Source organism: Nonomuraea sp. IBHARD001, from assembly GCF_056106265.1.
On the sequence record NZ_JBWBBW010000002.1, the window covers coordinates 4,865,326 to 4,922,996 of the forward strand.

The window sequence follows — 57,671 nt, forward strand, 5'->3', positions numbered from 1 at the left end:
GCCGCCGGGGTCGCCGCCGCGGCGCTGGTCGGGCGCGATCCGGCGATCGAGCTGCAGCTGACCGTGCCGACCTGCTACCGCACGACGCTGATGCGCAGGCTCGCGGTGCTGACCGGCTGGGCGGGGGCGTGCGCGGTCGGCGTGTGCCTGGTCGTCGAGGCGAGCGGCCGATGGCCTGCCGTGCACACCGGGCCGCAGAGCCAGCTCGTCTGGCTGGCTCCCACCCTGTGGCTGACCGCGCTGGGCCTGCTCGCCGGAGCCGCGCTGCGCAGCGTCGCCGCCGCCACCACCGTCGTGGCGCTCGTGTGGACGCTGGAGCAGGTCTTCGCCGCACTGCTGCAGCAGGAGACGTGGTCGCGGCTGCTGTTCCTGTTCGCGACCACGCGGGGGGCGGTGCCCGGCGATTGGCTGGCCAACAGGTTGACGCTCGTCGGGGTGGCGCTCGTGCTGGGGGCGATCGGCTGGGTGTTGCTCGGGCGCACCGAGCGGCTGTTCGGAGGGGAGAGGGAATGATCGCGACACTGCGTTACGAGTTCCGCATGCAGGTGCGCCGTCGTGCGTTGTGGGTGGTCAACGCCGTGGCGCTGGCGCTGACCCTGGCGGCGGGCCCGGCCTACCGCGCACCCTCCCTGCTCACGGCCTATGCCGAGACGCAGGGTGCGATGGTGATGCTCTTCCGGGCGTGCCTGGCGCTGTTCCCCATCGCCTACGCGGTCATGATCGCCGATCGGCTGGTGCGCGATCGACGGCTCAAGGTCGCCGACCTGCTCGACGTCACCCCTGCCGGGCGCACCGGCAGGCTGGTGGGCAAGTATGCCGGGGTCTGCCTGGCCTCGGCCGTGCCACTCACCCTGGCGTACTTCGGCAGAGCCCTCGTCTACGCCGTCGTCGAGGGCGAGCCGTCGGCGATGGGCTGGGCGGCGGTCATCTTCGTGGCCAGCATCGTGCCCGCCCTCGTCTTCGTCGGTGCGCTGGCCCTCGTCGGGCCGTTGCTGCTCCCCTTGGCGATCTTCCGTGTGCTCTTCGTCGTGTACTGGTTCTGGGGCAACCTCATTCCGGCCCAGCTCATGCCCACGGTGTCCAACTCCTTGCTGTCGGCGATCGACGTCTACATGGAGCAGGTGTTCTTCCACCCGTACGCGCCCGGTGTCGAATACGCGGACTGGCCGAACCCTGAGGCCGCGCTCAACTTCCTCCGTCCCGATCCGACCGTCTTCACCGCCTTCGCCTGGGTGGCCATCATGATCACCCTCGCCGCGGGCCTGCTCGGCGCGGCCCGCCTGCACGCCTCCCGAACGGAGTCCTGACATGCGCATCGAGATCTCGCAGCTCACCAAGGTCTACAAGGGCAGGGTCCGCGCGCTCGACGGCGTCGACCTCGACATCCCCACCGGCATGTACGGCCTGCTCGGGGCCAACGGGGCGGGCAAGACCACACTCATGCGCGTCCTGGCCGGGTTGCTCACCCCCACCTCGGGCGCCGTACGCGTCGGCGGCCACGACCTGTCGACCGGCCAAGGGCGTCAGGCGGTCAAGCACGTCCTCGGCTACCTGCCGCAGGACCTCGGCCTCTATCCCGACCTGACCGCCAGGCAGTTCCTCGACTACATCGCCCTGCTGAAGGGTTTCGACTCCCGGACCCAGCGGCGGCGCAGGGTCTCCGAACTCCTTGAGGTCGTCGCCCTCACCTCCGACGCCGACCGCAAACTCAAAGGCTTCTCGGGTGGCATGCTCCGCCGTGCCGGCATCGCCCAAGCCCTTCTGGCCGACCCCCGTCTCCTCATCGTCGACGAGCCGACAGCCGGCCTCGACCCCGAGGAACGCATCCGCTTCCGTACCCTCCTGTCCCAGCTGGCAGGCCACCGCACTGTCCTGCTCAGCACCCATATCGTCGAGGACGTCGCCCAGACCTGCCGTTCCCTCACCGTTCTGTCCAAGGGGAAGGTCGTCTTCACCGGCGAGGTGGACGAGCTGACCTCCCGGGCTCGGGATCGGGTGTGGCTGGTCTCCCGGGGTGACGGGACGCCGCCCGAGGTGGGGACGGTGGTATCGGCACTGCCGCACTCGGGTGGGATGCGGTATCGGGTGGTTTCGGGGACGGCTCCGGCAGTGGATGCGGTGGGGTTGGAGCCTTCGCTGGAGGATGGGTATTTGGCGTTGATGGAGGCGCGGGGAGTGGGGGTGCGGTGAGGCATTGGGCATGACGGCTGGGGAGGATTCGTCGTATGGGTGAAGGCGGGTACTCGTTGCGGGCGGCGGTGGCCGACGATGCGGGCTTTCTTACGGACATGCTCTTGGCTGCGGTGAACTGGGATCCCACTCGGGAGGCGGTCAGCCGCGACCGCGTCCTCGCCGATCGCCGAACGGCGCACTACGTCGAGGGCTGGCCGCGCACGGGCGACCTCGGCGTGATCGCCGTCGAGGCGGACGTTGGGCTTGGGGCGGGCTCGGGGCTTGGGGCGGGCGCCGTACGAGGGGGGGATGTCGGGCGGGCGGTCGGGGCGGCCTGGCTGCGGGAGTTCGGCTCTGGTGATCCGGGTTATGGCTTCGTGGCCGAGGGCGTTCCGGAGTTGTCGGTGGGCGTTCTTCCGTCGTGGCGAGGGAAGGGGGTGGGACATGCCTTGCTGACCGATCTGGCCCGGCGAGCCGCAGCACGAGGCGTCACTCGCATCAGCCTGAGCGTCGAACGGGCCAACCGCGCGCACCGCCTCTACACCGTCATGGGCTTCATCACCGTCGAAAGGGGGCCGGACTCGGACACGATGGTCATGCTCGTGTCCGGAGGGTGAGACCGGTCCTTCCCTGACGACGGCCGCAGGTGGTTCTCGTCTCGGGCCCTCATCTCGGGCCGTGGGGTTGTCGGCTGCCCAGTTGTCTGGTTGACCCGCTGTCTGGTTGCCCCGATCGGGCGAGGTCGTGGTGGGGTCGTGGGCTCGTGGTGGGGTCGTCGTAGGCTCGTCCTGGGTTCGTCGTGGGCGCGGTCGGCAATCCCCCTGCATATTGACTCTGCCGAAGCCGACGCCTCCGCCGCGCAACGCCGCCCGCCGCCTCCGCCACCGGGCCGTGCGATCGCCGCCCGTCGCAGATGGCACTCAGCCCGCTACAGGGGGTGGGGCAGTCGGCTGTGGTTTGAGGCCGTCCAGGAGGACGGTCAGGAAGGCGTCGGTCAGGGGTGGGGTGGGGTGGGAGCGGGCGATGGCGAGGGTGGTTTCGGCGATGAGGTGGGCGGTGAGGTCGGGAGGGAGGTCGGTACGGAGGGTGGCGTCGTGTCTGGCGGCTTCGAGCATGCGTTCCACGCCTGCGGTGAGGGCGGTGCGCAGGGCGGTGGTGGTGGGCAGGTTCAGGTCGGCGAGTTGGTCGGCGATGGCGTGATGGGCGGCCTGGAAGGCGATCAGCTCACGCAGGAATGTGCGTAGGGCCTGGTACGGCGTGGTCTCGGCGAGCAGGTCGGCCGAGCGTTGGACGACGGGCTCCAGGAGTTGGGCGACGGCGGCGTCGAGCAGGGCGTCCTTGCCGCCGAACGTACGCACGACGGTCGCGGCGCCGAGGCCTGCCCGCTTGGCGATCGCCTCGACGGTGAGGGACGTACCGGGCTCGGCCAGCAGTTGCATGGCGGCGTCGAGGGCGAGGGCACGGTTGCGTACGGCATCGGCACGCCGTTTGGGCATGACGGGCACGTTGGGGTCGGCGGACCGGTTCCGATTGGGGTCGCCGGGCGGTTGGGGCTCGGCGGGTCGTGCGGAGGCGGTCGGGCGTTGGGCGGGTGTTGACAAGTGGAATGCTCCTTCCACATACTCAAATGGAATGGACATTTCACTTAGTTTAGCGTGAGGAGAGGTCTCATGAACGAGCGGGTGCTGATCTCTGGAGCGAGTATCGCCGGGCTGACCCTGGCCCACTGGCTGGCCGTGTACGGCCTTCGGCCCACGATTGTCGAGCGGGCCGGCGCGTTGCGTACCGGCGGTAATGGTGTGGATGTGCGTGCCGATGCGGTCGTGGTGGCCGAGCGGATGGGGATCATGCCGCGTGTCCGGGAGTTGGCCGCCGATGTGCACGGCATCACGTTCGTAGACGCGGACGACAACGCCGTCGCCAGGGTCGGCACCCGCGACCCGGACTCGGTGGAGATCATGCGCGGCGACCTGGTCGCCCTGCTGAGCGAGGTGACCGACGTGGAGATCCTGTACGGCGACGCGATCGCCGGTCTGGCGCAGGACGACGGCGGTGTCGACGTCACGTTCGAGCAGGGCGCCAACCGCCGGTTCGACCTGGTCGTCGGCGCCGACGGGATGCACTCCGCCGTACGACGGCTGGTTTTCGGGCCCGAGGAGCGGTTCGTCCGGCACAGGGACCACTACTTCGCCTTCGCCGACGCCGATGTCCGCCTCGGGGAGGATCGGTGGGTGACGATGTACAACACGCCGGGCACGATGGCCGGGATCTACCGGTCGGGCCGGCACGCCCAGGCCAAGGCGTACTTCATCTTCCGATCAGGCCCACTGGATCACGATCACCGAGACGTTCGGGCACACAAGCGCCTGGTCGCCGAGGCGTTCGCCGGGCAGACGTGGAGCCGGACGCAGGCTCTCCTCGACTCGGCGCTCGCCGATCCGGAGTTCTACTTCGACTCGCTGGGCCAGGTACACATGGAATCCTGGTCACACGGCCGCGTCGCCCTGGTCGGCGACGCCGCCTGGTGCGCCTCCCCCGCCTCGGGCGCGGGCGCCGAACTGGCCATGGTCGGCGCGTACCTGCTGGCCGGGGAGCTCGCGGCGGCGGGCGGGGACCACCGCACGGGCTTGCGTCGCTACGAGGCCGCCCACCGGCCGCTGGTCCGGCGCAAGCAGCAGATCGGCCCGAACGTCCGCCTCATGGTGCCCCGCACCGAAGCCGGCAGACGCCTGCGCGACGCCCTGGCACGTACGCCCCTCCTGCGGGCCGCCGATGCGATCGAACGCCGCGTGCGGGCCAGGAAGACCGCCCCTCTGCCCGAGTACGGCCACGCCCGGGGCGACCACCTTTCCCCGGCCGACACGTGACAGCTATCTACTACCGACACACGACAGGCCCCCACCCACGACCACCCCCGAGGCGAACACCTCTCCGTTACCAACACACGACCGGCCCCCACCCACGACCGCGCCCGGCGCGAACACCTCTCCGTTGCCGACGCGCGACAAGACCTCACCCACGCCCACGCCCGGAGCAACTACCTATCCGTAGCCGACAGGCGACAGACCTCCACCCCCGGCAGCCCCGCCCACCTCAGCCCCCCACAGCCAGCGGAACCTCGCCCGCAGTCTTGCTGAACCCCAGCGCCTCGACGATCAGCCCATCCCGGACCCGCATGAGGTTGACCCCGCTCACCCAATCGCCCTCCCCCTGCCCGAAGCGGTAATGCCAGTGGATCGTCGCCCGGTCCCCGGCGATCACCACCTCCTGAGGAGTGAACTGGGTGGCCCGATCGGCGGCGAGCCCCTGCCACCAGGCCAGGCAGGCCGCATGCCCCTCGACGCGCTCACCCGACGGAGCCGGCTGGACCGACTCCATCACACACTCTTCGCCGATCAGCCCGGCCAGCAACCCGGGGTCGTGCTCGACGAAGGCGCGGTTGAACAGGTCGATGACAGCGGCAGTGGAAGGGACAGGCATGCCGTACTCCTTAGGACAGAAATAGATAGAACAGTCGGTCTACCACCACCATATAGACCGGTTGATCTACCCGTCAACGCGTGCGACGCTTCTCCCATGACCGTCCGCACCACGCCCGGCCCGCGCGAACGCCTTCTGGAGGCCGCCCAGCACCTCACCTACAGCCAAGGCATGCATGTCGGCGTCGACTCCATCCTCAAATCCGCACATGTCGCCAGGCGCTCGCTGTATGAGCACTTCGGGGGCAAGGACGGGCTGATCGCCGAGGTACTGCGGCGCAGTACCGCCGAGGACGAGGACGCCTACCGGCGGACGATGGACACGGCGGGCGACGACCCGCGGGCCAGGCTGCTGGCCGTGTTCGACCGGCTGGCGGAGATCGTCGCCGAGCCGGGGTTCCGCGGCTGCCGCTATCTGGCCGCCGATCTCGCCCTGCCCGACCCGGACCACCCGGGGCACGCCGTCACCCGCGAGTACCGCCGCCGCGTGCACCTGCTCTTCGAGCACGAGCTGCTGCGCCTGGGCCACCCGCGCCCGGCCAGGGCCGCCGACCAGCTTCTGCTGCTGGTCGACGGCCTGCTGGCCGCCGGGGCCACCCGGCCGGGCGCCGACCCGGCCGGACCGGCCCGCGACCTGGCCGAACGCGTACTCGCCGACCGCTGAGCGACCCTGGACGGCCCGTCCCTTCAGAGAAGACGCCCCAGGGCCAGACCGCACAACCCACCCCCAAGAGAGCCCATCACCTCACAACAGACGCCCCAGGGCCAGACCGCACAACCAACCCCGACACAGCCCATCACCTCACAACAGACGCCCCAGCGCCGGGTCGTACAACCGCCCCCCGACCAGGAGCGTCCCGTCGATGCCCACCGTCTCCCGCAGGTGCCCGCCTCGCCAGCCGTAGCGGCGCGGTTCGCCCGTGGTCACGCCGTACTCGTCGTAGGTCAGGACGGTGGCCTCGCCGGTGGTGAGGTCCAGGTCGGTGCCGACGTCGGCGTCGAGGGTCAGGAGTTGCAGGCGTACCGCACCCGCGGTCCCGGTGAGCGCGGCGAGCGTGCCGCCGGTCCCCTGTACGTTCCTGACGACCTGGCCGCCGTCGGCACTCCACAGGGGAGCGTCGCCGTCGTCGCCGTACCGGTAGGACGACGTCGTCCCGGCCTCGGTGACCGCGCCCGTCGGCCGCCCGGCGGGATCGGTCGTCCAGGTGAGCGCCCTGTCCCCGGCGCTCTGCCGGTACGGCGTGCCGTCGGCGTGCCAGGCCACCGTACGGCCGCCCGGCAGTGCGGTGAGGCGGCCCACGGCGTCATAGGCGTACCCGGGCCCGGTCAGGCGTCCGGCCGCGTCCATCGGGTAGGCGGTGAGCGTGGCGGCGGCGTCGTCCGGCTGCGGGCAGTCCTCCTCCGACACCTGTACGGCGAGCCTGGTGCGATCGCCGTCGGCGTCGAGGTCGTAGCGGCGCAACGCGCACACCGGCCAGGCGTACTCCAGCACGGAGGTCAGCCTTCCGGCCCGGTCGTAGCCGAGTGTGCGGTCGGTCATGGCGTCGGTGCGCAGGCTCAGCAGCGCCTGGCCGTGCACCGAAGGGGCGATCTGGTCGATCATGACGGGCCCTTCCAGCCCGTCCCTGGTGTACATCCTGGCGAACCTCGTGCCGATCTCGTCGTGCAGATCGGCCACGTGCAGGCCGCCCGGCAGGTCGCCCGAGACCTGACGGCCCTCGGCGTCGTACCGGGCGGTGAACGTGCCCGCCACCGGGTCCGTGAGCGAGGTGAGCAGGCCGCGCGGCTCGACGGCGTGGTCGTAGGCGTAGAGGGTGGCGGCCGACGCCGGGTCGACGACCTTCGTCCTGCGGTCCAGGTCGTCGTACTCGGTGCGGGTCACACCGCCCGAGGCGTCGGTGTAGGAGGTCGTCCTGCCGAGCCGGTCACGGCCGGTGACCAGGCGTTCGAGCACCACGCCTGCGCCGTCGACCCGCTGCCGCTCGGCGATGCGGCCGGTGCTCTGGTCGTAGGCCAGGCGGGTGGCGGGTACGGCGCGGCCCGGGTCTCCGGTGACGCGGGTGACGGCCGGGCGTCCGGCCTGGTCGTACTCGGTCTGGACGGTACGCCCGGCCTCGGTCACCGTGGCCCGGTCGCCGTACCTGGTGTAGGTGTAGGTGCGCGGGCCCTCCTGGCAGGTCAGACCGGCCCATTCGGGGCGGGCGGCGCAGGGGCCGGCGCCGTTCGCGGTGTAGGGGGTGGTTCGGGTCTCGGCGCCGCCGGGTGCGGTGACCTTGACCGGTCTGGCGTCGGCGTCGTGGACCGTGGTCGTGCTGATCGCCAGGCCGCCGGGGTCGACGACGCTCTGCGACGGCCTGCCGAAGCGCCAGTCGTAGGCCGTGCTCACGACTCTGACGTCGGCGTCCGGCGCGCTCTCCCTGCCGACGATCCTGGCGCCGGTCCTGGTCGTGGTGACCAGGTCACGGGTGGCGGCGTCGGCGGGGCGGCCCTGGTCGTAGGTGTGGACGGTGTGCCGCCTCGCGCCGATCGCATAGCCGGCGGGCAGCTCCTCCTCCGCGCCCGGCGCGTCCGCCTCCAGGGTGATCATGTGGACCGGGCCGAGCTCCTCCAGCACGCCTCGCCCGTCGACGCCGTGCACGGTCCTGGTGGACAGCAGCTCGGCGCGTTCGGCCTGGCTGTACTGGGTGATGGCCAGCTCAGCGAGCCGGTAGTCGGTCGTGTCGCGCAGGGCCAGCTCGCGGTTGGCCGCAGTGAGCTCACGCACCCGGCGGCCGGACAGGTCGTACTCGGCCGCCGACAGATGGCCGCCGGGCGTCAGGATGTCGACCGCACGTCCCGCGCCGTCCAGGTAGACGACGGTGGCCCTGCTCCACGCCTGCCCGCCCGGCCGCTGGTCGGGCGGGAAGAGCGCGGTCGCGGTGTCGGGGGCCGCGGCCTGCGCCCAGGCCGACACATGGGCGGCGGCCACGTCGGCCGGACCGCCCGACGCCTTCGTCAGCGGCACGCCGTACACCAGGCTGGTTCTGGCCTCGCCGGTCACCGTGTCGGGTGTGCCCGGCTTGAGGGTGGGGCGGGAGGCGGCGAGCAGGCGGCCGGTGCTCTGGTCGTGGGCAAAGGTCCAGGGCAGTTCGCCTGGCGGGGTGAGCGTGGTGATCCGGCCTGCGGCGTCGTGGCCGTAGAGGGTCTTCAGGGCCGGGGTGATCCTCGGGTCCCAGGCCTCCCGCAGGCGGCCCGCGCTGTCGTAGGCGTACTGGGCCACCGCGACCGGCGCCTCCATCTCGGCCCTGCCGGGCGTGGCGCCGTGGAACACGACCCGCTCGGCCCGTCCCTGCGCCGTGTACAGGAGTTCGAGCACCCGGCACCCGGGCAGCGGCGACGGCGGCGCACAGCCGGTGACCGGGTCGGCCACCGAGGGCGAGGGCCCGGCGATCGCCCGCAGCCGGGTCGTGCCGCCCACCGTCTCGTACAGGTAGCGGGTGGCCTGGCCGCTGCCGGGCGGGGTGACGGACGCGGCCAGGTGGAGGCCGTCGGCCGCCGCCTTAGTGAAGACCGTGCTGCCGCCCCGCGAGTCGCTCAGCGTGTAGGCGCCCGACAGCCGCAGCCCTTCGGCGCCGCGCTCGGCCCGCCAGCCGGTGCCCGCCCTGGTGAACTGGAGCGGCGTGCCCTCGGCCGTGATCACCTCGACCGAGCTCGGCGAGGTCTCGCGCAGGACGGCCACACCGGTGGACCACTCCGGCCCGAACGCGGCGGCCAGCCCGGCGATCCGCGTGCCGGGCGCCGGAGGGAGCGAGGAGGAGGAACGGCTGAGCGACATGCCGAACACCTTCGCGTCCTCGGCGAGGAGCCGGTGCTCTCCGGTCAGCAGGTTCACCGTTCCCGCCTGCGGCACGGCCTGGCCGGGGCCGGTGGACAGCGACCGTACCTCGGCCTGCGAGGCGCCCCGGTCGACGATCACGGCCGCCTGGCCCGTCTCGGCGCTCTGCCCGGCCGCGCCGTGCACCAGCGCGCGTACCCGTACGGCCGCGTCGCCGCCGAGATGGGCGGCGGCGTTCCAGGTGAGACCGGTGACGGCCGTGGTCCCGGCCGTGGCGGGCGCCGGGACCGGCCATGCGGTGAGCGGCCTGCCGTCGGCGCCGAGCACGTGCCCGGCGGGGATGTCGGCCCAGGCGTCGCCGTCGGCGCGACGCCACTGGAACCTGGCGCCGGTGAACGCGGTGCCCGAGACCGCCAGCGCGACCTGGCCCAGGCTGCGCTGCCCGTCGCGCGGCGCGGTGAGGCTCGCCGAGATCGTGTCCGGCCCGACCTCGAATGCGTAGGTCACGGTGGGAGAGGCGTTGCCCGCCTTGTCGATCGTGTACGCCTGCAGGGTGTGGGCGCCGATCGTGGCAGGCGTCAGGGTGACGGCCTTGGCCGTGCCCGTGGTCAGCACCTTGACGGTCGTGCCGCCGTCCAGCCGGTAGGCGACCCAGCCGGTGTCGGTGCTCGCCGGAGTGATGGTGAACACGCCCGCCTTGCCCGCGTCGCCGTGCCTGGCGCCGTCCGCCGGGTAGTCGGCGGAGCTCACCTTGGGCGCGGGCGGCTTGGCGGTGTCCACGGTGAACGTCGCGCTCTGGTACGCCTTGGAGGACAGGGAGCCGTCGTTGGACCAGGCCCTGATCGTGTACGCCTTGCCGTTGACTAGCTTGCCGGACGGCACGGTGGCCACGGAGTACCCGCCGCTGGCGACATATCCCCCGTACAGGTTGTCCACGACCACCGTCGTCCCGTCGTAGACGTCGAACAGGCCCCGGACGTTGCCGCTGTCGGCGTCGCCCACGTGGGCGCGCAGTTGCGGGGTCGCGGTGGCCACCCAGTGGGTGACGGCGCCCGCGACGGTGTAGTCGGTGACCGGTGTGGCCCAGGTCGAGGGCGGCTTGGTGGGATAGGAGTTGTAGGTCACCGAGATCGACGGCGGATGGGAGGCGGCATTGCCCGAGTTGAAGCGCTTCCAGCCGTACTCGTCGCTCTCACTGGCGGCCCGCAGCCCCATCCCCGCCTCGCTCCAGCCGTTGTCGGCCCAGTGCTGCACCAGCGAGGTGACATTGGCGCTCACCCAGCCGTCCGCACACCCGGAGCCCCAGCCCTTGGTCGCGGTCGAGGTGGCATACCGTACGGCCAGCGCCGGGCCCGGCCAGCGTGAGGCGGTCGTGGCGCGGTTGGCGGTCCAGACCTCCCACCCACGGGCGGCGCACGACCAGGAGTGGTGGTTCCACAGGTTCAGCGTCGCGGAGAGGATCTTCTTGCCCGCCACGCCCGGCGTCTTCCACGTGATGAACGAGCGGGCCACCTGACCGCTGCCGTTGTTACCGATCTTCAGCTCGGTGGCGCCCGACTGGTCGGTGCCGTACCCCTCCTGGACGAAGGTGTCGAAGACCTGGCCCAGGTTCAGCGAGGGGTCGACGGTGACCGGGTACACGGTGGCCGGATCGGCGAGGAAGTCCTGGGCCGGGGTGAGCACGAGGTCCTGGCCGACCAGCCGCATCGCGACCGGGGCGCGGTTGTGGTGCTCGCCCGAGCCGGGATGCACCTGGGCGTCCCACATGACCGGGGCGGGAATCGTGACGGCCTTCGCCCCCTTGCGGTCGACGAGCTCGACACCGCCGTCGGCCGTCTGGCGGGCCTTCATACCCGGGGCACGCAGCCGCAGCCGGTACGAGAGCGGGGTCGCGGGCCGCTTCCTGAGCAGCAGGAACTGCTCGGCGCCCGTCCTGGTGGCCGACACGACGAGGTCGGCGTACGGCAGGACGTCCCGGTAGGTGGCGTGTTCACCGTTCAGGGTGGGTGTGGGCAGGGCGCCCTTCCACTGGAGGGTGACCTGGCCCTGGCCTTCGCCGAGCGTGATCAGGTCGGTGTGCGTGGCCGCGCCGCGCCCGCCGAACCGCAGGCCCCGCCGGTGGCCCCGGGGTACGGCCTCGCCGTTCGGTGCGGTGACGAGCGAGATGTCGACCGGCTTCCACACGCCGTCCTCGCGGAACCTGATCGGCCCGGCGAAGGTGTCGACGGTCAGGGAGCCGTCGGGGTTGGCGTAGGTGGTGGCGTTCTCGGTGCGCGCCGCCTCCACCTCGACGCGCTCGCCGCTCAGGCGTGCGGTGAGGCGGGCCGACGTCTCGTCGGGGGCGCTCCTCGCGGCGGGTGGCGCGGGCACGGGCTCGGGCGCGGCATCGGCCGGTTGCGGGGTTCCGGCCACGGTCAAGGCGAGGACCAGGGCGAGAACGGCCGCCACACGGAGGTGGAACGTGCTCATGAAACGGACTCCGGGAAGAGAAGCTGTGGGGGGAGGGTGTCCAAGCCGGACGAACCGGCGGGGCCGCGATCGGGCCCCGCCGGTCGACGGCTACGTGCTTGAGCAGCTCTTCTTACGGACCTCGCCCCACAGGATGGGCGTCACCGAGCCGACCCACTGGGCGCGGATGGCGAAACACTGGTTCTTGTTGGCGGCTTCGCGGATCTTGTAGATGAACGAGGCGATCCCCGTGACGATCGCGACCTTGCAGATCAGCTTGACCTTGGAGTTCTTGACCTTGTCGCAGCCGGCCTTGAGCACCTCGGCCGCCGCGGCGGCGCCGCCGTACAGCCAGGCGTTGTGGATGCGCTTGGTCAGGCTGCGCGAGAACAGGACGCGGCACATGGCCTTCCACCACTCGCACTGCAGCTTGACGGCCGGGTCGGCGACGACCGGGTACGTGGCGCCCGCGTGGTTCACGGTCTGGACGAGCGTCATGCCCTCGACCCGGTACGTCGTCGGCACGGGCCTGCCCGCGGCGTCCTTGGCCCACGGGGTGTCGATCTCGCCGAGGTAGATGTCGTTGTTGTAGATGATGACCGTCTGGTCGTCGGCCTCCACCTCCAGCGTGCTGTTGTCCGGAGCGCTGATCGGGAAGCGGTACTCCGTGGGCGCCGACGCGTCCTTGATGACGGTGAGCACACGGGCGATCTGCCCCGTGCGCTGATGCGCGAACGCGACACTCGGCTGCGTGGCCGCATAGGTCACCAGACCGGGAAGCGCCCGGTTCCCGACCCCCGCCGCCTGCGGGGCGCCGAGCCCGATCTCCTCGTCGCTGATGTTGACCCGCAGCGTGTGGTCCGGCGCCGCCGCGAAGACCCGCTGCACGTTCCCGTCCGGGATCTCGGTGGGAGGCACGGTCCTGGCCTCCTCGACGATCTCCGGTACGACCTGGGTGAGCGCCGCGAGGACCGGGTCAGGGGCCGCGACCGCCGGTGTGCCTGCCGCGGTCGCACTGCCGAGAGCCAGGACGGCCGTCATCAGGGTGACGAGGGCCCGTGTGCCGATGCGCATGGATGTCCTTCCACATGCGTTTTGGGGGGAATGACGCAAACGACGCCACGGTAAAGATCATTAGTGGACGGCCGAGTGATCTTCCATGACCATCTGGAAAACGATTACCGTCCATCCGGGACCCCAAGCCTCGAAGGTGGCCCACCCCCCTCCCCAGATCGGTACAGCCGCCGACGATCTACCAAACCGTTCTGCTCTCGACATACGCGACGCAAAGCACAGGCAAAGTTCTCCTCTAAGCTTGCGCCCAGTGTCCATCTCTGAGGTGTTTGGGAGTATTTGTCATGTTCTGGTGCTCACGGTGATGAACGTGAGCAGGAGCCGGTTCCGCCTCGTCGTCCCGCTCGTTTTCGTCCTGCTGTTCTGGGCGCCCCCTGCCGCCCTGGCCGATCCCGGCGATCCGTCTCAGCCCGAGTGGATCGAACCCGACCCCGGCCCCGGCGAAGAGGAGAGCCCGAAGAAACGGCCGACACCAAAACCGACACCGACTCCCACGCCCACACCGACGGTCACCGTCACCGTCACTCCGCCCAGCGCCACGCCACCACCACCGGCACCGGCCCCCACACTTCCCTCTCCGCTGCCGCCCATACCCTCTCCCGGCCCCACAGCCGTTCCCGAGCCGTCTCTCCAGCTCCCCGCAGCAACCCCGAGCACCCCCACACCACCCACACAACCTCCACCCGCCGCACCGCAGCCGATCGAGATCGACCATATGGCCGAGACGACCGAGGACGAGCTAAGCGATCAGCTCGCCCTGGCCGTACCCGCATTCCTGCTGATCATGGCGGTCATCCCAGGGCTGATCTTCGTCGAGTACCGCACGCGCCTTCCGGCCCACTCTCGCGGCGAGCGGCACATCGCCCAGCACCGCACCGGCTGATCCACCCGCCCTCTTCCAGGAGACCCCTGTCATCGTGAAGCTCTCACTCCTGCGCGCCTTTCCGCCCCTGCTCGGCATCGGCGCCATGGCCCTGCTCTCCACACCGGCCGCTGCCGCCACGCCGGTCGCCCTCACCTACGTCTGCAAAGCACCCATCGGGTCGGACACCCCGGTCCAGGCGCAGGTGAGGGCGAAGATCCCGGTATCCGGCCAGGCCAGCACCAGCCTGCCGGTCGAATGGGACGTCGAGCTGCAGATGAGCACACCGAAGACCCTCGCCGCCGGATCCCTCACCGCACGCGGAACCCTCAAGGTGTCCGGCGCGGCCCAGGAGAGCATCGCCACCTCCGCCGCGGCCAACACGAGCGCCGTCGCACAAGGCGAGCCGCTGCGCCTGACCGCGCTCAAGGGCACCTACGTGCCCGCCACGGCCGGAACGTACACGATCACCCCGGGCGACGTCGTCATCGTCGTCTCCGGCAGTGCGGGCGCCGCCGCCCAGGAGAGCCTGTGCACGGCCGACCCCGCCGCCGCCCAGCTCTCCACCGTCACGATCACCGCACCGGGCACGGCAAGCCCCTCCCCCACCTCCTCACCGTCCACGACGGCCACCCCCACCCCGACACAGACGACGACCGTCACCGCGACCGCCGAACCCACCGAGCAGGCGGTGGCCGGTGCCGCCATCACCCCCGAAGGCGCAGCCCCAACCGGCGGCGGTGGCCTGGCCGACCCCGACCTGCTCCCCTACACCGTCGCGGGCGTGCTGGCCCTGCTGGGCATCGGCGTCGGCCTGGAGTTCAGGCGCAAGCGCGCTCATGGCCGCTGAGCCCTGGCCCCACCCGCAACCCACACGCGGCCACGCGCCGCCGGGGCCACTGCTGTGGACGCTGGTGATCGCCGGACTGGTCGCCGCCCTCGGTGTGCCGATCGCCATGACCGGTCGCATCCTGTCCGACGCCGCCACCTCCACCCCATCGGCGGCGTCCGGCTGGCCCATCCCCGCCCCGCCACCCGTACCCTCGGCCAACGACGCTCGACGCAGGGAGCCACCTGCCCGGATCTCGATCGCCTCGATCGGCGTGTCGGCCGCCATCACCCCGGTCGGCGTCGACGACAACCAGGTGATCGAGACCCCGCCGCTCGCCGAGCCGAACCTCGCCGGGTGGTATCGGCACGGCCCCAGCCCAGGCGAGCTCGGCCCTGCCGTGATCCTCGGTCATGTCGACACCGTCTCGGGCCCCGCCGTGTTCGCCCGCCTGGCCGATCTCACGCCAGGCGACGCGATCACCGTCACCCATGCCGACGGCACCGGCGACACCTTCGTCGTCGAGCACGTGCAGCACGTCGCCAAGAACCGTTTCCCGACCGAGAAAGTCTACGGGGCGCTCGGCCACCCGGCCCTGCGCCTGATCACCTGTGGCGGCTCGTTCGACCGCCGAGCCGGGAGCTACAGCGACAACATCATCGTGTACGCGCGCCCTGCCTGACGGCCGAAACCGATACGTGTGTCGATCGTAAGATTTCTGTGACTTTCTGCCTATCTCAACGCTTTACGCGGAGTTTAGGGCTTTGTAGAGCTTTCAGAGATCGTTTATTGCTAAATCTCCTCTTTCGATCATACCAAGCGGTTGATACCTTCATGTCGCTTTACTGTGACTAGAGGAAAGTTTGGGGTTTTCGTGGCGTGGATACGTAGGGTGTCCGCCGCGGTCACCGGGGCCTTGTGCCTCGGAATGCTGCAGGCACTACCCACCGTGGACGGCCTTCCGGCCGCGGCAGCCGAGGTGCGGAGCACCGGCTCGGGCGAACTCGTAGCCACGCAGGCCGGAGCGCTCGCCCGTGCCCGCAAGACCGGGAAACCGGTAGAGATCGGTGCGTTCCGCGGTGAGAGCCGGGACATCGTCGCCAACCCGGACGGCACCTTCACCGAAACCCAGCACCTGCTCCCGGTACGTACCCGCAAGGGCGGAAAGTGGGTCGGCATCGACACCACGCTCGCCCGTAATGCCGACGGCAGCATCAGCCCCAAGGCCACCGTCGCCGAGATGACCTTCTCCGGCGGCGGCGACACCCCGATGGCCACGATCGAGAGCGTCGGCCGCTCGATGAGCATCGGCTGGAAGAGCCGTCTGCCCGAGCCCGTGCTCGACGGCGACACCGCCACCTACGCCGAGGTCCTGCCGGGCGTCGACCTGCATGTGCGCGCCGACGCGACCGGCTTCGCGCACGTCCTGGAGGTCAAGAACCGCGAGGCGGCGCAGAACCCGCAGCTGACGCGGCTCGCCTACACCCTGGAGGCCCAGGGGGTGACGGTCACCTCCGAGCCCGGCGCCGGACTGGTCGCCACGGACAAGGCCATGGGCGGCACCGTGTTCGAGGCCCCCACCCCGCTGATGTGGGACTCCGGCGCCGCCCCGGCCGCGAGCGCCGCACGTACGGCGCTCGCGGTGTCCGAGGAGGACAAGGCCAGCGCCGAAGGGCCGGGCGACGGGTCCAGGACCGCCGAGATGCCGGTGGCGCTCAACGCCGGCGAGATGGCGCTGACCCCGGACACGACATTGCTGACCGGCCCGGACACCACGTTCCCCGTCTTCATCGACCCTCAGACGCACACCCCAATGCAGACCGAGTGGGCGATGACGACCAGCGCCTTCCCCAGCACCTCGTACTACAAGTTCACCACCAAGAGCGAGGGTATGGGCTACTGCAGCACCAGCCTGGACGGCGACTGCGGCTCCAACCACGTCAAGCGCCTGCACTACGAGATCCCGATGGGCGAGTTCGCCGGTAAGAGCATCATCTCGGCCGAGCTGCAGGTGTGGGAGACGCACTCGGCCTCCTGCACCGACAAGGTCGCCGAGCTGTGGTGGACCGACAACTTCGCCGACAAGATCGACTGGACCAAGCAGAACCAGAGCGGCTGGTGGCGTAAGAAGATCGGCTCGAAGAACGAGTCACTCGGCTGGGGTCCCGACTGCCCCGCCGGGAACCTGATCTTCAGCGGCATCGAGACCCCGCTGCGCGAGGCGCTCGCCGCGGGCCAGACGCGCATGGCGTTCGGCCTGCGCGCGGCCAGTGAGAGCGACCCGATGGGCTGGAAGCGCTTCTCCCGCAACGCCTACCTGCGTGTCCGCTACAACACGCCGCCGCCGCAGCCCAAGCAGGCCGATCTGTGGATGAACCCGGGCGGCAAGTGCCTGGCGACCGCCGCGCTCGTCAACAAGCCGCCGACGTTGTACGCGACGCTCACCGACGCCGACACCGAGTCGCCCGACAAGCTGTACGCGGAGTTCCAGGCCTCCTGGGACGCCAAGGACGGCGCCGGGTGGAAGCCCCGCTGGACCTCCGCCAGGACCGGCCCGCTGACCAGCGGCGACACCTTCCAGGTCACGATGCCTGCCACCATCCCGCAGAACACCTCGATCGCCTGGCACGTCCGCACCTGGGACGGCACGGACTACAGCCCGTGGAGCTATGAGGGCGACGCCCAGACCGGCTGCTACCTGATCTACGACGGCACCGCACCGGCACCCCCGACCGTCGTCTCCTCCCAGTACCCGGCCTCCAACCCGGCAGACCCGGCCGACCCGTGGCGCGACGGGGTGGGCAGGTACGGCAGCTTCACCCTGGACACCGTCGCCACCGACGCCGTCAAGTACACCTACCAGCTGAACGCCGAGCCCGTGCAGACGGTCGTCACGAGTGCGGGGGCGGCCAAGAGCGTGCAGCTCATGCCCACTCGCGCGGGCCTGAACTACCTCAACGTCCAGGCCTGGGACGGCGCCGGAAAGGCGAGCCCCACCACCTCGCACGCCTTCAGGGTCAGGGCAGGATCGCCCGCCAAGGCGCAGTGGCTGCTGGACGAGGGCGCCGGCGCGGTGCTGAGCGACGCCGATCCCGACAGCGACAACACCACTTTCCCGGCGAACGCCGCGGGCGGTTTCTCCCTCGGCCACACCGGTGTCGACGGCAAGGCGCTCGGCCTCGACGGAGTCTCGGGCCACGCCGTGACGGGCGCCTCGCCCCTGAACACCTCCACCGCCTACAGCGTCTCGGCCTGGGTGAAGCTGTCGGACCTGTCGCGCAACGCCAATGTGGTCGGCCAGGACGGCACCCGGATGTCGGCCTTCTGGCTCTCCTACAACGCGGCCACCAAGAAGTGGAACTACACCCGCACCTCCACCGACGCCGACACCGGCTACACCTGGTTGCGCACCGAGTCGGCGCAGGAGGCCGAGGCGGGCAAGTGGACGCACCTGGTCGGCGTCAGCGATGTCGTCGGCGGCCGGATGACGCTGTACGTCAACGGCGTCAAGCAGGCCGAAGCCGTCCAGAGCGCCCCCTGGGCCGCCACCGGCCCGCTGGTGATCGGCCGCGGCAAGTGGAAGGGCAACGTCGGCGACTACTGGCCCGGCCACATCGACGACGTCCGCGCCTACGACCGGGTACTGACCGGCGACGAGGCCAAGCAGCTGACCAACAGCGCCCGCGTGCTCACCGGTCGCTGGAAGCTGGGAAGCGCATCGGCCACCGCCCCCGCTTCGACCCCCGACGACACCTCCTACGCACGCCCGCTCACCCTGTCGGGCGACGCGCAGATCGCCCCGGTCGAGGGCGGCGTCGGCCAGGCGAGCCTGCGCCTGGACGCCGACGGCGACGGCCAGGGCGGCCATGCCGAGAGCGCCGTGCCCGTCGTCAGGACCAAGGAGAGCTTCAGCATGATGGGCTGGGTCAACCTGCCCTCACGCCCGACCCGCCCCGTCACCGTCTTCAGCCAGGCGGGCACCGTCAACAGCGCCTTCACCGTGCGCTACCAGCCCGACGCGGCCAACCCGGCCGAAGCCGGAACCTGGCAGGTCGTCCTGCCCGACAGGGACGGCGCCGGAGCGGTCATGCAGACGGCCTCGCACTCCAGCTTCCACGCCAACGACACCTGGGACCACCTGGCGCTCACCTACGACGCCTTCGCCGCCGAGGTGCGCCTGTACGTCAACGGGCAGCTGCAGGCCGCATCGCCGCTGTCCTACCGGCTCGGCACCACGAGCTTCGAGTCCACCGGAGGGCTTCAGCTCGGCCGTACCAAGACCGGCGGCGTGTGGGGTGAGTCCCTGTCGGGCGACGTCGACGACGTGTGGGCCTATCAGGGCGTCGCGACGGCGAGCGAGATCCAGCTGCGCGGCAGCAGGACCGAGCTCGACACCTATCCGCCCGCCGAGGCCCGGCTGCTGCTGAGCTTCGACGAGGGCGACGGCCCCACGGCCTTCGACGGCTCCGGCTCCGACCGGCACCTCACCCTGGAGGGCTCCCCGCTCTGGGGCGGCGACGTCCGCGGCGGTGCGGCGATCGAGCTGGACGGGGCGACCCAGTACGGCGCCACCGAGGGCCCCGTCGTCCGGACCGACCAGAGCTTCTCGGTCGCCGCCTGGGTCAAGCTGACCGACAACGGCAAGAGCGCCATGGCCGTGACCCAGGACGGCGCCACACACGGCGGCCTCCAGCTCGGTTACGAGGTCAACACCCGCCGCTGGGCCTTCAAGATGGCCCAGCCGAACCAGGCCGACCCGGTACGCGGGCAGGTGGTCGCCGCCACCGACGCGGCCTACGGCGTGTGGACGCACCTCACCGGTGTCTACAACGCCGACACCCGCACGATGCTGCTGTACGTCAACGGTCAGCCGTCGGGCACGCCGCTGTCCTACACCCCCGTCGCCACCGCCGCCGGTCCCCTCCAGATCGGCCGGTTGAAGTGGTACGGCAAGTACGTCGATCTGTGGCCAGGGGCCGTGGACGAGGTCCGCGTGTTCCAGGGTGTGCTCACCCCGGACGCCATCGCGGTCCTGGCCGACCCCGAGCAGATCTGACCCGGGTGGCGCCGCCTGACATCGGCGGCGCCACCCGTTTCTCCATCCCCCACCACATCCTTCTGAAGGAGCCTTCGTGAAACTGGGCAGACCCATGCCCCGGCGCCGCCGAACGCCCCGGCTGCTGGCACGCCACCTCGCGGCGATCACCACACTCAGCCTGGCCGCCTCGCTGGTGCACGCGCCCGCCGCCGTCGCGGCGCCCGTCGGCGTCCGGCCCAAGACCAGCAGCAACGACAAGGTCGCCACCGGCGCCGCCGTCAAGGCCAAGGAACGCAAGCCCGACCCGGCCGCCGCCGTACGGCAGGCCCCCCGTCACAGCTGGCCGACTCCGGCCGTCGCCGAGGTCGCCGCAGCCCCCGCCCCCGTCGCCGCCCATAGCGGCGGCGCGGCCGACAAGCCGGTCAAGGCAGGTGAGCTCCCCGTCTATCTGGGCGGCAACACCTCCCCGCTGGCGGTGCGGACGTTCGCCCGCGAAGCGGCCGTCAAGGCCGGGGTCGACGGCCTGCTGCTCAGCCTCACGCCCACCGGCGCCGCCACCGGCAAGACGGCCGTCACGGTCGACTACACCGGCTTCGAGCAGGCGTTCGGCGGCTCCTACGGCTCCCGGCTGCGGCTGGTGCAGTTGCCCGCGTGTTCGCTGACCACACCCCAGCAGGCGCAGTGCCGTACCTCCACGCCGTTGGAGTCGAGCAACGACCCGCAGGCCAAGACGGTCACTGCGCAGGCCACGCTGGCCGGTGCGGCGCCGGTCGTGCTGGCCGCCGCGGCCGAGGCGTCGGGGTCGCAGGGCGACTTCAAGGCCACCTCGCTGGCCGCCTCCGCCACCTGGAGCGCGGGCGGCAACTCCGGCGACTTCACCTGGGCCTACCCGATGCGCGTCCCGCCCGTACCCGGCGACCTGACGCCCGAGGTCGGCATCGACTACTCCTCCGCGAGCGTCGACGGCCGCACGGCCAACACCAACAACCAGCCCTCCTGGGTCGGCGAGGGGTTCGAGCTGGCGCCCGGCATGATCGAGCGCCGCTACAAGCCGTGCCAGGACGACGGCGAAGGCGACGACCTGCGCAAGCCGGGTGACCTGTGCTGGGACTACCCCAACGCCACCATCACCTGGAACGGCAAGGGCGGCGAGCTGATCCAGACCGCGCCCGACTCCGACCTGTGGAAGTTCAAGAACGACGACGGCACCCGCATCGAGCACCTGCGCGACGAGGCCACGGGCAACGGCGACGACAACGGCGAGTACTGGAAGCTCACCACGCCCAACGGCACCCAGTACTTCTTCGGCCGCAACCGCCTGCCCGGCTGGAGCACCGGCAAGGCCGAGACCAAGTCCACCTGGACCGTCCCCGTGTACGGCAACGACAGCGGCGAGCCCTGCATCAAGGCCGCGCACGCCGACTCCTGGTGCCAGCAGGCCTACCGGTGGAACCTCGACTACGTCGTCGACCCCGCAGGCAATGCGATGACCTACTTCTACAACACCGAGGGCAACCACTACGGCCGCAACCTGGAGAAGACCGACGACACCCCCTACATCAGGGGCGGCTGGCTCGACCACATCGAGTACGGCCACCGCTCGAACACGCTGTACTCGGCCAAGCCGCTGGCCAGGGTCGACTTCACCGTGGCCGAGCGCTGCATCCCCGAGTCCGGCTTCACCTGTGACCCCGACAAGATCGGCGACAATCCGGAGAAGTGGCCCGACGTCCCGTGGGACCAGCAGTGCAAGAACGCCGACGGTGAGTGCGAGAACGTCCTGGCCCCCTCGTTCTGGTCGCGCAAGCGCCTGACGAAGGTCACCACCAGCGTGCTCAAGGCCGACAACACCTACCGGCCGGTCGACTCCTGGGCGCTGGATCACCTGTGGGGTCAGGCCGACGCCGACCGTGCGCTGCTGCTGAAGTCCGTCCAGCACACCGGTCTCGGCGCGACGACGCCGATCACGCTGCCGCCGGTGACGTTCAACCACATCCAGCTCGCCAACCGCGTCGACGTGCTCGGCGACAACAATCCGCCGTTCATCAAGTACCGCATCGGTGCGATCTACGACGAGTCCGGCGCCACGATCAACGTCTCCTACTCCGGCGAGGACTGCTCGCCGACCGATCTGCCCGCCGCGCACGACAACACCCGCCGCTGCTTCCCCGTGTTCTGGGAGACCGCGGGCAATCCCGATCCCGTACGCGACTGGTTCCACAAGTACGTCGCCACCAAGGTCACCGTCTCCGACCGCACCGCCCTGGCACCCGACATGGTCACCGAGTACACCTACGACGGTCCGGCCGCCTGGCACTACGACGACGATGACGGCCTGGTCAAGAACAAGTACAAGACCTGGTCGCAGTGGCGCGGCTACGCCTCGGTCACCACGAGGACCGGCGGCATGAACGCCATGAAGTCCGAAAGCACCTCGCTGTACCTGCGCGGCATGCACGGCGACCGCACCACGAAGAACGGCGACGAGACCAGAACGGTCGTCGTCCCCGACGGCGAAGGCGGCTCGCACACCGACGCCGACGGCCTGGAGGGCTTCGCCCTGAAGACCACCACCCGCGACAAGGTCGGCGGCACCGTGGTCGCCAAGACGGTCAACACGCCGTGGCTGCACCACACCGCCACCCGTACCCGCCCTTGGGGCACGGTCAAGGCCGCCCTGAGCAACACCGCCTCCACCCGCACCTGGAGCGAACTGGCCGCAGGCGGCTGGCGCGAGACGCGCACCGACCACACCTACGACACGACGTACGGCAATCGCACCCAGACCGCCGACAAGGGCGACCTGGCGACCACCGCCGACGACCGGTGCATCCGCACCACCTACGCCGCGCCGAACACCACCGACTGGCTGGTCAACTACGTCAGCCGGACCGAAACCGTCGCGGTCGACTGCGGCGCCGCTGTGGACCGTTCCAAGCAGGTGGTGTCCGACGAGCGCGTCTTCTTCGACGGCGGCGCCCTCGGCGCGGCCCCGGTCAAGGGCCAGACCACCAGGACCGAGAAGCTCGCCTCCCACAACGGCACCGCCGCCACCTACGCGCTGGTCGCCACCACGGCCTACGACGCCTACGGCCGCGTGCTGTCGGTCACCGACGTGGCCGGCCGTACCAGCACCACGGCCTACACCCCGGCCACCGGGCTGCCCGTCTCGGTGACCACCACCTCCCCGCCCGCCAAGGCGGCGGACGCCACCACGAAGATGACCACCGTCGCCGAACTCGACGCCGCGTGGGGTGTGCCGACCGTCACGACCGACGCCTCGGGCAGGCGCACCGACGTCGCCTACGACGCACTCGGGCGGCTGACGCACGTGTGGCAGGCCAACAGGCCGCGCTCGTCCGGGCAGAGCGCCAACACCGAGTACAGCTACACCATCACCGCGGGCGAGATCGTCTCGGTGGGCACCAGGACACTGCGCGCCGACGCGACGTACACGCCGTGGTCCTACCAGCTCTACGACGGACTGCTCCGGCCTCGGCAGGTGCAGGCGCCCGGCTCGGGCGGCGGCAGGCTGATCTCCGACACCCTCTACAACGAGCGCGGCCTCACCGCCACGACCTACGCCACCTACCACACCACCGGCGCGCCCAGCGGGACGCTGTTCAAGGTCGACACCGGGGTCGAGGCGCAGGTCGCCTACGACTACGACGGTCTCGGCCGGGTCGTCGCCGAACGACAGCTCAAGGGCAACGGCCTGGGCGAGGAGCTCTGGCGGACCACCACCACCTACCGGGGTGAGCAGGTCGACGTCGACCCGCCCGCCGGAGGCACGCCCACCACGACCATCAGCGACGCACGCGGGCAGACGGTCGAAGCACGCCAGTACAAGGGCGACGGCCCCACCGGCGCGTTCGAGGCCATCCGCTACTCCTTCACCCCCGCCGGGCAACTGGCCAAGGTCGTCGACAGCTCCGGCAACACCTGGAGCTACACCTACGACCAGCGCGGCCGCAAGGTGAGCACCGGCGACCCCGACAAGGGGCAGACCACCACGGTCTACGACGATCTCGACCGCGTCACCAGCGTCACCGACGCGCGGGGCAAGAGCGTGCACACCCTCTACGACGGCCTCGACCGCGCCGTCGAGACCAGGGAGGGCTCGGCCACCGGCACGCTGCTGACCCAGACGGTCTACGACACGCTGCGCAAGAGCCTGCCGACCAGTTCGACCCGTTATGTCGGCGCGCAGGCCTACACCAACACCACCAGCAGCTTCGACGCGCTGAACCGGCCGCTGCGCAGCACCGTGACCATTCCCTCGGGCGAAGGCACGCTGGCGGGCACCTACCAGTTCGACACCGCGTACAACCTGGACGGCACCACCCAGTCCAACAGCTACCCGAACGCCGGGGCGCTCGCCGCCGAGGTCGTCACCTACGGCTACGACGAGTTCGCCCGCCCGACCACCATGGGCTCCAACCTCGGCACGTACGTGACCCGCACCGACTACTCCCTCACCGGAGATGTCCTGCAGCACGAGGTCGGCACCACCGCGACCAAGCGCTCCTGGTTCACCTACACCTACGAGTACGCCACCAAGCGCCTGGCCAACTCCCGCGTCGACCGCGAGAACCAGACCGGCGTCGACCGCTCGGCCACCTACACCTACAACCCGGCCGGCGACATCACCGCCATCAGCGACGCCTCGCGCACCGGCACCGACACCCAGTGCTTCACCCGCGACCACCTGCGTCGCATCACCGACGCCTGGACCGAAGGCGACACCGCCTGCGAGAGCGCGCCCACCGCCAACGTCGTCGGCGGCCCCGCGCCCTACTGGCACACCTACGCCTACGACGCGACCGGCAACCGTACCAAGGAGACCTGGCACCAGGTCCCCGGCGGCACGGCCGACACCACCCGCACCTACACCTACCCCCAGCCTGGCCAGGGCCAGCACCGCCTCTCCCAGGTCGACCAGGCCGGAGGCGCCGGCGCACGCGTCGACACCTTCGCCTACGACGAGGCCGGCAACACCACCACCCGCAAGATCGGCACAACCACCCAGACCCTCACCTGGGACGCCGAAGGCCACCTGGCCTCGACCACCGACGGCACCAAGACCGTCTCCTACCTCTACGACGCCGCCGGCAACCGCCTCATCCGCCGCGACGGCACCACCCACACCCTCTACCTGCCCGGCGGCCTCGAACTACGCAAAACCACATCCAGCGTCGCCGCCACCCGCTACTACTCCTTCGCCGGTTCCACCATCGCCGTCCGCACCACCAGCGCGGTCGTCTTCCAAGCCCCCGACCACCAAGGCACCAACCAACTCTCCATCAACGCCACCACCCAGGTCGTCGCCGCCCGCCGCACCCTGCCCTTCGGCAACCTGCGCGGCAGCACCGGCGTCTGGACAGGCGACAAGGGCTTCGTCGGCGGCACCAACGACTCCACCGGCCTCACCCACCTCGGCGCCCGCGAGTACGACCCACTGATCGGCCGCTTCATCAGCGTCGACCCGATCATGGACCTGTCCGACCCCCAGCAGATCCACGGCTACACCTACTCCAACAACAACCCCATCACCTACTCCGACCCAACCGGTCTATTCCTCGGCCCGTGCCTCAACGACTGCAACAACGACCGTTACACACCGCCTAAGAAGAAGCCGCCCACGACAACCCCACCGCGCGGTGGCGGTGGCGGCGGAGGTGGCGGCGGCGGCGATCAGGGCAGCGGCGGCCGACAGCAGTACGACGACAGGGAAGATCAGAACTACGGTGGCAGAAGCGCCGCTCCACCCCCGCCTCAGGTAGACGGCAGCGTATGGGACTGGGTTGCAGGGTTTGTCCACGGCTTCTCGTCCTATACGGCGTCTGCCATCAGTCCATGTGACGATGGCGGCACCAGCTGTCTGACAGAGGCTGGTGCGTCCTTTGGAATCGACATGCAGTCGAAGGCGTACCAGGCGTCGTATGGCATCTGGTCCGACACGCCTATCGGCACAGCGGCGGCAATCGTCTTCCCCGGCGGAGGCGGAAAACTCAACGCTGCTAAATTGGCCGGTAAGTCACTAAATCGAGCAGAAGAGATCCATCAAGCGCACGAGGGTGTCGCCCGCAGGAAGCGGACGACTGCAGTAGTCCGCGCCCGAACACCACAGGGCGAAGTAGACGTTGTGGCAAGCAGTTCGGGCGTCTCCCTCACCCCAGCACAGAGGGCACTGCTCAAACCAGGAGAAATCCCGGTGCCAGGGAAAGATAATATCCGTCACGCTGAGCAGGCCGCTCTACTATTCATCAACAAAAACGGCTGGGAACCCATATCGGGCACTGCAAGCAGAAATGTCTGCACTAGCATCTGTGGACCACTCATCACAGGCACAGGCGGAAGGCTCACCGGCCCTTGGTATCCTGGAGTGAAAGGTTATGGACAGCGGGCATTCGAATGGTGACAACTAGCAAATGACGATCACAGCAGAGCACCTGGCAGCTCTAAACGAGGCCGAACAGAAGATCTTCGCCGCCGTATGCGTCGAGCGGACTGGAACGACTTTCGCGGCCGTACATCCGCGCGGCCGCGAAGCGGACTACAGAGTCTACACCTTGGCCCAGGATCTGCTCTGGGACACTAATGCCAGCCCCGAACTGGTGAAGAAGCGAGCGGCAGAACTACTGGCCTCCCTGGAGGAATTTCCCGAAATCACCGAAGAAGATGATGAGCACACGCATCTCGAAGTCCTGGCTGGCCTTTCTGTGGAAGCCCTCTACTACGCACTCAGTTGGTGCACCGGGGGCGATCTCAAGCAACTTAGCGCCTGCACAGCATCGGTCACAGAGTCGTACAGCTTTCTCGAAATCCTCACTACGAGCAGCACCAACTTCGAGGAGGAGGAAAACAATCGGCAGCAATTCGATCTGGACCGATTGCTGGCCAGAGGTGAACCACTCGCCGCACTGGCGGCGACCCTCTACGAAGCGGCCGCAATAGAAGCGGGTGCACGTACCCTACTAGTCCATTCCATCAAACAAGATAGGGCAAGGCGTGGACTGGAGATCTAAGTGCCGCATTAGACAGCCACCTTTTCGGCTGGCAGCACCTTCTCGTTCAGGTGTGCGTCAGACATGTTCAGACACATGCTCTGGCGAGTTTCTTTCGCCGACTATCAGCTCGCAGGATTGACCTCCGAGGAGAATGCGTACAGAAATCGGCACCAGTGGTGATCATGGAAGAGTGATCGCGAGGTTCTGATGGATCGCACCAGCTGACGCGTGGTGTCAGTGGGTGCGCCTAGGTGGGGCGAGGACGACAGTAACCTCGAAGACGGCCTCGCCCCACCCCGCCGCACCTGGCCTCCTACGGCCAGAGCAGCGAATGCACTCGGTCCCGGCCCTCTCCTTCAGTTCGCGCCCCGGCAGGCTTCAGTCAGGCAGCTCCTGACCGCCCCACAGAGGTGTCAGTGCCTGCGTGACGCGTCGCTGTCACTCACCTGACGCCGATGACCGGGCTGGATGTCCTTCACCGACGCGAAGCAGCGTCGTCTTGCCCGCGCCGTGCTCAGGTGCGACAACCGGGGCGTGCCCGATCGCGAGGAGCCCGTCCAGGTGCTGCCGTTCCCTGACTCGCATGTTGTCGAGCTCGACAAGTGTGCCCTTGAGCGGGCCGCCGACAGCGGAAGCGTCATACAGCTGAGGGATACCGGCGCCTCCGCCACCGGATTGCGTCGCAGCCGGTCCAGGCACTTGCGCATCGAGCACACCGGCCCGCCGAGTTTCGCCTCGCTGGAGCGATGGTGCTTGACGAAGCCCTGCTTCGGGTCGCGGCCAGTTGCCTGCCTGAGGCCTCCAGCAGTTCCTGCGCGTGGGTCACCTCCCCGCCCAGTCCGCGTACCGCTGCTCGACTGAGCGCCGGGCGGCGGGCTTTGGCGACGTAGCGGCCGGAACCGTCGCCGTACCGGTGTACTCCTCCCAGTCGCCCTCGGGGATGGTGGTGACGTTGTACTCCAGAAAGCCGCGGTAGTGGGTGACCGCGAGACAGTACCGCGATGTGCGCGCAGGCATTCCTTCAGCCAGCGCCAGGCGCGATTGCTCGTCGCCGGACAATGAACCCGGCAGGCGCTCCCTGGGACAGCACACGATCCTTCCTGAACGGAAATCAGGAATTACGGACACGCGCGTGCCCAACACGTCGATTGGGAGATAAGACCAGAACTCGCACTCGGATTAAGAAGGATATTGGCCATCCAGTCAATATCCCACCATGACGCCCACCGATGTCCGCCCAACTGGCCTCCATCTTAAACATTCCACCCGCTACAAGCCCCCCAACTCCCCCACCCGCTCGTATGCCTCCCCCACCGTCACCCCAGCCCCCTGCCGAAAAGCGGCCTCATACGCCCCCCGACCCAACAGCCCAACCACCACCCCAACGAACTCCCACAGTTCGACACCACCGCAGTCGAACGCCCCTCGAATGACCTCGCTCAACCCCAGCGCGACAGGGCCTCGGACGGAAGCCCCTCCAGGTACAGCAACCTGGCCACGAGTTGCGCCACCGCGGAAGCGGCGTCCATGTCCCCGTGAGACACCCGAACAACCTGAGGCAACAGCCCGCGAGCCCCGACGACATCCCCCGCCGTGAGAAGAACAGCCAAACGGCCGACCAGCAGACGGCCCGCGACGAGGTCACCCAACACGGGCAGGGCCTCCAGCCGGTCGAGGGCGTCGGCGGCTCGGTCGAGGGCTCCGGAGCGGCGGTAGAGGTCGGCCTGGGCGGCGAGTACCTCGATCTCCAAGGCCGGGTGGAAGGCCGACAGCCGTGCCGTGGCGATGCCGGCCTCGGCGCGGGGCAGGTCGCCTGCGCGCATGTGTGCGGTGGCGAGGCCGAGGCGGATCGACACCTCGTCCTGTGAGCCGAGTGCGACGGCGAGCGCCAGGCTACGCTCGTAGGCGGTGACGGCCTGGGCGTGGGCACCGGCGACGGAGTGGAGCTGGGCCAGGCCGTACAGGGCCTTCGATGTCCACCATCCGTCGCCCTCCTGCTCGAACAGGTGCAGTGCGGTCGTCATCGCGGTCGCGCAGTGTGCGGGGTGGCCGTGTTCGCGGTGGCGGATGGCTTCGATCATGGAGGTGCAGGCGACGGCCCAGCGGTCGGAGTCACCGCGTACCCGGGTGATGACCTCGTCGGCCAGTGCGCCCAGTCCGAGGAACGGCGCCAGGACCACCACGGCCGTGAGCGGCATCGATTGGCGCCGCGGGGCGCCCGTGCGTTCGCAGTCGACGATGAGGACGCGCAGGAGTTCGGGGCCGATGCGCGTGCCGCCTTCGACGCCCACCCGGTGGATCGCGGTGAAGGCGGCCCTGGCCGGCGCCGGTAGCGCGGCGATCCTGGCCAGGAACGTGTCGGCGCGGGCGTCGTAGCGGAGCATGACCCGATACCAGTACAGAGGAGCGAACAGCCGGGCGGCGCTGTCGGCGTCTCCGATGCCGATGGCGGTGTCCAGGGCGTGGACGAGGTTCTCGTACTCGGCCTGGAACAGCCGCAGCGACTCGCCCTGACCGTGCGAGCGCGGCAGTGGCTCGTGCGCCTCGGCCAGGTCGGCGAAGTAGCGCGTGAGTTCACGCGTTGCCCCGGACTCCCCGAGCGCGAGCTGGTCGGCCGCGTGGGCGCGGATGCTCTCCAGCATCCGGTACGTCTCGCCGGTGCGCTCCACGATGGACTTGTCGACCAGGCTGTTGAGAAGATGGAGGATCTCGCCCTCGTCGAGGGTCGCGTCCGCGCAGATCGCCTCGATCGCCGCCAGAGCGGTACGCGCGGGGAACACCGAAAGGCGCGCGGCGAGTGTGCGCTCCGGCGGGGTGAGCAGGTCCCAGCTCCATTCGATGACCGCGCGCCGGGTCTGCTGCCGGGGCTGCGCGCCGCGGTTCCCGGTGCTGAGCAGCCGGAAGCGGTCGTCCAGCCGCCGGGCGATCTGCCCCGCGCTCATCGTGCGCAGTCGCGCCGCGGCCAGCTCAAGCGCCAGCGGCAGCCCGTCGAGCCGACACACGATGTCCACGACGAAGGGCGTGCTCGTCTCGTCCAGGGCGAAACCGGGCTGTACGGCTGCCGCCCGGTCGACGAACAACCGCACGGCGGCCGACGCACCGGCCTGGCCGGGAGCGGGGAGGTCGAGCGGGCCCAGGCGGTGCAGCCTCTCCCCCATGACCTCGATCGGTCCCCCGCTGGTGGCCAGGACGCTCACATCCGGCTGGCGCTCCAGCAACCGGCCGACGAAGTGTGCGACCGGTTCGGCGATCTGCTCGCAGTTGTCCAGCACCAGGATGCCTTCGCCACCGGCGAGAAGGGCGATCACCCGCTCCAGCGGCGTACCGGCCGGGGCGGACTCGGAGGTGGCGAGCGTGCCCAGCACGGCCTGCAGCAGGCCTTCGGCCGTGTTCACCGCCGCCAGCGACACGAACCAGACGCGGCCACGCGCATGGGCGGGGTGCCCGCTCACCGCCTGGACGGCCAGCCGGGTCTTGCCCACGCCTCCGGGGCCGACGACGGTGACCAGCCGGGAGGCCCGCAGGGACGCGGCCAGCGCCCGCAGTTCGTCGTCCCTGCCGACGAAGCTGGTCAGCTGGGCCGCGAGCCGCCCGTATGCCGCCTGCCGTACCTGCTCGGGCGGGGGGACGGCGGGCTCGCCACGGAGTAGGGCCAGGTGGGTGGCGCGCAGGTGGTCGCCGGGGGTCGACGCCCAGGTCGCCGGCGAGGCTCGCGCGGACCTTCTCGTAGGCGGTCGGCGCGTCGGAGGTACGGCCTGCGGCGGCCGTACGCTGCGGGGGCCGGGCGGTAGCTTCTGGGGCTCGCAGGTCTTCGTTGTCGGCACGCCGGACGGGCGGCGTACCGTCGCCGTGCACACCAACACCGCGTGGGTGTCGATGTTCAGGGTCGTCGAGGCGCTGTTCGGGGTCGGCCTGACGAAGATGCGACGCCTACTCGACCTGGGACACCCGGCCCGCCTGCAGGCGCAGGCCGGCCAGGGTCAGGTCGAGTGCGGCGAGGAACTGCTCCCTGTCGTCGTGTCCGGCGAACTCCTCCGCGATCTCCCGTACGAACGGGAACTCCTGCGCGTCGAGCGCACGCCAGGTGTCGGCGAAGTGCTGAAGGAACTCGTCGCGGTCGACATGCCCGTCGAGCACCTCCTGGGGCGGGTCGGCCCCCAGGTCGGCGGCGGTGCCGACCACGACGCCCACGATCGCCGAGACGGCGTGGAAGCGCTGGCGTGAGGTGAGGTCGAGGCGGAGCGTCTGACGGCCGAGCTTCTCGTACAGGCGTAGCGAGTTGCCTTGGACGTCGGTGTTGCGCATGAAGTACGCCGCCAGCCACGGCCGGTCGACGATCGCGTCGAACAGCGTGACGGCCATCTCGCGCAGGTCGGCGATCGGGTCGTCGCCGATCGGCTGCCGTTCGACTGCGGTCATCACCTGGCCGAGCACGTGGTCGGTGGCGCGGTCGAGGAGTTCGTCCTTGCTCGCGACGTACCAGTAGATGCTGCCGACGCCGGTGCGGAGCCTGGCGGCCAGGGCGCGGAACGTCAGCGCCTGCTCGCCCGCCTCGTCCAGCAGGGCCACGGTGGCGGTGAGGACGGCCTCCATGGAGTGCGAAGCACGGCGCCGTCCTCGGGCAGGAGCGTCGGCGGAGCGTGTTCGCGGGTGTGCCATGGTGCCCATTCAATCACAGCTTGCCAGATTATCGAACCTCGTTCTATCGTATGGAACGTCGTTCGATAGTCGGCGACATCCGAGAGGAGGCCACCATGACCGCCACTACCACTCCCGCCGCGACACGCACCTATCCGTCCTTGCGCGCGGCCTGGATTCCCCTCGCCGCGCTCTGCCTGGCCTTCTTCGTGGAGATGGTCGACAACACCCTGCTGTCGATCGCCCTGCCCACGATCGGCCGTGATCTCGGCAGCGGCACCACCTCCCTGCAATGGATCACCGGCGCGTACTCCCTCACGTTCGGCGGGCTGCTGCTCACCGCGGGATCGCTGGCCGACCGCCTCGGGCGGCGACGCGTGCTGCTGATCGGCCTGGCCGTGTTCGGGCTGCTCAGTCTGGGCGTCGTCGCCGTGAGCAGCACCGGGGAGCTCATCGCTCTGCGGGCCGGGCTCGGCATCGCCGCGGCCGCGATGGCGCCCATCACCAACTCCCTGGTCTTCCGCCTGTTCGATGACCAGGCCCTGCGCATACGGGCGATGACCCTGATGATCGTCGTGGGCATGTCCGGGTTCGTACTCGGCCCGCTGCTCGGCGGCACCGCCCTGGCGCACGTCGGGTGGGAGTGGCTCCTGCTGGTCAACGCACCCATCGCGCTGGTCGCGGCCATCGGCGTGCGGCTCGGCGTCGCGGCCGACCGGCCCGAGGACCTGACCACCGGCAGGCTCGACCTGCCCGGCGCCCTGCTGAGCGTCGCCGCCATCGGCCTGGCCTGCTGGTCGCTGACCAGCGGCGTCGAGCACGGCTGGCTGTCGGCGATCACGATCGCCTCCGTGCTCGGCGCCGTGGCCTCGGCCGTCGCCTTCGTACGGCACGAGCGGCGCAGCGCCTCGCCCATGCTGGACCTGCGCCTGTTCGCCCGTGGCACCGTACGCGGGGCCGCCATCGCGCAGATCGGCACGTCCATCGCGATGGCCGGTGTGCTGTTCGGACTGATCCTGCACTTCCAGTACGCCTACGGGTGGAGCCCCGTGCAGGCCGGACTGGCGAACCTGCCGATCATCGTCACCATGATCGTCGCGACGCCGGTGTCGGAATGGCTGGCCAGGAGGTTCGGTCATCGCGTCGCGTGCCTGATCGGCGCGGCCTGCCTGGCCTTGTCCCTGGCCGGTCTCGCCTGGGGCGTCGAGTACGGCTACGCCCCCATCGCGGTCGCCATGGTGGTGATGACCGTCGGGCTGCGTACCGTCATGACGATCTGCGCCGTGGCCCTCGTCGAGGCGATGCCGGCCAACCGCACGTCGATCGGCACCGCGCTCAACGACACCGCACAGGAGGTCGGCAGCAGCATCGGCACGGCCGTGATCGGCACGATGATCGCCGTACTGGTGACCACCCAGCTGCCCGACGGCGTGTGGAGCGGTGAGCTGGTGGCGTCGTTCTTCCACGGCGAGCGCATCACCTACGCCGTACTGGCCGTGATCGTCGGCCTGATCGCAGCGGGCGGCGCCCTCACCCTCACCGACTCCCACACCACCGAGGAGGCACACTGAGGCGCTCCGCCGGATGTCTGAGGCTCACTGGTAGATCGCGCCCTGGTCCAGGCAGTTCACATAGATCTGGGTGTTGAACGCCTGGCCGACCTCCTCGGGCAGAAGGGGAGCGACCCCGTCACCCGGATGGACGTTCACACCGGTCAGGTGCCCCAGCTCATGCAGGAGGGCGACCAGCCGCATGTCCGCCACCGAGAGCTGGACCGTCGGCAGGTCGAAGTACAGCGAAGGGTCGATGTACCCGCGATTCTGGAAGGCCCGGTCGAACGTGATGCGGAAGAAGCCAGGAAGGATGTCGATCCTGCCGTCGACTCCGAGGCCGGGCGCGTACCCAAGGTCCGCGGTCCCGTCGTCGACGATCGTGATGGGCACCGTGTTGAGCACCCTGACCGGGTTGAGCGTCCCCGGCGAGCGGCTGTCGTTCAGGCTGAGCAGGTCGAAACACCTGGGCTTGTCGAGCGCCTTGTTCGCGGCCAGCCTGGCGTCCTGCAGGCTTCGCACCGCTTGCGGTGAGGGCGCGCCCGGGTCTCCGCCGCCGCCAGCGCCAGGCTCGTTCCCGTTGCAGGGCTCGACCTGGCACGTCCTCGGCGGGCGGGGGAAGCGCGGATTGTCCGGCTCGGGCTCGCCGTCGCCCGGCTCGGTCTGCGAATCGGCGCCACCGGCCAGCGGCCCGACCGGCGAGGCGAAGGCCGCTCCGGCTCCCGTCGGCAGCACCGCCGCGAGCATCATCGCCAGGATGGCCAGCGGTACGGACAGTCGTCTGTGCATGAGTACCCCATGTGGGTGTGACGTGGGAGGCGCTGCGCCGGCGTCGCGCTTTGACATCCCTTATTCGCGCAAAGGCGGCGTTTGGCGCTTGTGACGTTCGTCATAGCGGGGCTGGCGCCATCCGTCGAACTCATGCCGGTTTATGGCGATAAAAGGTGATTGCATGCCTGGCGAGTTACGCTCCCGGTATGCGATGGATTGGGAGCATTCTGGTCGTGCTCGTCCTCACGCTCGCCGGATGTGCTCACGACGACGAGATCTATGTCACCACCGTCACCGACAGCCACGGGCGGGCCTGCACCTTCGTCTACACCGCCCAAGAAGGCACGGGCTGGAACAGCAGTCGTGACGCCGATGTCAGCCAGCTCGACTGCGAGTACCCGCCGACCGGCCGTACGCCGGGCGCCCCCACCACAGTTCACCTGGAGCCGGGCACGCCGTAGCGACGACGCCGGACCGCCACGCCTGGAGTTCCAGCACTTCCCGGACTTCACTCACCGCGACCGAACGATCACAAGTATGTAGGATGGTGTCGCCACTCCCCGGGCAGGACACCACACGGCCTCCAAGGATGAAAGGTCGTCTTGTGAACACCATCTTCACACTGGGCTCAGGCAGTGCCGACCTGCGCATCACGGTGCGCCAGCCGACGGCGGCCACGGTGGTCGGCCTGTCCGGCGAGCTGGACCTGGCCACCGCCTCCCATCTGCTCCACGTCCTGGACCAGGTGCTGGAGCAGGAGTTCTTCCAGCACGACGACGGGCGGCTGCGGCAACCCCGTATCGTGCTCGACCTGTCCCGGCTGAGGTTCTGCGACTCCTTCGGTGTGGCCACGCTGATCCAGGCCTGGCGGCGGGCGCTCGGGCACGGGGTCGTCCTGGTGCTGGCCGGGGCCACCGGCATCTGCGCCCGCGTTCTGCAGATCACCGGGCTGGAGGGCATGCTGCCCTGCCATCCGACCCTGGAGGACGCCTACGCCGCCCTGGCCGACCCTCCGGCCGGCCCATAGGGACAGCTTGCCGTTCTCATCCCGTATCGAGCTTCCGCTAAGGGATCTTGACGACTACTCTTTGCTCGGCCTTACCGGCGGAGACTCGGCCTTACCGGCGGAGACGAGGGGTGCATGTGGATACGGGCAACTACCCGGCAGCGGTCGACGGCACACCCCTCGAAGCCGCCACCGAGCTGGGCGCCGAGCTGCGTCGCCTGCGTATCGAGCGCGGCGGCTCCCAGCGTTCCCAGGCCCGCGCCCTGCACCTGAGCTCGCACAGCAGTGTGGCCGACTACGAGCAGGCCAGACGCCTGCCACCCGCCGACACCCTGGCCGCCTACGAACGCCTGTACGGCCTGCCCGAAGGCGAACTCCAGGCGTTACGCGAGAAGGCGTTACGCGAAAAGGCCCAACGCGACAGAGCCCTGAGCGAGAAAGCCGCGAGCGAGAAAGCCGCATTTTCGGAAATAGCAGCACAGGAACCAGCGGGTTCCGCGACACAGGAGCCGATCTCGCCAACCGTCGCGACCACCGCCGGCCCCCCACCACGTAAGGCACGTACCCGGCTGATCGCCGCAGGTGTGGCCCTGGGGCTGGTCGTCGTCGCCGTCGCGGGCTTCGTCTGGCTGCGTGCCCCGCAGGGCCCGCCGCCCATGACCTGGGCCGCCGCCACCCGTGTGCTGGGCCTGTCCGCCGACGCCGTACAGTCCCCGGTGGACGGCGCCGACCCGGCACGGGCGGGATGCGCGGGCGAGCAGGTGCGCACGCTGGCCGCCCAGCAGGTCTGGCTCGGGAGCAAGCTGCTGGCCGACCTGGAGTTGCGCTACTCCGACGCCTGCGGGGTCGGCTGGGTCCGGCTCAACCCCATGGGCATGCTGATCAACCATCCGGCGCAGGACATCCGGATCAGACTGGAGGTGTTCCGGCCGGCGGACGGCGTGGCCAGCCGGGTGGAGGAGGCGTTCGTCCGGGATCACCACTGGTCGGGCGTGCTCACCGCGGCCGACGACTGCCTGAGCGCCCGTGGCGCCGTGCTGATCGGCGAGGCGCAGACGGACATCGCGATGATCGCCTGCACCTCACCGAAGGCGAAGCCTCAGTAGTCCTGGCCCCATTCGTAGCTGGTCGCCCAGAAGACACCGGCACGCGCCGGTCCGGGCGAGTACAGCATGGGGCTGACCCAGGCCTCGCCCGCGCCGTACAGCCAGCCCTCGTCCTGCTCGAATCCCGCGACCTGGCTGCCCCTGCGCTGGATGGCCACCAGCGCGCGGCCGGTGCCGCCGGTGGACACCAGGCGCGCCCAGTTGCTCTGGCAGCGGTCCGACCACCACAGTTCGAGCCTGCCGCCGGGCCACGACATCGGCGTGAAGGGATACCCGGCGCTGCGCCCGACCTGGCGGGCGTCGCGCAGGCAGCCGGCGCCCCCGTTGGGCTGACTGTCGGGGATGGCGGCGTCCAGGCCGTCGCAGTTCGCGGGGCTGGGGTTGTTGATGCAGGCCGCCGAACCGGCGGCGCTGGCGGGCGACGCGACGGCCGTGACGCCGGTCAGCGTCATCAGGGCGCAGACGCCGAGAAGGGACAGTTTCCGTATCGACATGGTTGCTCCGGTGTGATGGAGGTGGACGCGATGCGTGCTCCGTCACAGTCGGTCCGCCCGCCCATTCGCGACAAGGCCTGACCTGGTCGATCGACCATACGCCGCCCGAACGCCGACCAAGCCTCCCTATCGCACCTTCCGTACCCGCGTGGTGTCGGCGTCGAGCGGGCTGCCGTCCTCGGCGGCCGGCACGATCTCGGGCACGGGGGCGCCGTGCAGGTCCACCAGGGTGGAGTGCGGCTCGCCGGGGGCGAAGGCGTGGCGTTCGCCCCATTGGCGCAGCGTGAGGATGACCGGGAAGAGGTCGCGCCCGGCGGCGGTGAGCACGTACTCCTGGCGGCGGCCCGACGGCGCGGTGCGCTGGGCCAGCAGGTCGTGGGCGAGGAGCCTGCGCAGGCGGTCGGTGAGGATGTTGCGGGCGATGCCGGTGCGCCGCTGGAACTCGGTGAACGAGCGCGCCCCGTCCATGGCGTCGCGGACGAGCAGCAGGCTCCACCGGTCGCCGACCAGGTCGAGGGTACGCGCGACGGGACAGTCGGCGTCGGTCCAGCCGGTGTCGGGTGCCCCCATGACGACCTCCAATGAGTTGCGGATTGAAACCATTCTGCCCTACCGTCCAATTGGTTGCAATGTGCTACTGATTGGAGTCGACCTCATGGACAGGTGGCGACGGGCACTGCTCGCGGTGGTGTGCGCGGTCGCGGTGGCGAGCGTCTACGCCGCCCAGCCGATGCTGGAGCCGATGGGAGGTGAGCTCGGCCTGCCGCGGGACCTGACCGGCTGGATCGTCGCGACCGGCCAGTTCGGCTATCTGGCCGGGCTGGTCCTGCTGGTGCCGCTCGGCGACGTGCTCGACCGGCGAAGGCTCATCGCCGGGCACCTGGCGATCGTCGCGGCGGGCATGGTCAGCACGGCGGCGGCGCCCGTCGCATGGGTGGCGTTCGCCGGGCTCGCGGTGGCCGGGGTGTTCGCGGTCGTGGTGCAGACCAGCGTGGCGTACGCGGCGGCGCTGTCGCCGCCCGGACAGCGCGGGCGCGCCATCGGCGTCGTGACCTCGGGTGTCGTGGTCGGCATCCTGGGCGCTCGCGTCGTCACGGGCGCACTGGCCGAGGCGTGGGGCTGGCGCAGCGTGTATGTCGTGCTCGCGGCGCTTTCGCTCGGCCTCGCACTCCTTGTCCTCGCCGCCCTGCCTCGGGATCGGCGCCCCGGACAGGCCATGGCGTACGGCGAGGCCGTCGGCTCGATGCTCGGCCTGTTCGGGCGGCGGGACTTCCTGATGCGCGGGCTCGTCACCTTCCTGCTGTTCGCCTCGTTCGGGACCTTGTGGAGTGGGGTGGCGCTGCCGCTGGCCGGTGCGCCCTGGCGGTTGAGCGAGGGGCAGATCGGACTGCTCGGCATCGCCGGGCTGGCCGGGGCGCTCGGGGCGGCACGCGCCGGACGCCGGGCGGACGCCGGACGCGCCACCCCGGTCACCGCCGTCGCGCTCGCCCTGCTCATCGCCTCCTGGGCGGCGATCGGCCAGTTGTCCTGGTCGCTGTGGCTGCTCGTCGCCGGTGTCGTCGTGCTCGACCTCGCCGTACAGGCCGTGCACGTGAGCGGTCAGCACGTGCTGACCGCCGCGTACCCGGATCGCACCAGCGGCGTCATCGCGGGCAACATGGTCTTCTACTCGCTCGGCTCGGCGCTCGGCGCGGCCTCGACCACGGCCGTCGGCGCCGCCTACGGCTGGGCGGGGTCCAGCCTGCTCGGGGCCGGGTTCGCGACCTGCGCGCTGATCGTCTGGGCGGGGGCCGTACGGACGTTCAGTCCCGCGCCGCGGCGTGGACGTGTTCGGCGATCAGCGCGGTGAGGTCGGGCCAGAGCGGGCGCGGCAGGTCGTGGCCCATGCCGGGAAAGGTCCGCAGGACCGCGCCGGGAACGGCCGCCGCGGTGGCCCGGCCGCCCGAGACGTCGCACATGAGGTCGTCGGCGCCATGGATGACCAGCGCGGGAACCTCCAGCGTGCGAAGGCGGGCGGTGCGGTCGCCCGACGCCACCGAGGCCACGGCCTGGCGAGCCACCCCTTCGGGATCGTAGGCCCGGTCATAGGAACGGGCGGCACGCTCGGCGACCGCCGCCTCGTCCGGCGGATAGCCGGGCGAACCGAGCACGCGCACGGCCCTGACCATCTGGTCGATCACCTCCTGCCGGGTACGCGGAGGAGGGCCGGACAGGGCGCCGAGCGCCCGGGCGTCGGCCTGGCCGACGGCGGGGTCGCCGGTCGTGGACATGATGGAGGTCAGCGAGCGCACCTTCGCCGGATGCTCGATCGCCGCCGTCTGGGCGATCGCGCCGCCCAGCGACAGGCCGACCAGATGCGCGCCGTCGAAGCCGAGCGCGTCGATGAGGCCGACGGCGTCGGCGGCCATGTCCGACAGCGTGTAGGAGGCGGAGGACAGGTCGCCCGCCAAGGCCGCCGGCAGATCGGGCGCGGGCCCGCCGGGAAAGTGCGAGGACAGCCCGACGTCGCGGTTGTCGTACCTGATCGGCTGCAGGCCGTGCCCGGCGAGCATCGCGCAGAACTCCTCGCTCCAGCCGAGCATCTGCACGGCGATTCCCATGATCAGGAGCACCGGAGGGTCCTGCGGGTCGCCGAAGCGCTCGAAGGCGACCTCGATGCCGGCCGGGCCCACGCCGGACGCTTTTTCCTCGCCCATTCTCACATCATCTCCTCACCGGAAAAGCAGGAGGGAAAGATATCCAAAAAGAAGGGGCAATTCAAATAATCGACAATATTAATAAGTCGTCATATAATAAAGCCGGGAAAAGAAAAAAGGATCCCAGGTGGTCGTACGACCGGCCTGGGATCGCTCGTCGATCGCTCCTCAGCGGCGGGCCCGGGTCACGGGTGGCTGGTCAGATACCCGCCCATCGTGGTGAAGAAGTCGGTGGCGTCGTACTCGCGGCCGTCGTCGGTGCGCAGCCGCTCGACGACCAGGCCGTGCTCGGTGCCCGCCCGTGCGCCGGGACCGCACACGACGGCCACGCCCTTGCCGTCGGGGCGGAACACCCGGCCGGGCGTGCCTCCCAGACGCAGCGACGACACCGAGGCGGCCAGGATGCGCAGGCGTTCCCCGTTGAAGTACGCGAACGTGTTGGGGTAGGGGTCCACCTGGGCGCGGACCAGGTTCGCGATGTCCTTCGCCGCCCAGGTCCAGTGGATGCGGCTGTCCTCGACCGAGCGTTTGTGGAAGAACGTGGCGGCGGCCGGGTCCTGCTTGGTCCAGTCCGTGCGGCCGGAGTCGATCAGGTCGATGGATTCGAGCGTCATCGGGGCGAACAGTCCGATCGTCTTGTGGAACAGGTCGGTGACCGTGTCGTCGTCCTCGACCGGCACCCGGCGCTGCAGCACGATGTCGCCCAGGTCGAAGCTCTCGTTCATGAAGTGCACGGTGACGCCGACCTCGCTCTCGCCGTTGATCAGCGCCCAGTTGAGCGGCGCGAACCCGCCGTACCTGGGCAGCAGCGCGTCGTGGACATTGATCGCGCCGTGCTTGGCCAGGCCGTAGATGTGGGGCGCCAGCCAGGTCCGCCAGTCGGAGGAGACCAGGAGATCGGGCTCCAGGCCGCGTAACCGCTCGGCGACCTCGTCGTCGTTGGCATAGCGGCGTTCCAGCACCGGGATGCCGTGCGCCTCGGCCAGGGCGGCCACCGAGTCGTTCCAGATGGTCTCGTACGCGTGATCGCTCGACGGGTGGGTGATGACGAGCGGCACTTCGTGCTCGGATGCCAGCAGGGCCGCCAGGACCCGATGACCCCATGTCTGATAGCCCATGAAGACCAGTCGCACGTCTTCTTTCCTTTCCTTTGTTCTCTCAGCTCGGTGGAAACATCGCAAAACCGAAGGGCAACGCGCTACCCCACCGCACCCGGCCCCGTACGCAGGCTCCTGACCTCCCGGGTGAGCACCAGCGGCAGGCACACCGCGACCGCCAGCCCCCCGAGCACCCACAACATCGGCCGCACGCCGATCGCGTCGCCCAGCACACCGCCGAGCGCCGCACCCACCGGCAGCGTCCCCCACACCGCGAACCGCATGGAGGCGTTCATCCGGCCCTGCAGCCGGGTGGGGGTGATCGCCTGGCGCAGGCTGACCTGGTTGATGTTGTAGACCGAGATACCGGCCAGCATCAGCCCGATCGCGACCGAGATCAGCAGCGCCCCTGCCCCCGTGCCCGCCGCCGCGATGAGCAGGATCGGCAGCACGGCCAGCAGGGCGGCGGCGATCAGCGTGGGACCGAGGCCGAGCGTCCTGACCACCCAGGCGTTGACCATCGCGCCGAGCAGGGCTCCGGCGTTGCCCAGCGTCAGGATGAGACCGAGTGCGCCGGGCGTCAGATCGAGGTCGTTGAGGGCGAACACGGTCAGCAGGGCGGTCAGCGCGCCGCCGAGACCGATGAGGTTCATCAGGCCGGTGCAGGTGGCGATCGCCCGCAGCGTGCGGTTGCCGAAGACGAAACGCAGCCCTTCGCCGATCTCGGCCGCCATCCTGCGCCGGGGCGCGGCGGCGGCGACCTCGGCCGGCCGTGTGCGGATCGCGCCGATGAGGATCGCCGACAGCAGGTAGCCGCCCACGTTGAACAGCAGCACGAAGGGGGCGAGCACCACGTGGATGAGCAGACCGCCCAGGCTGGGGCCGCCCAGGTAGGCGATCGAGCGCGACACCTCCAGCCTGGTGTTGCCCGCCGGGATGTCCTCGGTCTCGACGACGGAGGGCAGGAACGCCTGGTCGGCGATGTCGAAGAAGACCGTCTGGATGCCGACGAGCAGGCCGACGACGAGCATCAGCCCGATGCTCAGCGCGTCCAGCGCGTAGGCCACCGGCAGGACGGCCAGCACCAGCATGCGCCCGACATCGGTGAAGATCAGCGTCTTGCGCCTGTCCCAGCGGTCGACCCACACCCCGGCGGGCAGCGAGACCAGCAGGAACGGCAGCGTCTCGGCCGCGGCGAGCAGGCCCACCTGGGTGGTGGAGGCGTTGAGCACGGTCAGCGCGATCACCGGGATGGCGAAGAAGGTGATCTGCGAGCCGATCTGGCTGGCCGTCTGGGCCGCCCACAGCAGGGTGAAGTCGCGGTGCCGCCACAGACTTCGCCTGGCGGAGGCGGGTACGGCCTTGCTGTCCATGATGGAGGAATCCCTTTCCAGTACTTGATCTTCGTCCGCACGTGTCACGCGTCCACCGCCGAAAGCCCCTCCACACCCCCGTCCAGCCCGTCGGCCATCGCGTCCAGCACCCGTCGCACCTCGCGCAGCAGGTCCACCGCCCGCGCGTCGCAGACGCTGTCGCGGTAGTAGCTGACCTTCAGCAGCAGCGCCGGATCCGGCCACACGACCAGGCGAAGCGTCTCGTCGCCCGGCGCGGCGTTGGCGATCGGGTTCCACCCGGCGATGCGCGACTGCAGCCCGGCCTCGAAGGGGAAGTTCTCCACGACGATCTCGGAGTCGTACAGCCGGTCGGTGTCGGGGATGCCGCACCAGCGCTGGACGTCCAGCGGCGAGACGTGTTCGTGCGCGCTCGCCTCGGCGTGCTCGCGTTGCAGGGCGCGCAGCCAGTCCAGGCACGAGCCCGAACCGGGGACGACGACACGGCTGGGCAGGCGGTTGTTCAGGCACCCCACGACGTACTCGGCGCCGGGCAGGCTGTCGGTGCGCCCGGAGACGACCGTGCCGAACACCACGTCCGGCGAGCCGAGCGCGTGCCCCAGGGCGATGGCGTAGGCGCCCCGCACGAGCGTGTGCAGGGTCAGCCCGGCCTCGGCCGCACGCCGGTAGAGCAGGGCGGTGCGTTCGGCGGGCAGCCAGGTGCGCTGGTCGGCATGCGGCGGGCCGCCGTCGCCCGCGCCCGGTCCAAGGCCGGCCGAGACCAGGCCGAGCGGGGCCCCCGCGAGCCTGCCCGTCCAGTACGCCCGCGCGGCGACGTCGTCGCGCCCGTGCCACCAGCGGGCGAGCTCGCCCGGCTCCGGCCGGACCGGCAGCACCACCTCACGCCCCTCGCGGAAGCCGTCGTGCAGGTCGAACAGATCGCGCAGCAGCGCCGTGAACGACCAGCCGTCCAGATTGAGATAGGAGTAGTCCCACACCAGATACGCCGAGCCCGGCCCGAGGTCGAACACGGTGAGCTCCACCTGGCAGCGCCGCAGCGGATCGGTGGGGGTGCTGCGCAGGTCCTCCAGGTGCCGGTTGACGGCGAGGATGGCCTCGGCGGTGCCGAAACCGGCGAGGTTCTCGCGGCGCACCCGGAAGGCGGCGTTGCGGTGCACGGCCTGCAGATCGGCGCCGTCGTGGGTGTGCAGGGAGGTGCGCAGCGCCGGGTGGTGCTCGACCAGGGTGTTCCAGGCCAGGACGAGCAGGTCGACGTCCACGTCGGTGCCGCTGACGTCGAACGCCTCGTGCACCCGGTACATCCCTGGCCTCGGCCGGTGGCGCAGCCGGTTGAGCCCCCAGCGCTGCATCGGCCCCGCCGGTTCGATCCGCTCGGCGTCGATCAGGGCGGCCAGCAACGCCGTACGGCTGTCGCCCTCGATGCCGAGGTGGGCGGTCTGCGGCAGCCGGTACCCGGCCTGGCGGGGCGCGGGCGCGACCGGTTCGGCGTCGTCGGGCAGCGGCATGCGCCAGGTGGCGCCGAGCGCCTGGACGAGGGCGCGCACGCTCTGGTGGGCGAACACCTGCCTGGCGGTGAACGGCATCCCGGCCTCCCTGGCCAGCGACACCACCCTGATGCTGGAGATCGAGTTGCCGCCCGAGGCGAAGAAGTTGTCGTCGGCGGTGAGGCCGGGACGGTCGAGCACCTGCCTGACGATGGCCAGCAGGGCGGCGTGCTCGTCGTCATCGTCGTCGTCATGCCGCTGCTCGGGCGCGTGCGGCGCGGGGGCGGGCAGGGCGCTGGGGACGAGCTTGCCGCCTGCCGTACGCGGGAGTTCGGGCAGTTCGACGAGATGGGCGGGCACCTGGTAGCTCGGCACGCGTTCGGTGAGGAAGCGGCGCAGGGCCACGGTGTCCAGGCTCGCGCCGGGCCTGGCGACGACATAGGCGACGACCTCGTGCGAGCCTTCGGTACGGGCGGCGCGTGCGACGACCTCCTCGACGTCGGGGTGCGCGGCGATCGCCACCTCGACCTCGCGCAGTTCGACGCGGTGCCCGCGTACCTTGATCTGGCCGTCGACGCGGCCGACGAAACGCAGCACGCCGTCGGCGTCGACCATGGCCCGGTCGCCGGTGCGGTACATCCGCGCGCCCGGCCGCTCGTCGAACGGGTCGGGCACGAAGCGCTCGGCGGTGGCGGCGGGCCTGCCGAGGTACTCCCTGGCCAGGGCCGGGCCGCCGACGAACAGCTCGCCCGCGAGGCCGGGCGCGACCGGCCAGGCCTGGGCGTCGAGCACGTAGGCGCGCATGCCGCGCATCGGCAGGCCGATCGGCAGGACGGGACCGAGCCTGCCGTCGGCGACCGAGCCGGTGTGCGTGATCGAGGTGATCAGCGTCTCGGTCAGGCCGTAGGCGTTGACCACGGGCACGCCGGTGCGGTCGGCCCAGCGCTTCAGGTCGGCGACGTATCCGGCCTCGGCCCCGATGACGACCGTGCGCAGGGTGGGAGGCAGCGGGCGCGGCCTGCGTTCGAGGTCGCGGGCCCATTCGGCCCAGTAGGAGCTGGTGAAGTCGGCGAGTGTGGCCCGGCCTTCGGCGATGACGCGTTCGAGGTCCACCGGGGCGATCTTGTTGTCCTCCAGCAGCAGGACGCCGCCGCCCAGGCACCACACCGGGACCGTCTCCTCGAAGCACACGTCGAAGGTCAGGGCGGAGAACTGCAGGAACATGTCGTCGGCCGTGATCGCCATGCGTTCGGCGAAGATGCTGGCGTAGTGGGCCAGCGCGTCGTGTGCCACCGCCACCGGTTTGGGCAGCCCGGTCGAGCCCGAGGTGAACAGCACGTAGGCGAGCGAGCCGAGCAGGGCCAGCGGCTTTTCGAGCGGTGTGTCGGTCTCGACGCCCTCCAGGTCCAGCCAGGCGATCTCGATGTCGAGGCCGAGCCGCTGGGCGACGTCCTTGGCCGCGTCCGCGTTCTCGGCCAGGCCGAAACGCACGCCTCCCGCCTCGGTCATCGCCCGCAGCCGCTGGTCGGGCAGGGTCAGGTCGAGCGGCACGACGGCGGCGCCCGCGTACCAGCAGCCGAGCACCGCGACCGCCCAGCCGATCCCCCTGGGCAGGGCGAGCAGCACGCCGTCCTCGGCCCCGGCCCCTGCGGCGCGGACCCTGCCGGCCAGGCCTCTGGCCCTGCGGTCCAGGTCGCGGTAGGTGATCTCGACGCCCTGGCAGGTCCTGGCGGCGACGGCCCCGGGGGTCAGCGCGGCCTGCTGCGCGATCTGGTGCGGCACGGGCACGTGCGTGGGCAGCACCCGCCCTTCGCCCTCCGCCGGGCCGTACAGCAGGCCCGCCCGGCCGCCCGCGTCCAGGTCGCGCACGCGCCCCGAGCCGTCGTCGGCGGTGAAGGCGGTCAGCAGGGCCAGGTAGGCCTCGGCCAGGGCGGCGACCGTGCTCTCGTCGAACAGGTCGGTGCGGTACTCCCAGTCGGCGATCACCGAACCGCCCGTCACCTCCACCGCCAGGCCGAGCTCGAACTTGGCGTTCGTACAGGGCGTGGCCATGCGCACGACGTCCACGCCGGGGCCGAGGTCGGGCGTGCTGACGTCGAGGTGGTCCAGCCCGCACAGCACCTGCACGATCGGCGCGTACACCGTCGAGCGCGGCACCCGCAGCCGGTCGACCAGCTCCTCGAACCCGACGCCGCCGTGCCGCATCGCCTCAAGGCCACGGGTGCGGACCTGGTCGAGCAGGTCGAGGACGGTGTCGCCGGCCCCGACGCGCAGACGCAGCGGGATCGTGGTGACGAACATGCCGACGGTGTCGGCGTCGGCCATCGAGCCACGCCCGGACGAGGGCGACCCGATCACCAGGTCACGCTGCCCGGTCAGCCGCGCCAGCAGCACCGCGTACACGGCCAGCACCACCATGTACGGCGTGACGCGCCACCTGGCGCACGCGGTGAGCACCTGCTGCCACACGTGCGGCTCGACCGTGCGGCGCAGTGCGCTTCCCGCGCTGCCGCCACCGTCGGGACGCGGCCGGTCGGCGGGCAGGTCGATGGCCTCGGGCGCGTCCCGCAGCGACTCCTCCCAGTAGGCCAGCGCCTGCTCCCGCTCGCCCGGCGCGACGACGTCACGCTCGAACCAGGAGGTGGCGGGCGGCAGATCGGCGGCGCCCCCCGAGACGAACGCGCGGTAGAGCAGGCCGAGATCGCGATACAGCACCCGCAGCGACAGCCCGTCGCACACCAGGTGGTGCACCACCATGACCAGCACGTGCTCGTCGGCGGCGAGTCGCACCAGCACGCTGCGCAGCAGCGGTCCGCGCGCGAGGTCGAACGGCCTGGCCACCTCGTGCGCGAGCCTGGCCTTCGCCATGTCGGGCGCGGTGTGCGGCGAGTGCGAGAAGTCGACGAACGGCATCGCGAGCACGACCGGCCCCCGGTCGCGCAGCACCGGCCGCTCCCCCGCGACGACCTGCCCGCGCAGCACCGGGTGCCGCTCCAGCAGGGCGGCCAGCGCCCGGTGCAGGGCGTCGGCGTCCAGCGGCCCGCGTATGCGCAGCGAGGTGTTGATGTGGTAGAGCGCGGCGCCGCCCTCCGGCTGGGCCTCGCGCTCCCACTGCTCGCCGAACCAGAGGCCGAGCTGGGCCGGGGTGAGCGCGCTCCCTTCCCGTGCGGCGCTCATGCCGGCACCTCGGCGGCGAGCAGGGCCAGGGCCAGGTGGCCGCTCAGCCCGGCGACCGTGGGATGGGCGAAGAAGTCGGCGACGGCGAGGTCGACGCCGGTCGCCTCCCTGACCAGGTGCCTGATGCGCAGCACCGCGAGCGAGTGGCCGCCCAGCAGGAACAGGTTGTCGTGCCTGTCGATCTCGGGCAGGTTCAGCACCTCGGCCCAGATGTCGCTCATCGTGCGTTCCAGCTCGATCGGCGGCGAGGCCTCCTGCGCCTGGTCGGCGGCGTGCGCGGCGGCGTCGATCGGCGGTTCGGGCAGCCGGGATCGGTCGATCTTGCCGGAGGTGGTGAGCGGTATCTCCTCCAGCACGACGTACACGGCGGGCACCAGGCCGGAGGGCAGGCTGCGGGCGGCGTGCGCGGCCAGTTCCCTGGCGGGCGGCGGCCGGTCGCCCGCCGGGCGCACGTAGGCGACGAGTGTCTGGGCCGGGGCCTCTCCCCTGACGACGACATAGGCGGCGGCGACGCCCGGATGGGTGCCGAGCACCTGTTCGATCTCGCCGAGTTCGATGCGCAGGCCGCGGATCTTGACCTGCTGGTCGCGTCTGCCGAGGTAGTCGAGGCCGCCGTCCATCGCCCATCTGGCCCGGTCGCCCGTCAGGTAGAGCCTGGCGCCGTGCCCGCCGCCGAACGGGTCGGGCACGAAACGCTCGGCGGTCAGCCGTGCCCTGCCCGGATAGCCGTCGCTGACCGCGTCGCCGCCGATGGCGAGTTCGCCCTCGACGCCTCTGGGCAGCAGGTTCCCCTCCGCGTCGAGGACGTGGACCTGCACGCCGGGTCCCGGTTCGCCCAGCGGCCACGGCCTGCCCGGCTCGACGCGCACCTCGCCGCCGGTGACGAACACGGTCGTCTCGGTCGGGCCGTACAGGTTGCGCACCATCGGCACGCCCGCCTCGCGCAGCATGCGCACGAGCGGTTCGGTGCCCGCCTCGCCGACGAAGTTCACCGACCGCACGCCCGGCGGCACGGCCCCCCTGCGCAGCAGTTCGGCGAGCATGCTGCCGACCACGTTCGCCTGCGTCGGCACCAGATCCTGCGGCAGGTACGGCAGGGCGAACAGGTCGTCGACGAGCACGACGGCGCCACCGGCGGCGAGCGTCGGCAGGATCTCGTGCACCGAGACGTCGAAGGTGAGCGCGGTGGCGGCCAGCGTGCGTTCCAGCAGGCCTTCGGGCGTCTCGGCGAGCGTCCAGCGCAGGAAGGAGTCGAGGTTGGCGTGGGTGACGCGGCAGCCCTTCGGCAGGCCGGTGCTGCCCGAGGTGTACATGACCCAGGCCGTGGCCGAAGGGTGCGCGGGCGGCGTCGGCGTGCCCGGTGCGGGCTCCAGGCGGCCCACGTCGAGCGCCTGCCAGTCGCCGGGCGGCAGCAGGCCGGCCGTACCTGCGTCGACCAGGACGCGGCGCGCCCCCGAGTCTTCGAGCATGTAGGCGGTGCGGCCCGGCGGGTGCGCGGGGTCGAGCGGCAGGTAACCGCGCCCCGACAGCAGCACGCCGAGCAGTGCGGTCAGCGCGGTGGGGGTACGGCCGAGCAGGACGCCGACGGGGGCGTCGCCGCCCGCCCCCGACTCCGCCAGCAGCCGCGACACCGCCCTGGCCCCGGCGTCGAGCTGGGCGTAGGTGAGGGTGTGCTCGCGGGTGCGGACGGCGGGAGCGTCCGGCGTGCGGGCGACGGCGGCGGCGAACAGCTCGGCGAACGGCGTGGCGGGCGTCGCGGCGGGGCCCGAGCCGAGTGCGCGCAGCGTGGCCGTCCGCTCGGGGCCGAGCAGGTCGGCCGCGCCGATCCGGACGCCGGGGTCGGCGGTCATGACGGCCAGCACGCGCAGGTAGGAGTCGGCCACCTCGGCGATGAACTCCCTGGTGAACAGGTCGCTGTTGTACTCCCACAGCAGGGTGACCCGGCCGTCGAAGCGCCCGTCGGCGCCGGGCTCGGCCTCCGCCCTGGGGATGACCACGACATTGAGGTCGACCTTCGCCGAGCCGTTGTCGCGCTCGTAGACGGTGGCCGAGCAGCCGGGCAGCTCCAGGTCCGGCATTCTGGCGTCGTTGGCGCTGAACATGACCTGGAAGTAGGGGTTGGCGGCCGGGTCGCGGTCGGGGTTGAGCGCGCGGACCAGCTCGACGAAGGGCAGCTCCTGGTTGGCGGTGGCGGCCAGCACGGTCGCACTGCCGCGCCGCAGCAGCTCGGCGAACGTGGGGTCGCCGCCCGCGTCGCAGCGCAGGACGACCGCGTTGACGAACATGCCGATGACGTCCTCGGTCTCGGCGAGCTGCCTGTTGCCGAACGCCGAGCCGACGGCCAGGTCGTCCTGACCCGTGTAGCGCCGCAAGGTGGCGTAGAAGGCGGTCAGCATGGCGGCGAACAGCGTGGTGTGGTGGGTCCTGGCCAGCTCGCGCAGCGCGGCGACCGTCCGGGCCGCCACCTCCAGCCTGACCATGCCTCCGGCGAAGCTCTGCGGCCTGGACCTGGCCTTGGTCGCGGGCAGCGACACCGAGGGCGGGCTGCCTGCGAGTGTCGCCGCCCAGTGCTCGCGCTGGCGGCGCATGCCCTCTGCGGCCAGCGCCCGCTGCTGCCAGCGCGCGTAGTCGGCGTAGTCGAACGCGACCGGCGCGAGATCGGCGGGCTCGCCGCTCACCTCGGCGGTGTAGGCGGCACGCAGTTCGCGCATCAGCAGCCCGAAGGACCAGCCGTCGTGCACGAAGTGGTGCTCGACCAGGATGATCTCGTGCACGTCCGGCGCGAGACGTACCACCGTCCAGCGCACCAGCGGCAGCTGCCCGAGGTCGAACGGCGTGGTCATGTCCTGCTGGACCAGCTCCTCCACCCTGGCCCGGTGCCCGGCCTCCGGCTCCCCCGACAGGTCGACCAGCCGTACCGGCATCGGCCCCTCGGCGTGCACCCGCTGGTACGGCACGCCGTCGTCGTCGTGGAAGGTGGTGCGGAAGATGGCCTGCCTGGCGGTGATCACGGCGGCGGCCCGGCGCAGGGCTTCGAGGTCGAGGTCTCCGGCGACGCGCATCGTCGTCTGGGCGTGGTAGGCGATGTTGCCGGGCGAGAGCCGGTCGAGGAACCACACCTGCTGCTGCTGTGCGGTGAGCGGCACGCGCTCGTCGTCGCCGCCGCGCTCCATCGGCGGATGCCCGGCCCGCGTGCCCGCGCGTTCGACGAACGCGGCCAGACCGGCGACGGTCGGATGGGCCATGAGGTCGGCGACCGAGACGTCGGCCGACCACAGGGTGCGGATGCGGTTGGTGATCTGCACGGCGGCCAGCGAGTGCCCGCCGAGGTCGAAGAAGGAGTCGTCCACGCCGACGCGGCCGACGCGCAGTGTGCTGCTCCACAGCTCGGTCAGCGCGATCTCGGTCGCGGTGACGGGCGCGCGGAAGGGCACGTCGTCGTCGCGCCGCCACAGCTGTGACTTGGGCAGCGCGTCCGCGTCGACCTTGCCGCTCGGCAGCAGCGGCAGCGCGTCGAGCACGACATAGCGTGCGGGCAGATGGCCGGGCGGCAGCGAGCGCGCCAGGTGCGCGCGCAGCCGCCCGGCCGTGGGCACGCCGTGGGAGTCGGCGGGCACGACATAGGCGACAAGGCGGGTGTCGCCGTCGTCGTCCCGTTCGGCGCGCACGTGCGCGGCGACCACCTCGGGATGGGCGCACAGCTGGGCGGCGACCTCCTGCGGGTGCACCCGCTGGCCTCTGATCTTCACCAGTCCGTCGGCCCTGCCGAGCAGCCGCAGCACACCGGAGGCGTCGAGCACGCCCCTGTCACCCGTGCGGTACATCCGCGCGCCGGGCCGCCGCGCCCGCGCGTCGGGCACGAAACGTTCGGCCGTCAGCCTGGGGTCGCCCCGGTAGCCGAGCGCCACGCCCGGCCCGCCGACGCACACCTCGCCCGGCTCGCCCTCGGCGACCGGCTGCAGGTCGTCGCCGAGCACGACGACATGGGTGCCGGCGATCGCCCTGCCCACGGCCAGTGCGGCCCCGGGGTCGGCGGCGTCGGCCTCGCTCAGCCGGTGCAGGGCCGAGGTCACGGTCGTCTCGGTCAGGCCGTAGGCGTTGAGCGTCTCGATCCGGCTGTGCGCACGCCAGGCGGCCAGCGTCGCGGCCCTGCCCATGTCGCTGCCGACGACGAGCAGGCGCAGGTGCGGGGGCACGGCGTCGGCGCCCTGGTCGAGGTCGCGTACCCATTGCTCCCAGTACGGCGTGGGCAGGTTGGCCACCGTGACGCGCTCGCGGGCCAGCAGGGCGGTGAGCTGCTGGGTGGTGATCGCCGAGGTGGGCGCGAGGACGAGCGTGCCGCCTGCGAGCAGGGTGGGGAAGATCTCCTCAAGGGCCACGTCGAAGCTGATCGTGGCGAACTGCAGCACCCTGTCCTGCGGGCCCAGCGCGTAGGCGGCCGTGACGGCGTGCGCGTGCGCGCCGAGCGCCCGGTGCGAGACCTCGACGGCCTTCTGCGTCCCGGTGCTCCCGGAGGTGAACAGCACGTAGGCGACCTGCTCACCCTGCGGCAGCCTGTCCGCTCCCGCGCCGCCACCATGCCCGGGAACAGCGGGAGCGGTGGGAAGCACGGCCCGGCCGCAGTCGGCGGCGAAGCGGGCGCCGTCGGCGTCGGTGAGGCAGACGTCGGCGGCGGCCAGCATGCGGCGTCTGCGGTCGGCGGGCAGGTCCGGGTCGACGGGCAGGAAGGCGGCGCCCGACATCAGCACGCCGACCAGCGCCTCGACCAGGTCAGCCCCCCTGGGCAGCATGACGGCGACGACGGCGCCCGGCCTCGCGCCCGCCACGACGCGCGAGGTCACCTCCTGGGCGCGCTCGCGCAGGCGCCGATAGGTCAGCTCCGTCGTGCCCGACCGTACGGCGATCCGCTCGCCGCCGGTCAGCAACGACTCGGCGAGCGCCGCGCACAGCGGTCGTGAGAGCGCGCCCGCGTCGCCGGGCATGGTGTCCACAAAGCCTCCCTGATCGTCGCCGGAGCCGATTTACCGGGCTCCGGAAAAGCACTGCCGATTCGGCCACCGACCGCCTGCGTTACGGTCCTGCCAGGTCGCCGTAATCACCCAGGCTACTTATTACACTTACTCACCGGTTCTTCATTTCAGAGGCACAGCAGAGCACGGCCCGCGATCGGCGAACAAGACCATGAGACCCTTTCGTTATTCTCGTGGCACGGCCAAAACATGGGTCTTGAAAAGCTCTCCGCACTGCGGTAGAAATTTCGCCCGCGTCGCCCGCACATCGCTGTGACCTGCACAGGACCAGGGAAGATCACGCAAAGAAAGTGTCCCAAGTCCATTGACCGAGCCAGATCCGCTGGTGCACTATTCAGGCGTCATCGGGCCGGTTAATCGTCGTTAACGGCCGGCGTGCCATTCTCCGGGAATTCATAATGCAGTGACAAGCCGACTCCCGAGAGTTAATAACGCTGGTCAGGACGTCGTACCGTAATCGGCATATCGCGACCAAAGGATCGGGCTGTGACCGACAAGTTGTGGGGCGGGCGCTTTGACGAGGACATCACCCAGGACGTTCTCGACTACACGCTCACCGTTGACGTCGACGAGCGGCTGGTGTTCGCCGACCTGTGGCAGGACATCGCCCATGTGCTGATGCTGAGCACGCAGGGCATCGTCACGGCCGAGGTCGCCCGGCCGGTGCTCGGCTCGCTGCTGCGGTTGTGGGAGCAGAACGAGCACGGCAGGCTGCGGCTGCGGCCCGAGCTCGAGGACGTGCACTTCAACATCGAGCAGCAGGTCATCGAGGAGCTCGGCCGCGAGATCGGCGGCCACCTGCAGACCGCGCGCTCCCGCAACGACCAGGTCTCCACCGACACCCGTATGTACCTGCGCGGGGTCCACCTGGACGCGGTCGAGGCGAACCTGGAGCTGATCGAGGAGCTGCTGGACTTCCCCGACGACGACCTGCTCGCCATCCTGCCCGGCTACACCCACAGCCAAGCCGCCCAGCCGATCTCGGTCGCGTTCTGGAAGAGCGCGCACGCGAGCATGCTGCTGCGCGACGTGGGCCGGGTGCGCGGCGCCTACGAACGCACCGACGAGTCGCCGCTGGGCGCGTGCGCGCTGGCGGGCACCTCGTTCGCACTCGACAGGGAGCTGACGGCCAGGCTGCTCGGCTTCGGCGCCGTGCTCGGCCACGCGCTGGACGCCACCAGCGCGCGTGACTTCCTCATCGAGAGCGCCGCCGCGTTCGCGATCGGCGGCAACAACCTCTCCCGCATGGCCGAGGAGGTGGTCATGTGGAGCGGGCACGAGTACAGCCTGGTCGAGGTGGCCGACGCCTACTGCACCGGCAGCTCGATCATGCCGCAGAAGAAGAACCCGGTCGTCGCCGAGCTGGCCAGAGGCCGGGCCGGCCGTACGGTGGGGACGCTGGTGCAGTTGCTCACGATGGCCAAGGGCGTGACGCTCGGCTACAGCTGCGACCTGCAGGAGGACAAGGCGTATCTGTGGCAGGCGATCGACACCTATCTGTCCACCCTGCGCATCGTGGCCGGGCAGACGCGCGGGCTGCGCTTCGACAGCGCGCGGGGCGAGGCGTTGTGCTGGGACAACTTCTCCACCGCGACCGAGCTGGCCAACTACCTGGTCGCCGAGCGCGGGCTGGCCTTCCGGGAGGCGCACCACGTCAGCGGCTCGCTCGTCTCGGCGCTCATCAAGCGCGGCTCGACGTTGCGCGACACCGGGGCCGGTGCGCTGATCCTGGCCGAGCTCGGTCACCCGGTCGCCGAACCCGTGCTGGCGACGATCTTCGCGCCGCGGAACGCGGTGACCGGCTACACCAGTCCGGGCGGCACCTCGCCGCAGAGTGTCAAGGCCGTGCGGGGCGAACTCCAGGCGGCCGTGAACGCCCATGCCACCTGGCTCGACGACACCCGCGAACGCCTGCGCCGGGCCAGGGAGGCCGCGTTCGAGGCCGCGCGTGACGTCGTGGCCGGGACCGAGCCGGGCAAGGCCGTTGCCCGTGTCCGCGCCGATCTGCCCGCACTCAGGGGGGACCTGTCATGAAGATCGTTCTTGCCTACTCGGGCGGCCTGGACACCTCGGTCGCCCTGCACTGGCTCAAGCAGCGCTACGACGCCGAGATCATCGCCTTCTGCGCCGACATCGGGCAGCTGGAGTCGCTGGAGACCGTCAGGGAGCGCGCCCTGCGCACGGGCGCCTCGAAGGTGTACGTCGAGCCGCTCACCGACAGGTACCTGCGTGACTTCGCCCTTCCCGCGCTGCAGGCGCACGCGCGCTACGAGAACAAGTACCTGCTGGCCGCGCCGCTGTCGCGCCCGCTGATCGCCCAGCGCATGGTCGAGATCGCACACGCCGAGGGCGCCGACGCGGTGGCGCACGGCGCGACCGGCAAGGGCAACGACCAGGTGCGCTTCTACACCAGCGCGACCGCGCTCGACCCGAGGCTGCGGGTGCTCGCCCCGGTCATCGACTGGGACCTGACCACCCGCGAGACCGAGATCGCCTACGCCCGCGAGCACGGCATCGAACTGTCGGTCAGCAAGGACAAGCCGTACAGCATCGACACCAACATCTGGGGCACCAGCATCGAGTGCGGCGAGCTCGACGACATCGGCAGGCCGCCACCCGCCCACGCCTGGCAGCTGACCGCCGACCCCAAGAACGCCCCCGACCAGGCCGAGCAGGTCACGGTGGGCTTCGAGGGCGGTGTGCCGGTCTCGCTCGACGGCGACAAGCTGGACCTGCCCACGCTGGTGACCCGGCTGAACGCGATCGCCGCCAGGCACGGCGTCGGCCGGGTGGACATCGTGGAGAGCAGGGTCGTCGGCTTCAAGACCAGGGGCATCTACGAGGCTCCGGCCGCGACCGTGCTGATGGCCGCGCACGAGGAGCTGGAGGCGATCGTGCTGGACCGCGAGACCCTGCACCACAAGCAGGGCCTGGCCCACCGCTACGCCGAGCTCGCCTACTACGGCTACTGGTTCTCCGACCTGCGCCGGGCGCTTGACGGCTTCGTCTCGACCCTGCAGCCGCAGGTCAACGGCGAGGTGACGCTGGAGCTGTACAAGGGCTCGCACACCCTGGTGTCGCGCCGCTCGCCGAACTCGCGCTACAACGACGCGCTGGCCACCTACGAGGCGGGCGACACCTTCGACCACGACGCGGGCGCGGGCTTCGCCTACGTCTGGGCGCTGCCGCTGCGGGGCGCCGCACGCTGAGGCGGCCCGGCCGCGCCGGAGGGCGGGAAGACCACACGGTCTTCCCGCCCTCCGGCTTTTACGTCGACCACATCTCCCCAAAGGTCTAATGTGCTAGGTACCTAGTTAAATGGAGGAACCAGTGATCGAGTTCCATCTGGACGGCAGGTCGGGCGTCTCGCCGTACCTGCAGATCGTCCGGCAGGTACGGCAGGCGATGCGGCTGGGGCTGCTGCACGAGGGCGACAGGCTGCCGACCGTCAAGGACGTGGTGGCAGCCCTCGCGATCAACCCCAACACCGTGCTCAAGGCCTACCGGGAGCTCGAACACGAAGGGCTCGTGGCCGCACGCCCCGGCATCGGGACGTTCGTCACCGCGACGCTGACCGACGCCACGCTCGCCGCGCACGCGCCGCTGCGCCGCGAGCTGCAGCGCTGGCTGACCAAGGCCCGCACGGCGGGACTCGACGACGAGAGCATCGAGGCGCTGTTCATGACCACCTTTCGAAACGCCGCCCAGCAGGACATAGCATGAGCGCCGCCTTACGGACCCAGGGCCTGGGCAAGAGGTACGGCAGGCGCTGGGCGCTGAAGGACTGCACGGTCGACATCCCCGCCGGGCACGTCGTGGGCCTGGTCGGTCCCAACGGCGCGGGCAAGACCACCCTGCTGAGCCTCGCGGCCGGCCAGCTCGCACCGACCGAAGGCGACCTCACCGTGCTCGGCGGCCCACCGGCGGGCGCCGCCGAGCAACTGGCCAAGGTCGGCTATGTCGCCCAGGACACCCCCGTGTACGCCGGGCTGAGCGTCGCCGACCACCTGCGGCTCGGCGCCAGGCTCAATCCGGGCTGGGACGCCGCGCTTGCCCGTGAGCGCGTCGAGCGGCTCGGCCTCGACCCGGCGCGCAAGGCGGGCAGGCTGTCGGGCGGGCAGCGCGCCCAGCTCGCCCTCACCCTCGGCATCGCCAAACGGCCGAGGCTGCTGCTGCTCGACGAGCCCGTCGCGGCGCTCGACCCGCTCGCCCGCCGCGAGTTCCTGCAGAGCCTGATGGAGGCGGCGGCCGAGCAGGAGCTCAGCGTCGTGCTCTCCTCCCACCTGATCTCCGACCTGGAACGCGCCTGCGACTACCTGGTCGTGCTCGTCGACTCCCGAGTCCGACTGGCGGGCGAGGTCGACGACCTGCTGGCCGAGCACGTCAGGCTCACCGGGCCCAGGCGCGAGCCCGGCCGGATGCCCGCCGACCAGCACGTCGTCTCAGCCAGTCACACAGCCAGGCAGAGCACCTACCTCGTGCGCACCGGCGCGCCCGTGCTCGACCCGGCCTGGAGCGTCAGCGCGGTCGGCCTGGAGGATCTCGTGCTCGCGTACATGAGCGGCGACGCCGAGCCCGCGGCCCGTCCCGTCCTGGAGGCGCGCCGATGATCTGGCTGACCTGGCGCCAGCTGCGCGCCTCGGTGGCGGCGACCTCGGCCGTGCTGGCCCTGCCGGCCCTCGTGCTGGTGCTGAGCAGGCCCGGACTGCTCCAGGACTACACCGACGGCATCGCCGCCTGCGCCGGGCGCGGCTGTCACACCTTCCTGCAGCGCTTCTTCCACGACAACCAGCTGCCCTACCTCGCCGTCACCGCCGTGATGCTCGCCCTGCCCGTGCTGCTCGGCCTGTTCTGGGGCGCGCCGCTCATCACCAGGGAGCTGGAGAGCGGCACGCACCGGCTGGTGTGGAACCAGAGCGTCACCCGTACCCGCTGGCTCGCGGTCAAGCTCGCCGTCACCGGCCTGGCCGCCATGCTCACGGCCGGGCTGTGCAGCCTGGCCGTGACCTGGTGGTCGGCCACGCTCGACGACAGCGGCGCCGCCTTCCCCCTGCTCGGGCCGCTGCTGTTCGGCGCGCGAGGGTTCACGCCCGTCGTCTACACCGCCTTCGCGCTGGCGCTCGGCGTGTGCGTCGGCATGTTCGTGCGCCGCACGCTCGCCGCCATGGCCGTCACCCTGCTGGTGTTCGTCGCCGTGCAGGTCGCCTTCCCGCTGCTCCTGCGCCCGCACCTGCTGCCCGCCACCCATGCGAGCGCGCCGCTCGGCCCGGCCAACGTCGAGGAGGTACGGCCCGGCCCCGGCGACACGCTGACCGTGGTGCTGAGCGCGCAGGTACCGGGCGACGCGCACGGCTGGGTGCTGTCCAGCCGTCTGGTCGACGCGGCGGGCGACCCGGTGACCCGGACGGAGGGCAACATCCCGATGCGCACCTCGTCGGGGCCGTGCTCACCTCCCGTGCGCCAGGAGGTGACCGAGGAGCAGGTCACCGATCCGATGCAGCCGTGCTGGACGGCGATCGCCTCGCTCGGATACCGGCAGGAGGCCGACTATCTGCCCGCCGGCCGTTTCTGGCCCCTGCAGGCGGTCGAGAGCGGGATCTACGCCCTGTTCACCCTCGGCCTGACCTGGCTGGCCTTCTCCACACTGCGCCGACGCGTGTTCTGACCCGACCGTTCGTCATTTCACGGTGCATCCCGGCCGGGGTGCACCGGTTCCCCCTCAACGGAGGACTCCCATGAGACACACGGCGATGACGGCTGCCCGGATTCTGCTCGGGCCCGCCGTACTCTGTCTTGCGCTGGCCTGCGCGGGACCTGTGCCCGCTGCCACCACCGGGGGTGCGCCCGCGTGCGCCAGACCCGCGGGGGGTGGCCCGATCCCGGCCGAGACGCCGGTCACGGTCGACGTCGTCGAGCAGGGCTACCACTGCATCCTGACCAACTACGTCAACGGGGCCACGCTCGACGCCAGGTCGTTGCTGCTGGCGGGGTTCGCCGCGCTGGCCGACGAACTCGACCGCACCGGGCACGACGGGCCCGAGGCGGTCGTGCCCGCGTTCACCGGGGACCGGCAGCGCGACTGGGACGCCTTCGAGGCGGCCTACCTGCGCATCACCGCCGATCTGCCCGGCGGAGCCACGCAGGCCGCCCGGCTCGGCGAGGTCACGCTCGCCGCCATGGTGGCGAGCCTGCGCGACAACCACGCCCGCTGGGTCCCGGCGGGCAGCAGGCCGCCCGCGTCCAAACCCGACGAGGTGTACGGCATCGGCCTCAGGCTCAGCGCCTCGATGCCGCAGGTGCTCTTCCATCCGTCGAGCGCCAAGGCGCCCCTGTACGTCACGGCGGTCGCGGGCGGGCCCGCGCGCAAGGCCGGGCTGCGGGCCGGTGACGTCGTCGAGTCGGTCAACGGCTCCGCGCCCTTCGTCGACGGGGTCGTCACGCCCGGCCTGGTCACGATGCTGTATCCCAGGTACCCCGAGGCCCGGCCGGTCACCCTGCGCCTGCACCGGCCGGGCACGCACCGCCGCTGGAGCGTCACGCTCAA

37 protein-coding genes (2 of these 37 only partly in view) are annotated in these 57,671 nt (G+C 70.8%); 23 read left to right on the top strand and 14 right to left on the bottom strand.

Annotated elements, in window-relative coordinates; genetic code table 11:
- The 4 genes in view from ACTWNK_RS24300 to ACTWNK_RS24315 are tightly spaced (at most 35 nt apart) and all read left to right on the top strand, a layout consistent with a single transcriptional unit that may run on beyond the window.
- A protein-coding gene (locus ACTWNK_RS24300) for a hypothetical protein (protein ID WP_474306787.1) crosses the window boundary here: on the top strand, nucleotides 1–513 show its 3' portion. The gene continues 180 nt to the left of window position 1, outside the view; 513 of the gene's 693 nt are visible here — the last part of the coding sequence; its start codon lies off the left edge, out of view; its stop codon occupies nucleotides 511–513.
- Nucleotides 510–1,307 (top strand): hypothetical protein, encoded by a 798-nt coding sequence (locus ACTWNK_RS24305; protein ID WP_474306788.1) that lies wholly within the window; start codon nucleotides 510–512, stop codon nucleotides 1,305–1,307. The genes ACTWNK_RS24300 and ACTWNK_RS24305 overlap by 4 nt, the downstream gene beginning before the upstream one ends.
- Nucleotide 1,308: 1 nt before the next feature.
- Complete coding sequence (locus tag ACTWNK_RS24310; RefSeq protein WP_474306789.1) at nucleotides 1,309–2,190, top strand: ABC transporter ATP-binding protein; 882 nt, start codon at nucleotides 1,309–1,311, stop codon at nucleotides 2,188–2,190.
- A 35-nt stretch (nucleotides 2,191–2,225) separates the two neighbouring features.
- Nucleotides 2,226–2,789 carry an N-acetyltransferase family protein gene (locus ACTWNK_RS24315; RefSeq protein ID WP_474306791.1) on the top strand — a complete coding sequence of 188 codons (564 nt, stop codon included), beginning with the start codon at nucleotides 2,226–2,228 and terminating at the stop codon, nucleotides 2,787–2,789.
- Nucleotides 2,790–3,092: 303 nt separating this feature from the next.
- On the opposite strand, the gene ACTWNK_RS24320 is transcribed toward ACTWNK_RS24315, so the two are convergent.
- Nucleotides 3,093–3,668: a TetR/AcrR family transcriptional regulator gene (locus ACTWNK_RS24320; RefSeq protein WP_474306792.1), complete on the bottom strand. Its 576-nt coding sequence runs from the start codon at nucleotides 3,666–3,668 to the stop codon at nucleotides 3,093–3,095.
- Nucleotides 3,669–3,842: 174 nt separating this feature from the next.
- On the opposite strand from ACTWNK_RS24320, the gene ACTWNK_RS24325 reads away from it, so the two are divergent.
- On the top strand, nucleotides 3,843–5,039 hold the full coding sequence (locus ACTWNK_RS24325) for an FAD-dependent monooxygenase (RefSeq protein WP_474306793.1): 1,197 nt from the start codon (nucleotides 3,843–3,845) through the stop codon (nucleotides 5,037–5,039).
- Between the two features lie 226 nt (nucleotides 5,040–5,265).
- Here the strand turns inward: ACTWNK_RS24325 and ACTWNK_RS24330 are convergent, their stop codons facing one another.
- Nucleotides 5,266–5,652, bottom strand: coding sequence for a nuclear transport factor 2 family protein (locus ACTWNK_RS24330; protein WP_474306794.1), 387 nt, complete (start codon nucleotides 5,650–5,652; stop codon nucleotides 5,266–5,268).
- Between the two features lie 96 nt (nucleotides 5,653–5,748).
- Between ACTWNK_RS24330 and ACTWNK_RS24335 the strand changes: the two genes are divergently transcribed.
- Complete coding sequence (locus ACTWNK_RS24335; RefSeq protein ID WP_474306795.1) at nucleotides 5,749–6,315, top strand: TetR/AcrR family transcriptional regulator; 567 nt, start codon at nucleotides 5,749–5,751, stop codon at nucleotides 6,313–6,315.
- 138 nt (nucleotides 6,316–6,453) lie between these two features.
- On the opposite strand, the gene ACTWNK_RS24340 is transcribed toward ACTWNK_RS24335, so the two are convergent.
- On the bottom strand, nucleotides 6,454–11,934 hold the full coding sequence (locus tag ACTWNK_RS24340) for a DNRLRE domain-containing protein (protein WP_474306797.1): 5,481 nt from the start codon (nucleotides 11,932–11,934) through the stop codon (nucleotides 6,454–6,456).
- 90 nt (nucleotides 11,935–12,024) lie between these two features.
- Nucleotides 12,025–12,987: a hypothetical protein gene (locus tag ACTWNK_RS24345; RefSeq protein WP_474306798.1), complete on the bottom strand. Its 963-nt coding sequence runs from the start codon at nucleotides 12,985–12,987 to the stop codon at nucleotides 12,025–12,027.
- Nucleotides 12,988–13,702: 715 nt separating this feature from the next.
- Here ACTWNK_RS24345 and ACTWNK_RS24350 point away from each other — a divergent pair.
- From ACTWNK_RS24350 to ACTWNK_RS24375, 6 genes are all read left to right on the top strand, one after another.
- Nucleotides 13,703–13,870, top strand: coding sequence for a hypothetical protein (locus ACTWNK_RS24350; RefSeq protein WP_474306800.1), 168 nt, complete (start codon nucleotides 13,703–13,705; stop codon nucleotides 13,868–13,870).
- Nucleotides 13,871–13,904: 34 nt separating this feature from the next.
- Nucleotides 13,905–14,699 (top strand): hypothetical protein, encoded by a 795-nt coding sequence (locus ACTWNK_RS24355; RefSeq protein WP_474306801.1) that lies wholly within the window; start codon nucleotides 13,905–13,907, stop codon nucleotides 14,697–14,699.
- Entirely contained in the window at nucleotides 14,689–15,360 is a 672-nt protein-coding gene (locus ACTWNK_RS24360) for a class F sortase (protein WP_474306802.1), read from the top strand. Before ACTWNK_RS24355 ends, ACTWNK_RS24360 begins: the two co-directional genes overlap by 11 nt.
- 267 nt (nucleotides 15,361–15,627) lie before the next feature.
- The gene (locus ACTWNK_RS24365; protein ID WP_474306803.1) at nucleotides 15,628–19,734 is read left to right on the top strand and encodes a LamG domain-containing protein; all 4,107 of its coding nucleotides are present in this window, start codon (nucleotides 15,628–15,630) and stop codon (nucleotides 19,732–19,734) included.
- A 76-nt stretch (nucleotides 19,735–19,810) separates the two neighbouring features.
- Nucleotides 19,811–26,137 carry an RHS repeat domain-containing protein gene (locus ACTWNK_RS24370; RefSeq protein WP_474306804.1) on the top strand — a complete coding sequence of 2,109 codons (6,327 nt, stop codon included), beginning with the start codon at nucleotides 19,811–19,813 and terminating at the stop codon, nucleotides 26,135–26,137.
- A gap of 10 nt (nucleotides 26,138–26,147) precedes the next feature.
- Nucleotides 26,148–26,744 (top strand): hypothetical protein, encoded by a 597-nt coding sequence (locus ACTWNK_RS24375; RefSeq protein WP_474306805.1) that lies wholly within the window; start codon nucleotides 26,148–26,150, stop codon nucleotides 26,742–26,744.
- 1,421 nt (nucleotides 26,745–28,165) lie between these two features.
- On the opposite strand, the gene ACTWNK_RS24380 is transcribed toward ACTWNK_RS24375, so the two are convergent.
- Nucleotides 28,166–30,550 (bottom strand): ATP-binding protein, encoded by a 2,385-nt coding sequence (locus ACTWNK_RS24380; protein ID WP_474306806.1) that lies wholly within the window; start codon nucleotides 30,548–30,550, stop codon nucleotides 28,166–28,168.
- 106 nt (nucleotides 30,551–30,656) lie between these two features.
- Entirely contained in the window at nucleotides 30,657–31,319 is a 663-nt protein-coding gene (locus ACTWNK_RS24385; RefSeq protein WP_474306808.1) for a TetR/AcrR family transcriptional regulator, read from the bottom strand.
- Nucleotides 31,320–31,480: 161 nt separating this feature from the next.
- On the opposite strand from ACTWNK_RS24385, the gene ACTWNK_RS24390 reads away from it, so the two are divergent.
- Entirely contained in the window at nucleotides 31,481–32,935 is a 1,455-nt protein-coding gene (locus ACTWNK_RS24390) for an MFS transporter (RefSeq protein WP_474306810.1), read from the top strand.
- Between the two features lie 24 nt (nucleotides 32,936–32,959).
- Here the strand turns inward: ACTWNK_RS24390 and ACTWNK_RS24395 are convergent, their stop codons facing one another.
- Complete coding sequence (locus ACTWNK_RS24395; protein ID WP_474306811.1) at nucleotides 32,960–33,703, bottom strand: hypothetical protein; 744 nt, start codon at nucleotides 33,701–33,703, stop codon at nucleotides 32,960–32,962.
- A 188-nt stretch (nucleotides 33,704–33,891) separates the two neighbouring features.
- Between ACTWNK_RS24395 and ACTWNK_RS24400 the strand changes: the two genes are divergently transcribed.
- The 3 genes from ACTWNK_RS24400 (at nucleotide 33,892) to ACTWNK_RS24410 (ending at nucleotide 35,797) form a co-directional block, all read left to right on the top strand.
- The gene (locus ACTWNK_RS24400) at nucleotides 33,892–34,146 is read left to right on the top strand and encodes a hypothetical protein (protein ID WP_474306812.1); all 255 of its coding nucleotides are present in this window, start codon (nucleotides 33,892–33,894) and stop codon (nucleotides 34,144–34,146) included.
- 143 nt (nucleotides 34,147–34,289) lie between these two features.
- Nucleotides 34,290–34,712, top strand: a complete 423-nt coding sequence (locus ACTWNK_RS24405; protein ID WP_474306813.1) for an STAS domain-containing protein — start codon at nucleotides 34,290–34,292, stop codon at nucleotides 34,710–34,712.
- 116 nt (nucleotides 34,713–34,828) lie between these two features.
- Nucleotides 34,829–35,797, top strand: a complete 969-nt coding sequence (locus ACTWNK_RS24410; RefSeq protein ID WP_474306814.1) for a helix-turn-helix domain-containing protein — start codon at nucleotides 34,829–34,831, stop codon at nucleotides 35,795–35,797.
- Here the strand turns inward: ACTWNK_RS24410 and ACTWNK_RS24415 are convergent.
- Complete coding sequence (locus ACTWNK_RS24415; protein ID WP_474306815.1) at nucleotides 35,791–36,291, bottom strand: hypothetical protein; 501 nt, start codon at nucleotides 36,289–36,291, stop codon at nucleotides 35,791–35,793. The genes ACTWNK_RS24410 and ACTWNK_RS24415 overlap by 7 nt on opposite strands.
- A gap of 126 nt (nucleotides 36,292–36,417) precedes the next feature.
- Entirely contained in the window at nucleotides 36,418–36,861 is a 444-nt protein-coding gene (locus ACTWNK_RS24420; protein WP_474306816.1) for a winged helix-turn-helix transcriptional regulator, read from the bottom strand.
- Between the two features lie 85 nt (nucleotides 36,862–36,946).
- On the opposite strand from ACTWNK_RS24420, the gene ACTWNK_RS24425 reads away from it, so the two are divergent.
- A complete protein-coding gene (locus ACTWNK_RS24425; protein ID WP_474306817.1) occupies nucleotides 36,947–38,140 on the top strand; it encodes an MFS transporter in 1,194 nt (397 codons plus the stop codon).
- Here ACTWNK_RS24425 and ACTWNK_RS24430 read toward each other — a convergent pair.
- From ACTWNK_RS24430 to ACTWNK_RS24450, 5 genes are all read right to left on the bottom strand, one after another.
- Nucleotides 38,094–38,987 (bottom strand): alpha/beta fold hydrolase, encoded by an 894-nt coding sequence (locus tag ACTWNK_RS24430; protein ID WP_474306818.1) that lies wholly within the window; start codon nucleotides 38,985–38,987, stop codon nucleotides 38,094–38,096. The genes ACTWNK_RS24425 and ACTWNK_RS24430 overlap by 47 nt on opposite strands.
- Before the next feature lie 185 nt (nucleotides 38,988–39,172).
- Nucleotides 39,173–40,120 carry a methionyl-tRNA formyltransferase gene (locus tag ACTWNK_RS24435; protein ID WP_474306819.1) on the bottom strand — a complete coding sequence of 316 codons (948 nt, stop codon included), beginning with the start codon at nucleotides 40,118–40,120 and terminating at the stop codon, nucleotides 39,173–39,175.
- A 65-nt stretch (nucleotides 40,121–40,185) separates the two neighbouring features.
- Nucleotides 40,186–41,457: an MFS transporter gene (locus tag ACTWNK_RS24440; RefSeq protein ID WP_474306820.1), complete on the bottom strand. Its 1,272-nt coding sequence runs from the start codon at nucleotides 41,455–41,457 to the stop codon at nucleotides 40,186–40,188.
- A gap of 44 nt (nucleotides 41,458–41,501) precedes the next feature.
- Nucleotides 41,502–46,097, bottom strand: coding sequence for a non-ribosomal peptide synthetase (locus tag ACTWNK_RS24445; RefSeq protein WP_474306822.1), 4,596 nt, complete (start codon nucleotides 46,095–46,097; stop codon nucleotides 41,502–41,504).
- Complete coding sequence (locus ACTWNK_RS24450) at nucleotides 46,094–51,079, bottom strand: amino acid adenylation domain-containing protein (RefSeq protein ID WP_474310971.1); 4,986 nt, start codon at nucleotides 51,077–51,079, stop codon at nucleotides 46,094–46,096. Before ACTWNK_RS24450 ends, ACTWNK_RS24445 begins: the two co-directional genes overlap by 4 nt.
- 534 nt (nucleotides 51,080–51,613) lie before the next feature.
- Between ACTWNK_RS24450 and argH the strand changes: the two genes are divergently transcribed.
- The 6 genes from argH to ACTWNK_RS24480 form a co-directional block, all read left to right on the top strand.
- Nucleotides 51,614–53,161 (top strand): argininosuccinate lyase, encoded by a 1,548-nt coding sequence (gene argH / locus ACTWNK_RS24455; RefSeq protein WP_474306823.1) that lies wholly within the window; start codon nucleotides 51,614–51,616, stop codon nucleotides 53,159–53,161.
- Complete coding sequence (locus tag ACTWNK_RS24460) at nucleotides 53,158–54,336, top strand: argininosuccinate synthase (protein WP_474306824.1); 1,179 nt, start codon at nucleotides 53,158–53,160, stop codon at nucleotides 54,334–54,336. The genes argH and ACTWNK_RS24460 overlap by 4 nt, the downstream gene beginning before the upstream one ends.
- Nucleotides 54,337–54,457: 121 nt before the next feature.
- Nucleotides 54,458–54,850, top strand: coding sequence for a GntR family transcriptional regulator (locus ACTWNK_RS24465; RefSeq protein WP_474306825.1), 393 nt, complete (start codon nucleotides 54,458–54,460; stop codon nucleotides 54,848–54,850).
- Nucleotides 54,847–55,737, top strand: a complete 891-nt coding sequence (locus ACTWNK_RS24470) for an ABC transporter ATP-binding protein (RefSeq protein WP_474306826.1) — start codon at nucleotides 54,847–54,849, stop codon at nucleotides 55,735–55,737. The genes ACTWNK_RS24465 and ACTWNK_RS24470 overlap by 4 nt, the downstream gene beginning before the upstream one ends.
- On the top strand, nucleotides 55,734–56,792 hold the full coding sequence (locus ACTWNK_RS24475) for an ABC transporter permease (protein ID WP_474306827.1): 1,059 nt from the start codon (nucleotides 55,734–55,736) through the stop codon (nucleotides 56,790–56,792). The genes ACTWNK_RS24470 and ACTWNK_RS24475 overlap by 4 nt, the downstream gene beginning before the upstream one ends.
- 70 nt (nucleotides 56,793–56,862) lie before the next feature.
- Nucleotides 56,863–57,671, top strand: the 5' portion of a protein-coding gene (locus tag ACTWNK_RS24480) for a S41 family peptidase (RefSeq protein ID WP_474306828.1). Its footprint extends 634 nt past the window's final position; only the first 809 of its 1,443 coding nucleotides appear in the window; it begins with the start codon at nucleotides 56,863–56,865; the stop codon falls past the right edge of the window.

Coding starts and splice junctions, on each gene's coding strand:
- ACTWNK_RS24305 (WP_474306788.1), top strand. CDS start 510: ATGATCGCGACACTGCGTTACGAGTTCCGCATGCAGGTGCGCCGTCGT.
- ACTWNK_RS24310 (WP_474306789.1), top strand. CDS start 1,309: ATGCGCATCGAGATCTCGCAGCTCACCAAGGTCTACAAGGGCAGGGTC.
- ACTWNK_RS24315 (WP_474306791.1), top strand. CDS start 2,226: ATGGGTGAAGGCGGGTACTCGTTGCGGGCGGCGGTGGCCGACGATGCG.
- ACTWNK_RS24320 (WP_474306792.1), bottom strand. CDS start 3,668: ATGCCCAAACGGCGTGCCGATGCCGTACGCAACCGTGCCCTCGCCCTC.
- ACTWNK_RS24325 (WP_474306793.1), top strand. CDS start 3,843: ATGAACGAGCGGGTGCTGATCTCTGGAGCGAGTATCGCCGGGCTGACC.
- ACTWNK_RS24330 (WP_474306794.1), bottom strand. CDS start 5,652: ATGCCTGTCCCTTCCACTGCCGCTGTCATCGACCTGTTCAACCGCGCC.
- ACTWNK_RS24335 (WP_474306795.1), top strand. CDS start 5,749: ATGACCGTCCGCACCACGCCCGGCCCGCGCGAACGCCTTCTGGAGGCC.
- ACTWNK_RS24340 (WP_474306797.1), bottom strand. CDS start 11,934: ATGAGCACGTTCCACCTCCGTGTGGCGGCCGTTCTCGCCCTGGTCCTC.
- ACTWNK_RS24345 (WP_474306798.1), bottom strand. CDS start 12,987: ATGCGCATCGGCACACGGGCCCTCGTCACCCTGATGACGGCCGTCCTG.
- ACTWNK_RS24350 (WP_474306800.1), top strand. CDS start 13,703: ATGGCCGAGACGACCGAGGACGAGCTAAGCGATCAGCTCGCCCTGGCC.
- ACTWNK_RS24360 (WP_474306802.1), top strand. CDS start 14,689: ATGGCCGCTGAGCCCTGGCCCCACCCGCAACCCACACGCGGCCACGCG.
- ACTWNK_RS24375 (WP_474306805.1), top strand. CDS start 26,148: ATGACGATCACAGCAGAGCACCTGGCAGCTCTAAACGAGGCCGAACAG.
- ACTWNK_RS24385 (WP_474306808.1), bottom strand. CDS start 31,319: ATGGAGGCCGTCCTCACCGCCACCGTGGCCCTGCTGGACGAGGCGGGC.
- ACTWNK_RS24390 (WP_474306810.1), top strand. CDS start 31,481: ATGACCGCCACTACCACTCCCGCCGCGACACGCACCTATCCGTCCTTG.
- ACTWNK_RS24395 (WP_474306811.1), bottom strand. CDS start 33,703: ATGCACAGACGACTGTCCGTACCGCTGGCCATCCTGGCGATGATGCTC.
- ACTWNK_RS24400 (WP_474306812.1), top strand. CDS start 33,892: ATGCGATGGATTGGGAGCATTCTGGTCGTGCTCGTCCTCACGCTCGCC.
- ACTWNK_RS24415 (WP_474306815.1), bottom strand. CDS start 36,291: ATGTCGATACGGAAACTGTCCCTTCTCGGCGTCTGCGCCCTGATGACG.
- ACTWNK_RS24420 (WP_474306816.1), bottom strand. CDS start 36,861: ATGGGGGCACCCGACACCGGCTGGACCGACGCCGACTGTCCCGTCGCG.
- ACTWNK_RS24425 (WP_474306817.1), top strand. CDS start 36,947: ATGGACAGGTGGCGACGGGCACTGCTCGCGGTGGTGTGCGCGGTCGCG.
- ACTWNK_RS24430 (WP_474306818.1), bottom strand. CDS start 38,987: ATGGGCGAGGAAAAAGCGTCCGGCGTGGGCCCGGCCGGCATCGAGGTC.
- ACTWNK_RS24440 (WP_474306820.1), bottom strand. CDS start 41,457: ATGGACAGCAAGGCCGTACCCGCCTCCGCCAGGCGAAGTCTGTGGCGG.
- ACTWNK_RS24445 (WP_474306822.1), bottom strand. CDS start 46,097: ATGAGCGCCGCACGGGAAGGGAGCGCGCTCACCCCGGCCCAGCTCGGC.
- ACTWNK_RS24450 (WP_474310971.1), bottom strand. CDS start 51,079: ATGCCCGGCGACGCGGGCGCGCTCTCACGACCGCTGTGCGCGGCGCTC.
- ACTWNK_RS24460 (WP_474306824.1), top strand. CDS start 53,158: ATGAAGATCGTTCTTGCCTACTCGGGCGGCCTGGACACCTCGGTCGCC.
- ACTWNK_RS24470 (WP_474306826.1), top strand. CDS start 54,847: ATGAGCGCCGCCTTACGGACCCAGGGCCTGGGCAAGAGGTACGGCAGG.
- ACTWNK_RS24475 (WP_474306827.1), top strand. CDS start 55,734: ATGATCTGGCTGACCTGGCGCCAGCTGCGCGCCTCGGTGGCGGCGACC.